Raw genomic sequence first — 56263 nt, 5'->3', positions numbered from 1 at the left:
ATCTGCTCCCCCTGTCGGACGGGGTCGCCGATGTGACCTTCTCGTCCAACGTCCTTGAGCATGTGGCCGATCCGCAGACGTTCCTGAGTGAGCTGGCGCGGGTGACGCGGCCCGGTGGGCTGATCTATGTGTCGTTCACCAACTGGCTGTCCCCGTGGGGCGGTCACGAGTGGGCGCCCTGGCACTACCTCGGTGCCGAACGGGCCCGGGCCCGCTACCGGCGCCGTACCGGCAAGGCCGCCAAGCACACTCTCGGCGAGAACCTGTTCGCCGTGCACATCGGTGCCACCCTGCGGCAGGTCCGTGCCCGCGACGACGTGACGGTCGTCGCGGCGCGGTCCCGCTACTGGCCCTTCCTCGACCGAGCCGTCGTCAAGGCGCCCGGGATAAGGGAGTTGGCCACCTGGAACCTCCTCCTCATCCTCCGGCGGTGTCCACGATGACGGCGACCACGGTCCAGGCTCCGCCCCCGGCGGCCGATCCCACCAGCACGACTCTGGCCGGGCCCCCGGAGGGTCCCAGGTCGTGGCGCTGGCTGCTGGGGTTCTGGGCCGTGGTGTTCGTGCTGTTCCTGGCCGTGCATCCGGGGCGGCAGACCTTCGACACCAAGCTCGGCGTCACCGTGGACCCCGGGCAATTCCTTTCCGATCTCGGGCAGTTGTGGCACGACCGGGGTTCCTTCGGCGGTATCCAGGACCAGTACGCCGGCTATCTCTGGCCGATGCTGCCGTTCTACTGGCTGGCCCACGCCGTGCACCTGCCGGTGTGGCTGGCGGAACGGCTGTGGCTGTCACTGGTCGTCTCGGTGGCCTTCTGGGGCGCGCTGCGGCTGGCCGAGCGGCTGCGGGTCGGGAGTCCGGCGTCCCGGCTGCTCGCCGCCGTCACCTACGCGCTGTGGCCGGTGTTCACGATCGTCGTCGGTTCGACCTCGGCCGCCGCACTGCCCGGCGCCTTCCTCCCCTGGGTCCTGCTGCCGCTGACCAACGAGCGCTGTACGGCCCGTGTGGCCGCCCTGCGCTCGGCGCTGATCGTCCCGTTCATGGGCGGGGTCAACGCGGCGGCGACCCTCGCGTCCCTGTTCCCGGTGGGCCTGTATCTGCTGTCCCGCCCGGCCGGACCCCGGCAGCGCAAGCTCATCGGATGGTGGGTGCCCGGGGTCATTCTGGCTACGGCATGGTGGTGGATCCCGCTGCTGATGCTCGGTGTCTACGGCGAGAACTTCCTTCCCTACGTGGAGACTTCGCAGACCACGACGGACACCATGTCGGCGACGGAGGGGCTGCGCGGAGCCGGTGACTGGGTCGCCTATCTGCACCTCGGGGAGGCCTGGATACCGGCCGGCTGGACGGTCGCCTCCTCGGTGATCGTGATCGTCTGCTCGGCACTCGCGGCGGGGCTCGGTCTCGCCGGACTGGCCCGCCGGGACATGCCGGAGCGGCGCTGGCTGGTGCTGGTCGGGGTGTCGATCGCGCTGATCCTGTTCGCCGGGTACGGCGGCTCGTTCGGGGCCCCCTTCCACGGGCTGGTGCAGGACTGGCTGAACGGCCCGCTCGTGCCGTTCCGCAACATCTACAAGTTCCAGGCGGGGCTGGCCCTTACCCTCGTCCTGGGCCTGGCCCACCTGGTGGGTGTGGCCGCCGAATCGCGGGGTGCCCGTCCGGTCCGGGGGCGTCGGCTCGCCCCGCTGATCGCGGTGGTCCTGGTGCTGCCCGGTCTCGCGTGGCCGTATCTCAACGGGTCGATCCTGAACCCGGGTTCGTTCCAGCAGCTTCCCAAGTACTGGCAGTCCACGGCCGATTGGCTGCACAAGTACTCCCCCGACTCCCGCGCCCTGGTCGTCCCGGCGACCGCGCACGGCATCTACACCTGGGGCTCGCCCATCGACGAGCCCCTGGATGTCCTGGCCGACTCCCGCTGGGCGGAACGGGACTACGTCCCGATGGGCACCCCCGGCAACCGGCGCGCGATGGACGCGGTGGAACAGGCACTGGACTCCGGCGGCGAAGTCCCGGGCCTGGCCGACTACTTGAGCCGGGCCGGCATCTACTACGTCGTCGTCCGCAACGACCTCGACCCCGACCAGATCGGCTACGTCCCGACGACCACCGTGAAGCGCACCCTGGAGCAGTCGGGATACCAGCGGGTGACCGGCCTCGGGCCCGTCATGACCGGCGGCCGGATCGCCAACGACACGCCCCTCCAGGTCGAGGGCCTCTATCCGCGCCAGCGGGCGGTGGAGATCTACGAGCCGACGAGCAAGGACGTCGTACGGCCGGGCCAGGCGGGCCTGACGCCGGTGGCCGACACGGCGGTGGTCTCCGGCGGACCGGAGTCCCTGCTCCCCCTCGCGACCGAACTCCGGGGCCGGGCAACGGTGTTGACGGGAGACAACCACCCGGGGCTGGGCTCCCCGCCGCTCCAGATCCTCGGCGACGGACTGCGCCGCGCCGACACCCGGTTCGGTCTGGTCGACGCCAACACCTCGTACACGTACACCCCCGACGAACGCAACGCGCCGGACGCCGTCCAGGACGCGGGCAAGAAGCCGAAGCAGATCCTGCCGACGAAGGGCATCGCCCATCAGACGGTGGCCGAGCTGCGCGGCGCGCGCTCGGTGACGGCGTCCTCCAGCGGCAACTGGCTGTTCCAGCTGCCCCAGTTCGACCCGGTGAACGCCTTCGACGGCAACCCCGACACCGCGTGGGCCGAGGGCGCGGCGGGCTCCCCGAACGGGCAGTGGCTGCGCATCGGCTTCACGGGCGGGTCGTACGACATGCCGGGTTCGTTCAAGGTGACCCCGCTCCCGCAGGAGAGCGTGCGGGCGGCGGCGACGGAGGTGAGGGTGGAGACGGCGAAGGGTTCGGTGACCAGCTACCTCCAGCCGAACGGCATGACACAGACGGTCAAAGCCCCTTCCGGCACGACGAGTTGGATGAAGCTGACGATCGTCGACTCGGTGGCCCGCCGCACCGGACTCACCGGCGCGGGTTTCTCCGAAATCGCCCTGCCGCACGTCCAGGTGACCCGGCTCCTGAAACTCCCCACCGACGCGGACAGCTCCGACTCGGCCGCCGAGATCATCTCCCTGCACCGCACGGCCGACCCGACCGGACTCTCCCCGACGGGCACGGAAGCGGGCCTGCACCGCACGTTCTCGACGTCGACGGCGGGAACGTACGAGATGAAGGCGAGCGCGGTGGCGATCCCCGGCGAGGAGTTGGACAAACTCCTCTACGAGGTGGCCCCCGGCCAGCAGCACCGCATCACGGCGACGGCGGACTCCACGGCGGCGCTCGGGGCGGGCCTCTCGGCCCGCAACCTGACGGACGGCGACCTGACGACGGGCTGGGTGGCGGGCGACCGACCGACGATCCATCTCAGCTGGACCGGCAAACAGGCCGTGGGCGAAGTGGTGTTGGCGCCCGCGGGCGGTTTGTCGACCCGGGCGACCGAGGTCGACATCAGCTCGCCCGACGGCGCGACGATCGCCGGCGTCGACGAGAACGGCATGGTCCGCTTCGACCCGATCACCACGGACCACCTCGACATCACGATCACGAAGACGGCCCCGCTCACGCTCCACAACCCGGTGGCCGACGAGAACCTCCAACTCCCCGTTGGCCTGTCCGAGGCCTACATCCCGGCCCTCGACCAGTACCGCACCCCCCAGCCCGACCCCACCCGCACTTTCACGCTGGCCTGCGGAAAAGGGCCCGTGGTGGCGGTCGACGGCGAGCTGTACCAGACGAGCGTGACGGGGACGGTACGGGACCTGACGGAGCGCCGGGCGGTTGACGTGACGCTCTGTCAGGAGGGCAGGAACGACCCGGCGTTGGAGCTGACGTCGGGCACGCACCGGGTCGAGGCGGGCGACGCGGGACCCCTCTCCCTGACAGACGTGACACTCACCCGGGGAACTGTCACACCGGCGACGGAGACCGGTCGGGACCTACGGGTCGTGGACTGGCTCGGCGACCGCCGCGAGGTGACGGTCGGCTCGGGCGCGGCCTCCTACCTCACCACGTACGAGAACTACAACGACGGCTGGAAGGCCACCCTCAACGGCAAGGAGCTGTCCCCGGTCCGCCTCGACGGCTGGCAGCAGGGCTGGCGCGTCCCCGCAGGCGCGGGCGGCACGATCAAGCTGTCCTACACACCGGCAACGACGTACGAGGCAGGCCTCATCGGCAGCGGTGCGGCCGTGGCAGTCCTCCTCGCCCTGGTGATCTGGCGCCGCCGAGAGCCCAACCCCGACGAGCTCCAACCACCCCCGCCCCTCCCGGGCTTCTGGCTGGGCACGGTGGCACTGACCCTGGTGGGAGTGGTGATCGCGGGCTGGTTCGCCCTGCTGGTCCCGGCGTTGGCGCTGCTGGCGTACCGCCGCCACGCGTTGCTCGTCCCGATCGCCTTCGTGGCACTGGCGGGGGCGGGAACCGTGGCGGCGACGGGCGCCGGCGACCCGGTGGGCGCGGGCGAGGGAGCGTTCAGCCGCGCGGCCCAACTCCTCGCGCTGATCGGGTTGTTCACGGGGCTGGTGAGCGTACGGGAGTGGCGGGCCCCGGAGTCCCCGGACTCGACGCTGGTCCTGCCGGCGTCACCGGCGCCGCTGCCGCAACGGGAGCGGGGGACGAGCGCGATGGGCGAGCCGTCGGGGGGTGGGGGAAGGCCAAGTACCTGGGAGGAGCTGCACGCCGGCGAGGGCCCGGGGGCGATCGAGTCCGGCCCCACGATCTCGGCACCCGGCCCGGGCCACGGGGAGTCTCAGCCCACGTCACCACCAGCGGCCCCTGAAGGGGCGCGGGGCCGTGACATCAGCGGCTCCGCCGCGCGGGCGCGACCAGCCCCTACCGACCCGCACCAAAAGGACGACCCCCAATGACCACACTCGACCACCCCCGCTCCCCCACCCGCATCCCCTTCCCCACAGTCGACGAAATAGCCCGCCACTGCCACCAGTCCACCGAACCGGAAACAGTCCACATAGAGGTCCACCTCCCCGGCCCGCTCGACCCGGAACGGCTCCGCACCGCCTTCACCCAGGCCCTGCACCACCACCCCCGCATCCTCATGCGCGAGGCCCCGGGCCCCTGGTACCGCCGCCGCTACGAATGGGAGTTGACCGACGACCCGGACGTGGAGGTGACGACCTTCACGCCCGCCACCCGCGACGCCCTCAAACACGCCCGCACCCGCTCCCTGGACCACGCCCCACCCCTGACCGCATCCCCGCCCATCCGCCTGGAAGCCGTCGAACTCCCCCAGGGCACCGCCCTCCTCCTCACCGTCAACCACACCGCCCTGGACGGCCCCGCCTGCCTCCGCGTCCTGGCCACCGCAGCGGAGCTGTACGGCGGCAGGGACAACGCCCCGACCGCCCCACCGACCCGCCCCCCGGACACCCCCGAACCCCCCACGGCCACGCCGTCCGTCTGGACCCCGCCCGCCCGCGTCGCCCCCGGCACCCCCGACCCCTCCCCCGGCGGCAACGGCCTCCTCCTCACCGAACTCACCGTCCCGCACCGCCCCAAGGGCTCCCCGTACACCGTGAACGACCAACTCATGGTCACGACGGCCCTGATGATCGCCCACTGGAACCGCGAACACGGCGCACACCCCCGCCCGCTGCGCATCACGATGCCCGTGGACGACCGCTCCCGGGGCACGGACATGCCCATCGGCAACGGCACCCGACTCGTCGAAGTCACCTTCGCGCCCCACGAGTTGACCACCGACCCCGCCGAGATGGGCGAACTGCTCCACCGCACGGCGACCCGCACCCGCGCCCTCAAGGCCCTCCCACGGCCCCAACTGGGCCACGGAGCAGCCCTGTTGACGGCTCCCGTCGTCCCCGTCGCCTGGCGGGCGACCCTCACCCGGGGCCTGCGCAGAGCCGCCGCGCCCTGGACCTCGACGACCCTCCTGAGCAACATCGGCCGTATCCCGTACGCCCTGGACTTCGGCGACCCGGCCGGGCGGGCGCACGCCGTGTGGTTCTCGGCGCCCGCCCGGATGCCCCGCGGCCTCACCGTGACCACCGCCTCCACCGCAGGAAGGCTGCACGTGGCCCTGCGCTGGTCGCGCACCCTCCTCGGCCCCGGCGACGGCGCCCACCTCCGCGACCTGTTCGAGCACTACCTGCACACGACGGAGGAGCACGCGGCATGACGACCACCGCCCCGCACCACCCCGGCCTCCGCGACTTCTACGAGAACCCCGCCGTTCCGGTCGCCTCCGGCCCCTCCCGCACCCTCCGCCAGGCCCGCGTGCTGGCCACCGCCCTGGGCCCGGCCACCCACCACCCCCGCACCGTGCTCGACATCGGCTGCGGCGACGGCACCGCGGCGGCCACCGCCGCGCCCCTCCTCACCGGCCACCGCGTCATCGGCGTCGACTGGTCCCAGGACGCGCTGACCCGAGCCCGAACTCACCTTCCGTACACGGTCCGTGGGGAACTCACCGCGCTGCCGCTGCGCACGGCCGTCGCCGACGCCGTGCTGTTCAGCGAGGTGATCGAGCATCTCGTCGACCCGGACACGGCGCTCGCCGAGATCCGCCGGGTCCTGCGCCCGGGAGGCCATCTCATGCTGTCCACACCGAACTTAGCCGCCTGGTACAACCGCGCCCTGCTGCTCGCGGGTGTCCAGCCCGTGTTCTCGGAGGTGAGCCTGCGCGCGATCCACGGCCGCCCGGGCAAGGAGGTCGTAGGACATCTGCGGCTCTACACCCCGCGCGCGCTGCGGGAGTTCGTGACGGCGGCCGGCTTCGAGGTCGTCGGACTCAAGGGCGCCCCCTTCCACGGCGTACCGCGCCCACTGCGCCCCCTCGACCGACTGGCCTGTGCCAGACCGCAGTTGGCGTCGATCCTGCTGCTGCACGCGCGGAAGACGTAGGGGGCGCGGCCGTGTGGTGGGGAGTGGCCGCGGCCCTGCTGGCGAACGTGCTGTACAGCACCGGTTTCGTGCTGGAGAAACGGGCGCTCACGGCCCTGCCCGAGGTGACGGTCCGTCAACCGGCCAGGCTGCTGCGGCTGGTGCTGGGCAGTCCGCTGTGGATCGGCGGTTCCCTCGCGCTCGCCGCCGGGTTCGGCGCGCAGCTCGCCGTGTACCGGACGCTGCCGATCGCCGCCGCGCAGGGCATCTTCGTGTCCGGTCTGGTGCTGCTCGTGCTGCTGTCGGCGCGGATGCTCGGCGAGGAGACCAGCGGCCGGGAACGGTACGCGCTCGGCGCGATCCTCGCCGCCCTGCTGATGGTCGTCCTGTCGCTGAAGGAGGGCTCGGACCACGTCAGCCGGGCCGCGCCCTATCCGCTGATCCTGCTGGTGTGCGTGCCCTCGCTGGCGGCCGGCGTCTGGCTGTACCGGTCCACCGAGCGCCGCGCCGCCAACCGGCACCGGCTGCCCACCACGGGCGTCGAATACGGCGTGGCGGTGGGCCTGTTGTACGGGGTCAGCTCGCTCGCCATCAAGGGGGTGTCGAGCTTCCTGACCACAAGTGACCTGGGCGGGGCGGTGGTCGACCTGCTGCGCTCCCCGTACCCGTATCTCCTGCTCTGCACGGGCGCGTTCGGCCTGGTGATGTCCCAGGCGGCGCTGCAGCGCTGCCGCGCCTCGCTGATCGTGCCGGTCTGCACGACGGTGACGAGCCTGTTCACGGCGGTGCTCGGCACGCTCGCGTTCGGCGAGGCGCTGCCGCACGACCCACTGCGCCTGGCCCTGCGGATCGGGGGCACGACCCTGGCGGTCACCGTCCTGCTGACCATGCCGAAGCACGACAACGCGCCTCAACAACCGGTCGAGGCCAAGGAGTTGACTCCCCCATGAACCCGGACGACCCCCTGCTGAAGATCCTGGCCTGCCCGCTCGACAAGGGCCCCCTGCACCTGCTGCCCACGGACGCCCTCTACAACCCGCGCCTGCGCCGCCGTTACCCCATCGTCGACGGCATCCCCCAGCTCCTGCCCTCGTCCGGAGAGCAAGTGACCGACGACGACGAGCACTTGGAACTCCTCAAACGGATGGCCCCATGACAACCACTCTCACCGCCCGCCTCGCGCCCCTCCTCCCCACCCGCCTGGTAGCCGCCGCCGCCCGTGCCGTCTACCCCCGCTTCGAACCCGAACTGGCCCGCCTGACCGACCTGTTGCCGCCCGACTGCGGCACGGCGGTCGACGTCGGCGGCTGGTACGGCCCCTGGACGCACCGCCTGTGGAGACACGCGCGCCAGGTCGTGACCGTGGAACCGGTCCCGCACCTGGCGGGACTGCTCGCCGCTGCCGCCCCCGCGCACGCCCGGGTGATCCCGGCCGCCGCCTCCGACCGCCCCGGCACCGCCCGCCTGTGGCTGCCGCCGGACGACGAGGGCGACCGGGGTGTGTCGTCACTGGTCCGCCGGGACATCCACGCCCGTGCCGTGCACGTCCGCTGTGTCACGCTCGACGGGCTCGGCCTCAAGGACGTCGGCTTCATCAAGATCGACGTGGACGGCAGCGAACTGGCCGTCCTGCACGGCGCGACCGGCCTCCTGGCCCGCGACCGCCCCGCGCTCTTCGTCGAACTGGAGTCACGCATCCAGCCGATCGCCCCGGTGGTGACCTATCTGTCGCTGCTGGGCTATGAGGGCTGGGTCCTCCCGGACAGGAACCGGGACTGGGTCCGGCTGTCGGCCTTCCCCCTGGAGGAGCACCAGGCCCGGACGTCGTACGTCGTCTCGCAAGGCCTGTTGCGCCGTGTCCTGCCCTTCTCCCGCGGCCCCCGTTACGTCAACTCGGTCCTGTTCCTCCCCGCCGGCCGCAGTCCCGGTGGCCGCGGCCCCGATGTCAGTGCCGTGCGCGACGATGGATCGCATGCCCGACGCGAAACGCCCCGCGAGCCCCTTCAGCCCCCTCGACTTCCAACTCGTCCTGCTGCGCCGCATGGCGGACCACAACCCGGACCTGGTCGAGGACGCCCGTCATGAGCTGGGCGTCTCGATCGCCGACATGCGCGAGGCCAACAAGCGCTGGCAGGCGATGCTGCACTCCCCGAGAGGCCGGGCCGCCGCCTCCCGCTACCGCTCGATCCTCGGCACCCCGGAATCGAGCGTGCACCGCAAGATCGGCGACCTGGAGTGCGAGGCCTGGCAGTGGCCGGTCCCGCTGTGGCCCGACCTCCGCTTCGAGGTGCTCACCGCCCCGAACGGCGCCGTATGGAACGAATGGCTGGTCCGCGCCCCCGGCGCCGCGCCCCCGCCCCTCCGCACTCTCGACGACCTGACCCCCTGGTCCTGCACGGTCGACGAGGCGGCCCGCGCCTTCGCCCCCGTCCGCCCCCTGGAGGGCACGGCCCCCACCCGCTGGGGCCTCGCCTTCACCGCGCCGGACGCGCGGGGCGTACGACACCGGTGCGCGGCCGAGTTCACGTGGGGGCTGCTCCAGAGAACGGCGGTCAGCGACTAGCGGCGGCGAGCACCGCGTCCACCACCACGGCCAACGACCCCGGATGCAGATCGAGGAAGAGGTTCGGTTCGACGAGCTCCAGTTCCATCACGCACGGCTGTCCGTCCGGCCCGTCGACGAGATCCACACGCGCGTACAGCAGTTCCGGCGCGTCCGGTACGGCGGCCAACGCCCGTTCGGCGACGGCGAGTTCGGCCTCGGTGGCGGTCCACGGTTCCAGGTCCGGGTGGGACACCTTGTCGTCGTCGTAGGCCGTGCCCCGCGAGAGCACGGCGCCCTTGCGGGAGGCGTGGACGTACCGCCCGCCGAAGAACAGCAGCGCCCGCTCCCCGCTGACGTCGACGTTCGTGAGGTACGGCTGGAGCATCGCGGTGAGCCCCTCCGCGTGCATGCGCTCCAGTTGTCGTACGGCCGTCTCGTGCTCGTCGGGTGTGTAGCGGGCGGCGAAGCGGGCGCCCGCGCCGGAGGTCGGCTTGACGACGTACTCGTGGTCGTCGGGGAGGTCGGCCGGGTCGCCGGGGGCGAGATAGCGGGTCGGTACGACGGGCACGCCGGCCGCCGCGAGGTCGCCGAGGTAGCGCTTGTCGGTGTTCCAGCGCACGACCTGGACCGGATTGGCGAGCCGCGTCGCCTTGCCGACCCGCTCCGCCCAGGCCACGAACTCGACCGGCCGCCAGCTGTAGTCCCAGGTCGAGCGGATGAGGACGAAGTCGTAGGCGCCCCAGTCGGTCCCCTCGTCGTCCCACGGCACGGCGACGGCCTCGGCCCCGGCCGCCCGCAGCGCCTCGACCAGCACCGGGAGGTCGCGGTCCTTGCTGGGTTCCGGTCCGGGGTCGTAGGTGGCGAGCGCGATTCGGGGCACGGGAGCCTCCAGCTTCGTACGGCGGTAGATCGTTTTGGCAGGGTAACCACGGCCCGCGCAACCGGGGCAACCGGATTGACCTTCACCCTCGGTGAAGCCCCAGCATCGGTGGCGGAACCGGAGAGACAGGGGGGCATGCATGAGCATGCTGACGATCGGGGCCTTCGCGCGGGCGTGCAGGCTGTCGCCGAAGGCGCTGCGGCTGTACGACGAGCTGGAGCTGCTGCGGCCCGCGCGCGTGGACCCCGACACCGGATACCGCTACTACGCGGTCGAGCAGCTCGAGCGGGCGCGGCTGGTCGCGTGGCTGCGGCGGCTGGGGATGCCGCTGGCCTCGATCCGTGAGGTGTGCGCCCTCGAACCGGCCGCCGCCGCCCGTGAGATCCGTGCCTTCTGGGCCCGGGTCGAGGCGGAGACGGCGGTGCGGCGGGATCTCGCCGGGTTCCTCGTCGACCAACTCGCGGCCGTGGCCGCCGTACCCGGAAAGGACACCACCATGCTCGAACTGCGTTACTCCGCCCACTCGGACCGCGGGCGGGTCCGCCCCGCCAACCAGGACACCGCCTACGCGGGCGCACGGCTGCTCGCGGTCGCCGACGGGTTCGGTCCGGCGGGCGGGCCCGCGAGCAGCGCGGCGGTGGAGGCGCTGCGGTTCCTGGACACCGAGGAGGTGGCGGCGGGCAATGTGCTCAATCTGCTGGAGGAGGCGGTGCGGGGCGCCACCGACGCGGTCCGTGACGTGGCCGATCCCGACGAGAACGGCACGACCCTGACCGCACTGCTGTGGACGGGCTCGCAGCTGGCGCTCGTGCACATCGGGGACTCGCGCGCGTATCTGCTGCGCGAGGGCGGGCTGTTCCGGATCACGCACGACCACTCGGTCGTCCAGTCGCTGATCGACGAGGGCCGGCTGACGCCGGAGGAGGCCGGCTCCCACCCCCAACGCGCCTTGCTGCTCAAGGCGTTGACGACCGGCGATCCCGATCTGAAACTCCACGACACCCACCGCGGCGACCGCTATCTCCTGTGCTCGGACGGCCTGACCGCGGTCGTCCCGGAGCACCGGATCCGCGAACTCCTCACCGCGGGCCGGGACCCGGAGGAGACGGTACGTTCCCTGGTCGACGCGGCCAACGCGGCCGGGGGTCCGGACAACATCAGTTGTGTGGTGGCGGACGTGGTGTAGGAACGGGGGTGTCCCTGAGGTCTGGGGACCCATGCCCCCGACGACCAAGGAGCGCACCGCGTGTCCACCCTCTTCCCGGCCCTGACGAACCCGGGCGAGCAGCCCGCCCTCAGGTTCGGTGACCGGTCCCTGACCTACGCGGAGCTGGGCGCGGCGGCGGACGCCCTCGCGGTCCGGTGCGCGGGCAGCGACCGGGTCGCCGTATGGGCCACCAACTCGCTGGAGACGGCGGTCGCCGTGGTGGCGGCACTGCGGGCCGGGGTGGCCGCGGTGCCGCTCAACCCGAAGTCGGGCGACAAGGAGCTCGGGCACATCCTGGCGGACAGCGCGCCGGCACTGGTACTGGCTGCGCCCGGCGACGAACTTCCTTCTGCGCTACGGCACTTGGAGCGCGTCGACGTCGACGTGCACGCGGTGGGGACGGCCACCGATGTCCAGGTGTCCGACGAGGACCCCGCCCTCGTCGTCTACACCTCCGGCACCACCGGCCCGCCCAAGGGCGCCGTGCTTCCGCGCCGGGCGATCGCCACGACGCTGGACGCGCTCGCCGACGCCTGGCAGTGGACCGGCGAGGACGTGCTCGTGCACGGGCTGCCGCTGTTCCATGTGCACGGTCTTGTGCTGGGCATCCTGGGCCCGCTGCGGCGCGGCGGTTCGGTGCGGCACCTGGGCCGGTTCAGCACGGAGGGTGTGGCACGGGAGCTGAACGACGGGGCGACCATGCTGTTCGGCGTCCCCACGATGTACCACCGCATCGCGGAGACCCTCCCCGACGACCCCGGACTCGCCAAGTCCCTTGCCCGGGCACGGCTGTTGGTCTCCGGTTCGGCCGCGCTGCCGGTCCACGACCACGAGCGGATCGCGTCGGCGACCGGCCGCCGCGTCATCGAGCGCTACGGCATGACGGAGACCCTCATGAACACGAGTGTCCGGGCGGACGGCGAGCCGCGCGCCGGGACGGTGGGGGTCCCGCTGCCGGGCGTGGACCTGCGGCTGGTCGAGGAGGACGGCACGCCGCTTCCGGAGTACGACGGCGAGAGCGTGGGCGAGATCCAGGTGCGCGGGCCGAACCTGTTCACGGAGTACCTCAACCGGCCGGACGCGACGGCCGCGGCCTTCACCGCCGACGGGTGGTTCCGCACCGGGGACATGGCCGTGCGCGACCCCGACGGCTATCTCCGGATCGTGGGCCGCAAGGCCACCGACCTGATCAAGAGCGGGGGTTACAAGATCGGCGCCGGTGAGATCGAGAACGCGCTGCTCGAACACCCCGGGGTGCGCGAGGCCGCCGTCACCGGTGAACCGGACCCCGACCTGGGCGAGCGGATCGTGGCCTGGATCGTGCCGGCGGACCCCCAATCCCCGCCGGAGCTGGCCGAGTTGGCCGACCACGTGGCGAGTCGCCTGGCCCCGCACAAGCGCCCCCGAGTCGTCCACCACCTCACCGCGCTCCCCCGCAACGACATGGGGAAGATCCTGAAGCGCGCCCTGACCCATGACTGACCGCCGGTCCGCCCGCGAGATCCTGGCCCTCGTCGCGGACGACTTCGCCGAACTCCCTCACCCCGTAAGGGAGTCGACGCCCGACGGCCCCCTCGCCTGGCAGGGCTACGACGCCTCGCGGGCCCGCGCCGCCGACCGCACCGGCGAGTCGGAGTCGGTGGTGTGCGGTACGGCGACGGTCGGGGGCACGCGGGCGGTGCTGATCGCCTTCGAGTTCGGCTTCCTCGGCGGCTCGCTGGGCCAGCGCACCGGGGACCGGCTGGAGTCGGCGTACACGTATGCCCGTGAACACCGGCTGCCGGTCGTGCCGTTGATCGCCACCGGCGGCAGCCGGATGCAGGAGGGCATGATCGCCCTCACCCAACTCCAGCGCGTGGCACGCCAGTCGGCGCTCACCAGAGAGGCGGGGTTGGCGCAGATCGCGGTACTGCGCGACCCCACCACGGGCGGCGGCTGGGCCACGCTGGGCGCGGGCGCCGACGTGATCCTGGCCCTCCCCCGCGCCCAGGTCGGCTTCGCGGGCTCCCGCGTCCGCCCACCGGACGCGGACCCCACGGCATACACGGCCGAGGCCCAGGTCGCTGCGGGCGCGGCCGACGCGATCGTAGAACCGGGGAAACTCCGCGAAACCCTGGGGAGCTGGCTACGACTGCTGACCACTCCGTGGGAGGGGCAGGCGCCGGTGCCTGCGGCGCTGGGGCGGTCGGGTCTGCCGACGGCCAGGCGGGAGGACCCGGCGCTCGCCGCCGACGCGGACGGCCCGGCACCGACCACCCACCGCGCCCGATCGGCCCCGCACGCCAAGGGCACTCCCCCGCCGCCCGGTCCCGAGGCCGCGACACCCACCCCCGACGCGACCGACCCACCGGCGTCCACGCACGAAGCCGCGCAGCACACCCCGACCGCGCGGGAGAACGCGCCCACCCCCGGCGCCGACGACCCACCGCCGACCGAGCGAAAAGCCGCGCCACACACCTCGACCGACCTCCCGACGACCGGACAGAAAGGCCCGTCACCCACCCTCGGCCCGGCCGACCTGCCGGTGCCCGCGCACGAGACCGTGCCGCACACCCCGGCCGCGCGAGAGGACACACCACCCGCCCTCGGCGCGACCAACCCACCGGTAGCCGGGCGGAAAGCCGTGCAGCACGCCTCGACCAACCTCCCGACGACCGGACGGGAGAGTCCGTCACCCACCCTCAACCCGGCCGACCTGCCGGTGCCCGCGCACGAGACCGCGCAGCACACCCTGGCCGCGCGGGAGGACACGCCTACCCCCGGCGCCGGCGACCCACCGCCGACCGAGCGAAAAGCCGCGCCACACACCTCCGCCGGCCTCCCGACGACCGGGCAGGAAGGCCCGTCGCCCGCCCTCGACGCGACCGGCCCACCGGCGCCCGCGCACGAGACCGTGCCGGACACCTCGGCCGGTCCGCCGGCCACCGGCTGGGAAGCTGTGCAGCGTGCCCGTGACCCCCAACGCCCGCGCGCCGAGCGCTACTTGGACAGTTACTTCACGCACCGGCTCGCGATCAGCGGGGACCGGTGCGGTGGTGTCGACGCGGGGATGCTGTGTGGGTTCGGGGAGCGGGCGGGGCGGGCCGTCGCGTTTGCCGCGCAGGCGGGGACGGCGACGCGGCCGGCCGGGTATCGGACCGCCGCGCGGCTGATCCGGCTGGCGGACCGGCTCGGGGTGCCGGTGCTGACGCTGGTGGACACGCCGGGCGCGGCGAACGACGCCGAGGCGGAGCGGGAGGGGGCGGGGGCGGCGATCGCGGACCTGTTCGGCGCGGTGGCTTCCGCCCGGGTTCCGGTCACCACGCTGCTGATCGGCGAGGGCGGTTCCGGGGGTGCGCTGGCGCTGGCCGCGCCGGGCAACACCTGGGCCACGCCGGACAGTTACTTCTCGGTGATCGCCCCCGAGCTCGCCACCGCGATCCTGAAGCGGGCGCCGGCGGAGACGGAGCGGACGGCGGACCAACTCCGGGTCCGGCCCGAGGACTTGGCGGAACTGGGGGTGATCAGGACCCGGCCCGTGTGAGCGACGGGCTGTCATGAGGGCGCCCTCCAGCAGTCTTTACACGTTCCTTACTTCAGACATAACAGACAAATACCCCCATTCAGCGGCACCCCGCCCGGCCCACCACAAGGCGCGCCGACCGCCCCGCCCCCGCACGATGCGATAAGAGGCCCGCCGCCCGGCGACGCCCCGGTCCGCTCTCGGGAGAACCTTCCATGACCGTCAGTCTGGAGCAGTTGCGACGCTGCCATTTCGCCGTCGACCTGGGAGCCGCCCGCACCCGTGTCTACGTCAAGGGCGCCGGGCTCGTCGTCGACCAGCCGTCCGCCGCCGCCGTGAACACGCGGACCGGCGCGCTGATCGCCGTAGGAGAGTTCGCGGAGAAGATGACGGGCCGTACGCCCGACTACATTCGCGTGGTCAGGCCCGTCTCCGGCGGGACCGTCGTCGACATCGAGATGGCGCAGCGCATGCTGCGGCACCTGATCGGCGACAAGGTGCGCCGCGCGCTGCGCCGCAAGCCCCGGCTGCGGGCCGCCGCCTGCACCCCGCACGACGCCGATCCGCTGGCGCAGCGGGCCGCGATCGAGACGCTGGTCGGGCTCGGCGCGCGGCGCGTCGAACTCGTCGACACCCTCATCGCCGCCGCCGTGGGCTGCGGACTGCCCGTCGAACGGCCCGAGGCCACCATGATCATGGTGTGCGGGGCCGCCGCGACCCAGGTCGCCGTGCTCTCCCTCGGCTCGATCGTCACCGCCGAACGCATCCCGGTGGGCGGCGAGGCCGTCGACCACGCGATCGTCCAACACCTGCGCCACGAGCACGAGTTGATGCTCCCGAGCCAGTCCGTACGACCGCTCCAGCTCGCGCTGTCCGGCAACGGTCTCACCCCGCACGGCCCGGCCCTGACCGAGATCCACGGGCGGGACGTGGCGACCGGTCTCGCCCGTTCCGTGCAGGTGGACACCGCCGCCGTACGGGACGCGATCGAGACCCCGCTGACCGCCGTGCTCGACGGCATCGGCCGGGTGCTGCGCAACTGCCCGCCGGACCTGGTGGCCGACCTCGCCGACCGCGGGATCATGATGGTCGGCGGCAGCGCCCTGCTCCCCGGCCTCGACCAGATGCTGCGCGCGGCGACCGGCATGCCGGTGCACATCGCCGAGCGGCCGGACGTGTGCGCCGTACAGGGCCTCGGTTACATGCTGGAGGGCAAGATCGAGCCGCTGGTCCTGGACCCGCTGGCAACCGCCTGAGCCCGGAACCGGACGGCCCGCGCGACGGCGTCCCCGACCTCTCCCGCCTCCTCGAAGCCGTCCTGAGCGTCGGTTCCGAGCTCGAACTGCGCACCACCCTCCAGCACATCGTGGACGGCGCGGCCGAGCTGACCGGCGCACGGTACGCGGCGCTCGGCACGACGGACCCGGGGCAGGACGGCCTCACCGAGATCCGCACCGGCGGGGCCGAACCGCCGCCCGAGGGCGTGCTCAGCGTGCCGATCCACGTCCAGGACGAGGTGTTCGGCCACCTCCACCTCGCCGGGAAGCGGCCCGCCGCCCCCTTCACCGCCGAGGACGAACAACTGCTGCACGTCCTCGCCGCGCAGGCCGGCATCGCGATCGGCAACGCCCGCCTGTACGAGACGGCCCGGCAGCGCGAGCGCTGGATCGAGGGCGCGGCGGCCGTCACCACCGCACTGCTCACCGGCGAGCGGGCGGCCGGCGCGCTGACGACGGTCGCCGAGGGCGCCCGGGCGCTGGCCGACGCCGCGGCGGGGGTGATCCTGCAGCCCACCGAGGCGGGCGGCATGGAGATCGTCACCGCCTCCGCCTTCGAGGACCCGGGCGACATCGTCGGCACGACCATCGCGCCCGGCAGCCCCGTCCTGGTCCAACTCCTGGGCGGCGAGCCGGTGTTCATCGACGACTCGGCGACCGACCCGCGCATGACGACGCATGTACGGCACCGGTTCGGTCCCAGCATGATGCTGCCGCTCCAGGCCGAGGGCCGTCTCATCGGCACGCTCGCCCTCCCCCGCCGCCCGGGCGACCGCCCCTACACGGCCGTAGAACGGTCGCTGGCAACGCAGTTCGCCTCCCAGGCCGCGCTCGCGCTGGTCCTGGCCGACGCGCAGCACGGCCGGGAACGCCTCGCCGTCTACGAGGACCGCGACCGTATCGCCCGTGACCTGCACGACCTGGTCGTCCAACGGCTCTTCGCCACCGGCATGTTGCTGGAGTCCGCGCAGCGCAGGGGCGGACCGGACGACCCGGCCCACGACGTCGTCGGACGCGCCGTCGACGAACTCCAGTCGACGGTCCAGGAGGTCCGCACGGCGATCTTCGCCCTGCAGCAACCACCGGCGGAGGCGCCAACGAGCCTGCGCGGCAAGGTACTTCGGGAGGCGGCGGCCACCCTCGCGTTCCAACCGTCGACCCGTTTCAAGGGCCCGGTGGACACCCTCGTCCCCGATCAGATGGCGACCCGGCTCCTCGCCGTCCTGCGCCGCGCCCTGGCCACCGCATCCCGCCGACCCGACGTCTCCCGCCTGGAGATCACGGTCGACGTGACGACTCCGCTGCCGGACGGCCGGGACGCCGTACGGCTGAGGGTGTACGACGGGGCGGGCACGACAGTGAGTTGGCGGTCGCCCCTGCGGCCGGAAGGTCAGTAGGGCAGGATCCGCCCCGACGGCGTCCTGCGGTCGATGGTGTCGTCGCGGGGCGCGGCGGGCCGGCGAATCACGCGAACACGGATCTGTCGGTTCATGGCGCCCTCCCGAGGCTCATATCTCCTATGCCCCTCTCCTATGCCCCACACTCTTCCTCGCGACGCCCAAGAACATCGCCCTTGCGGAGGCACTTGGCCTGCCTCCCGAGAAGGAGCAGGGAGGGGCCGGCTACTCCCGGGGGAGGAGACCGGCCCCTGAGTCATGCGGGGGACATCAGCTCAGGCCGAGGTCGGACAGCGCGGTCGTCCAGTCGTCGAGGATCGCGTTCCGGGCCTGGGAGAGCGTGACGGTGCCGGCGCAGACGGCCTTCTTGAGCTTGTTCTCGACGGTGTCCTTGTTGGCGGCGGTCTTGGTGCCGTACTCCGGCTCGGGCCAGAGGTTGAGCGCGCTCTTGGGGGAGCCGCCGAGTTCGAGGGGGACGAAATGGTCCTCCTCGTAGTCCGAGGTGCTGGTGTCGGTGTAGCCGTACTCGACGATCTGCGTCTTCTTCAGCGCGGTGGTGTAGGAGCTGGACGGCCGGACGGTCGCGGTCCACCCGGAGACGCAGATCGTGGTGTCGATGGTGGACTGGGTGACGTCCGGGTTGAAAGCACCGGGCTGGCAACTGGGGTCGGGGAGCGGGAGGTAGGCCTGACTGCAGCTCTGCGCGTGCGCGGTGCCCGCGGCGACCGTGAGGCCGGCGGCGGCGAGGGCGAGGGAGGAGAGGGCGGTGACCAGGGAGCGGGATATTCGGGGCATGGGGGGGATCTCCCGTAGTGGTGCCCGGCAGGGATTCCGGGCGGTCGTGAGCATGACAGCACCGGGATCATCTATGCGGGTAGAGCCCTTTGCCGGTCCCGAAGATCCATTTGTTGAATGTTTCAGTAAGCCGGGGCCTACGGAGGGCAAGTCATGGCCCGCGCTTGGTTGTCGGCACCGCGCACCGGCCCGGTCGCGGGCCCCGCCTAACGTGGGCCCCATGACCACGTTGACGCTTCTGCATCCCGGCGCCATGGGCGCGAAAGTCGGCGGCCAGGCGGCCCTTGCGGGTGCCCGGGTGCTGTACGTCCCGACCGGCCGCGGCGCCGCCAGTCTCCAACGGGCCCGGGACGCGGGCCTGGAGGCCGCCGAGTCCCTCCAATCCGCCCTGGCGGCAAGCGACTTCGTGCTGTCGGTGTGCCCTCCGCACGCGGCGGAGGACGTGGCGCACCAGGTCCTCGCCCACCCCTTCCGGGGCGTGTACGTCGAGGCCAACGCGATCAGCCCGGACCGCACGAGGCGTATCGCGGCGGCGTGCGCGGAGCACGGCGTGCCGATGCTCGACGGCTCGATCGTCGGCGGCCCGCCGGGACCGGGCAGCGCCCCGCGCCTCTATCTGAGCGGCGACGGGAAGCAAGTGGCCGGGGTGGCGGCGCTGTTCGAAGGCACCCAGGTCCTGGCCCGCCCCCTCGACGCCGGGATCGGTGCCGCGTCGGCGCTGAAGATGTCGTACGCCTCGTTCCAGAAGTCGGCCCGGGTGCTGGCCGCCGTCTCGCACGCGCTCGCCGCGAGCCACGGCGTGGCGGCCGAACTCGCCCTGGAGGCAAGCACGTTGAGGTCCAACATCCTCGCCGAGACCGGTCAGCTGCCGAGCGTCGCCGCCCGGGCCTGGCGCTGGGCACCGGAGTTGGAGGAGATCGCGGCGACCCTGCGCACGGCGGAACTGCCGCCGGACCTCGCGGAGGGCGCGGCGAGCGTGCTGCGCCGGTGGGCCGACGACAAGGACCGGTTCGACCTGCCGCTGGCGGAGGTGCTGGAGCACCTCCGCACGGAGGGGTGAGTCAGGAGACTTCCGCTCAGAGGGCCGGCTCAGGAGGCCGACGCCTGGGGCCCGAAGGAGGGCGACGCCGCGGGCCCGACCCCGCTCAACTCCTGTACGGTTCCGCCGAGTCGGGCCCGGAACCCCTCCAGCAGCTCCGGCCGCGCACTGACGACCCAGCGGGTGCCGACGAGGTACTTGCCGCCGTAGACAGCCGCGGTGTCCAGCCAGGTCACCTTGAACCGCTCCTCCGGGAACGTGGTGATCCGGTACTCGCCCTGCTTCGTACGGCACTGCCCCTCACGCAGTTCCTCCGCCTCGATCCGGATCTCGGCGGTGCACCCGGTCAGCCCGGCGATCACCTCGACCTTCGCGGGGGCGACCACGCCGGCTTCGGGGGCGGCGGTCACCGCGGTCGGCCGGCGTTTCTCCTCGGCGGCGTCCTCTCCCCCGCCGCACGCCACGGCCAGCGGGAGCAGGGCGAGCGCCGCGCCGTGGCGCAGCCGGGCGGTGTGTCCTCGATGCGGGTGCTGGTGCTGTGTCTGGTGCGTCACGACAGGGGATACGGGCACCCACCGGCGACCGTTCACGTCGTCGCGGTTCCTCGCCGTCGCGCCCCCGCTCCGCCTCCCGTGTCCCACGCCCGTCCCAGCGGTGCGGCGTCCCCGCAGGTCACAGCCGCGCGACTGTCCCGGCGTCCCGATCCGGAGCGGGAGGATCCACCGCCGGACGGCCGCTGCCAGCATGACCGGAGGCCGGGGGCTCCCGGCCACTCACCAGAGGGGGAACACCTGATGGGACAACGGACGCTTCTGCGGGGTCTGACCCTCGCCGTGGCAGCGCTCCTGCCCCTGTACGGGCCCGCGGTGGCGCAGGCCGCGGAGTCCGCTGCCACCGCCGCGGTCGCGGTCTGCGGGCACACCGGCGCACAGCCCACGCTGCAGCAGGGATCGACGGGGGACGCGACGGTCGAGGCGCAGTGCGAGCTCAATCTCGCGACGAAGCCGAGCAAGTACACGCCGATCGCGGCGGACGGCTCGTTCGGGCCGGCGACGGCGACGCGCGTCAAGGAGTTCCAGCGGTGCGCCGGTCTCGGCGTGGACGGCGTGCTGGGCCCGGGGACCTGGGCGGCGCTGAACACCTGGGCCGCCCAGCCGCACACCTGCGCGACCCCGGGCACGTCGGCCACCGCGCAGCCGGCCGTGTGCGGCCACACCGACACCCGCCCGACGCTGCAACAGGGCGCGAAGGGCACCGAGGTCATGGAGCTCCAGTGCCGGCTGAACCTGGCCATGGAGCCGTTCCACTACGCGCCGTTGACGATCGACGGCGACTTCGGGGGCGGGACCAGGTCCCGTGTCGTCGAGCTCCAGCACTGCGCCAACCTCAGCGCCGACGGCGTCGTGGGCCCCAACACCTGGGCGAAGCTGGTGGACTGGTCCGGCCGCAACGCGTACTGCACGCCACCGCGCCCGGCCGGCTACGCGATCGACGGCCTGGACACGGCCAAGTACCAGCACCCCGGCGGCGCGCCGATCGACTGGAAGGCCGTGAAGGCCTCGGGGGTCGAGTTCGCGACGGTCAAGGCCACCCGGGGCCTGAACGTCACCGACGAGTACCTCGCCACCGACCTCGTGGCCGCCAGGGCGGCCGGGCTGGCCGTCGCGCCGTACCACTTCTACACGGGCACCGCGGCCGACACGGGTGGGGCGCAGGCCGACCGGTTCGTCGCCGCCGTGCGGGCGACCGGCTACACCGGGCAGCGCGCGGGCGACCTGCCGCCGGTCTTCGACCTGGAGCGCATGGACGACGGCAGCGGACGCTGCCCCACCTACGGCACGGTGGGCGACGCCAAGGCCTGGCTCGACAAGGTGGAGGCGGCGTTCGGCCGTACGCCGGTCATCTACACCCAGAAGTCCTTCCTGGACGACTGCCTCGGCTCGACCACCGCCTTCGCCCGGTATCCGCTCCAGCTCGCGGACTACCGCACGTCGATCACCCAGCCGCCGCTGCCGGCCGGCTCGACGACCTGGGCGATGTGGCAGTACACCGACGCCGCGCTCTTCCCGGGTGTCGAGGCACCGGCGACCGGCGACGTGTTCAACGGCACCCAGGCCGACCTGGACCGGCTGGCCAACCGCACCTCGGCCCTCACGGTTTCGGCGCCCGCCGCCGCGGCCGACTCCGCCGCGGCCGCGACGAGTTGCTACGGCGGAGCCGTCACGGTGCACTACGGCGACGTGCTCGACTTCGGCCCGTACTGGACCACGAGCCGCTGCAACGACATCAACATGCGCGTCGTCGGCGGCGACGCGGAGTACGTGGTCGCCTGCGTGAAGTTCGCGAAGACCGGCGTCTGCAACCGCTGGACCAAGGTCGGCCGGAGCTGGACGACCATCGCCACCGACGTCCTGGACGACACCAAGTTCACCGTGCCCAACGGCGTGGATCTGGAAGGCAGTTCCGCCACCATCCAGATCGCCTTCTGACCCCCGCACCCGAACGGAGACCACCATGACCGGAAACAGGGCGTTCGCCTCGGCTCTGTTCGCCGCGGCCGCGCTGCTGGGCGTGGGCGTCGCACCCGCCTCCGCGCAGTCCTCGGCCACCGCGACCAGCTGCTACGGCGGCGCCAAGACCCTGACGTACCACTACTCCACGTCGCCCGTGTCCTACGGCACCTATACGACGTCCTCGCGGTGCAACGACATCAACATGAGGCTCCTCACGGACAGTCCGGCCGGGGTGTTCCTGTACGCCTGCGTGGTGTTCGTCGACCACACGAGCAAGTGCAACAACGACGACACCTACTCCCTCCACGGTACGGAATGGGCGACCGTCGCCACCGACGTCAAGGACGGCACCCATTTCGTCCTGCGCGTGGGCCCCTACGACACCGACGCGCAGAACGTGACGTTCCAGATCGCCTACTGACCTCTTTGAAAGGACGACCATGACCTCCTCCTTCCGTCCCATGAACCGCCGCACCATGCTGCGCGGCACACTGGCCGCCGGCGCCGGCGTCGCCTTCGGTCAGCTGCTGTTCTCCGGTGTCGCACAGGCCTATTCGTGGTCGCGCACCCTGGAGCAGGGCGCCACCGGTGCCGACGTGACCGAGCTGCAGATCCGGATCGCGGGCTGGGCGGCGGACAGCGCAAGCCACAGCCGGGTGAGCATCGACGGGGACTTCGGCCCCGGTACGGCGGCGGCCGTGAAGCGGTTCCAGACGGCGTACGGCCTCACCGCCGACGCCAGCGTCGGACCCAACACCCAGGCGAAGCTCAACGCGCTGGAGCAGTCGGACGGCTCCACGCTCCACTTCAACTGGAGCGAGTTCGAGAACCAGACAGGCGGCGGCTTCAGCGGCGGCAAACTGAGCACGGCGCAGGTGAAGGAGAACGTCCGGCGCTGCATGTACAAGCTGGAGGCGCTGCGCAAGAAGCTGGGCGACAAGCCGATCACGGTCAACTCCGGCTTCCGCAACATCGCGCACAACGCCGACATCGGCGGGGCCAGCGACAACATGCACCTGTACGGCACGGCGGCCGACCTCGACGTGCCCGGCGTGGCCACCAAGACCGTCTACCAGAAGGCGGAGACCTGCGGGTTCTCCGGGCTGGAGACGTACACCGTCGACCACCAGCACGTCGACAGCCGGGCCGACCTCGGCCGCGACTGGTGGTGGGAGGACGGCACGGTCTGACACCGCTCCCGGGGGAGCGGAGCTCCGGGCGTCGCCGCGCGGCGGCACCCGGAGCTCCGGGCCGACTTCAGCTCTTCGGTGTGCTCGTCGGTGAGTTCTTCAACGCCGCCTCGCAGGAAGGCCAGTCGTGGAAGTCGCGCTCGGCGCTCCACAGCCGGTGGGCGGCCTTGATGTTCCACTCGGGGTCGAAGGCCCGCAGCGGGGTGCCGCCGAGTTCCGACAGGCGGCGGTCGGAGATCTGGAACACGCCCCAGTTGCGGCTGCCGTTGGTGTTGGGAAGTACGTACAGCGGGTCGAGGAACGACGTACAGCGGGCGATGGCCACGGCGGTGTCGGGATCCTCGGCGAACACCTGGCGGATCAGCTTCGTCACCTTGGCCGGCGACCAGGTCGTCATGCTCACCTTCTGGGCGTAGAGCGCCTTCTTGGTGGCGTCGTCGACCACGTTCGTGGCCGGCAGACCCGCCAGCACCTGGAACGCGGTCAGTCTGCGCAGGGTCTCCGGCCCGAAGTCCCCGTCGACGGCGAGCTTGCCCTTCGCCCGCAGCAACAGGGTCTGCAACTCGCGTACGCACTCGTCGTGTTGCCCCATGCTCACCGACTGGCACGCGTGGGAGTACAGCAGTTCGCCGTCGTCCGCCGACGAGTCACCGCCGGAGTCCCCGGGCAGCCACACGAAGCCGGCCACCAGGACCACCGCGACCACGGCGGCGAGGATCGCGAAACGGGAGGACAGCTTCTCCTGCAACCGGGACCGGGGCGGCTTCCCGCCCTCGTCGGGGGTGATCTCCGGCGGGACGACGTCGTCGTCGAGCGGGGGGCTCGCCGGCGCGGGCGCGACAGGCTCTTCGGGCGCGGGACCCGCCTCCGGCGCGGCCGTGGCCGATACGTCCCGGTCGGCGTCCGCCAGCGCCCACAGCCGGTGGAGTTCGCGGAGCTCCTCCCCGCTGGCGCCGCACACCTTGGCGAAGGCGTGCACCACCCGGTAGTCCGTCGGGACACTGAGACCGGAGCAGTACCGATGCAGACTGGACCCACTGACGCCCGCCTGCTTGCCGAGGCTGTCGTAGCCCCGGCCGCTGCGGTCCTTCAGCATCCGAAGACAGGCGGCGAACTTCTCGGTCTGCGGAGAGGCAACCACACAACCACCCTTGCTCAAACCCCTACTGACGGGTAGAAGCTACACGGCCGGAACGGCACGTGTGCGGCCTTTCACAGTCGGTGAACTCACCAACTCCCATGTGAACGACGGTATTTGACACTGCGTCAATATCTTCGGCGGTCGGCGGTCGGCTGTCAGCCTCAGGACGAGCCCCCGGCTGCCGCTGCCGATGGCCTCCGGTGACACGCGCACCGCCCGGTGCAGCCGCCTCACCTCCGGTCCCGGGTCGGCACCGGGTTCTTCGCCCGGCCGTTCCCGCAGGACGGCGAAGCAGGCGCGTACAGGTCGGACAAGATTTCGACAAGGTCGCGACAAGGTCGGCATTCCACGATCCGTGCACGCACCACCGAGGGGCCGGCCCGAGACGTGTTCTCCGCCGGAAGGATCGCTCACGGGAAAGGACCATGAATGAACGTCACAACACGCACAGTCCGCAGGACTCTGAGCGCGGCCGTCGTCGCCGCCACGGTGGCGGCCCTGGGCCTGCTGGCACCGGGTTCGGCCGAAGCCGCCGCGAGTTGCCCTTCCGGCAGCCTGTGCGTCTGGGACCAGATCAACTACACGGGAAACCGCTGCAGTTGGAGCAACGCCGACAAAGACTGGACCAGCGAGCCCGTGGTGTGTTCATGGGCCGACGACCGCAACGTCAAGTCGGTCTACAACAACGGGACTTCGTCCTCGTACGAGGGGGTCGGCCTCTATTCCGGAGCGAACTACTCGGGGTATCTGGGCTGCATAGGACAGGGCGTGAAGGGCCCCGGCGTCAGCGGCGGCCCCGGCCTCAAGGTGCTGTCCCACAAGTGGCTCGCCAGCTGCTGAGTCCGGACACCGGAAGAGGGTGAGCACAGCACGGGCCCAGCGCCCGGTGGGGCCGTCACGGGGGGGGCGGCCCCACCGTCGCCGATGCGAGTCATGACGGCAGCAGGCCGCCGCACCCACGGATCCGACCGGTGAGCAGCGGAGTCCCTTGCCGGAGGAGCCGGGCGGTCAGGTGGTATCGGCCCGAGGGCAACCTGTACGAGGCCACGCCGTCCTTGTGGCCGGGGAGACGCACCCCGTCCACTCGGGCCGGCGGAGTCCGTCCCGAGTGGACGGCATCGGCGGAGACCGCGGAAAGCCGCAGCGTCGCCTCGCTGTCGGCGGGCACGAGCGCGTCGTACACGAGGCTCCCGCCTCCGTCCTCCGTCTTCCACTCGCTCCTGATCTCGCCGTACGGCGACTCGTGGGAGCCCGGAACCTGCGTGATCCTGCCGGTGGGATCGACGTGGGGTCGCAGGACGAAGTGCTTGACACCGGGGCTGTCCGGGTCGCGGGCGATGCCGGCCATGCAGGCGTACATCCACTCCATGATCGCGCCGTAGGACGGCAGGGCGTCCTGGTGGAGCAGCTGGTACGCCAGGTCCGCGCGCCCCTCGTCGGTGAGGCCGGAGGCGAGGACGTCGACGCCGAGGAAGCCGACGGACAGCGCGTTCTCGGCGCACCTGACCCGGCTGCTGTTCGGGTGCGCCGCCTTGTAGGCCGCGTCGCTGCCGATGTTGTCCGCCAACAGGCCCACGAGCGTGCGGCGTTGGGCCTCCCTCTCGTAGAAGCCGAGCTTGAGGACCCAGAGCGGCGCGGTCTGGCTGTTGTCCTCCGTCTTCCGGTCGGGGTCGGAGCCCGGTTCGATCGGGGAGGCGTCGCCGAGGCCGGACCTGACCGTGACCGTGCCGCCCGCTGTGCTCAGGTACTTGGTGATGAACGCCTGCCCGATGCGTCCGAACAGCCGGTCGTACGCCGCGCCTTCGGCCGTCCGGTGACCGACCGCGGTCGCCGGTCCCAGCGGTGCATGAAGCGCGCGGTCTCGCCCGGGTAGGCGAGGAGCCGCGTGTCCGGGAACTTGTCCTCGAAGGCGACTCGCTCCACGTCCGACCAGGCGGAGTCGTCGAACCCGTGCGCCGTCCGGCCCGGCAGTTCCATCCGGGCGTCGCAGGTCTGGCTGATCGTCGACTACAGCAAGTACCACGACGTCCGCGTCGACAACCAGTTCGCCACCGACACCCTCGTCCCGGACCTCGTCCAGTTCCAGACCCTCCAGGACTTCGACCGCTGGAAGCAGCAGGGCCGCCTCCTGCACTGCAAGCCCGCTGGGTTCTCCAAGGTCCACGACGCGTTCAAGGATCCGCAGGGCGCCTGGGTGGCCACCGGGGCGATCGCCTTCAGCTTCCTGTACGACACGGCGACGGTCGGCGGGACGACGCCGCGGTCCTCCACCTCTTCTCGTTGTACGCCCGCACGTACGGCTGGGACTGGGTGGCCCAATTCGCCACGCAGGACGTGCAGTTCGGGCGGGACAGCAACTCCCCGGGCGACGCGGTCTTCGGCGGCCGGAAGACGATCGGCGTCGGCACCGCGGGGTCCGCCGTCAGCACTTCCCCCGTGACATTCGCCATCGGCGCCGGGCACCCCTTCATGGCCTGGGGCCAGCGCACCGACGTCACTCCCCCTGCCGGACTGAAGCGGATCCGGGAGTATCCGAACGCCCACGTGGACGGTTTCCCGCGCTTCATGTTCGACCGTGCCGCGGTCGAACGCTGGAAGCAGACCTCCGCCCTGTACTTCGGCGAGGTCAAGGGCGACCCGACGCCCGGCCGGCTGGGACTGCGCCCAGGGGTGTAGCCCTGGGGCGGGCGCGCCGGCCGGTGCCGCGCGACCGCGCCCGCCGGACCTGACACCCTGCCGCCCCGGGCATGATCGGTACGGTGATACCCGGGACGGCAGAAGGGGCGGCGAGGCCGTGAGCGAGCAGGCGGGCATCGGTACGGCGAAGGAGGCCGCCGACCACGAACTGATCCTCGCGTTCGGGCGGCTCCAGGGGGCGGCCAACCGACTGGAGTACATCCTCGGGCGGGCCCTGGAGGAGGAGTGCGGGATCAGCCATCTCATGTTCGAGGTGCTGCTGATCCTCGGACGGGCGGGCGCACCGGGCATGTCGATGCGGGCCATCGCCCAGGAACAGGTCCTGACCACGGGCGGCGCCACCCGGCTGGTGGACCGGATGGTGGCGGCGGGACTCGTGGCGCGCACCGACTCCCCCGAGGACCGGCGCGCGAAGCTGGTGCGACTCACGCCGCTGGGTGAGGAGACGGCGGTGCACGCGTCCCAGGTGCACGTGGCGAACATCAAGCGGTACTTCGTGGCACCGCTCCCCGTCGAGGACCGCGAGCGGTTCGCGGAGGACCTCCGCATCCTCAGCCACACCGCCCGGGACGTGCTGCCCCGGCTGCCCTGACCTGCGGACCGGCGACCGCCCACCTGCGGGCGGGCGACTGCCCGATGCAATGACCACAGCTCCACCCGTGTGTCCCACCTCACACCCATCCGGAAATACCTGACTAGTCAGTTACTGTTTCGTCAGACGAATGCCCGCACCAGGTGGGCAGGACACGCCTTCGAGGTCATCCATGAAGCTCGTCTACGTCTTCGACGCCTACTGCGGCTGGTCGCACGGATTCTCCGGAACGCTGAGCGAGGTCGCCTCCCGCCATCCCGAACTGCCGGTCGAGGTCGTCTCCGGCGGCCTGTTCACCGGGTCGCGCCGGGTGCCGATCCGCGAGTTCGGCTACGTCCAGGGCGCGAACGCCAAGATCGCCGAGCTGACCGGCGCCGAGTTCGGCGAGGGCTACGAGCGGCTGATCGCCGACGGCTCGTTCGTCATGGACTCCGAGGCCGCCGCCCGCGGTGTCGCCGCCCTGCGCCAGGTCGCCCCCGACCGCGCGGCGGAGCTGGCCGCGGCCCTCCAGACCGCCTTCTACGTCGACGGACGCAGCCTGTCCGAGGCGGCGACCTACCGGACGGTCGCCCAGGCCGCCGGGCTCGACGCGGACGCCGTCGTCGCCGCCTTCGAAGCGCCCGAGGCACAGACCGCGGCCCACGCCGACTTCCGCCGCGCGGTCCAGCTCGGCGTCACCGGGTTCCCCACTCTGCTGGCCGTCGACGGCGACTCCGTCACCCCGCTGGCCTACGGCCAAGCCACCGCCGACGAGGTCGACGCACGCTTCTCCGTCCACTGATCTTCCCCTGCCCCCACTCCATCCCCTGTGCAAAGGAGCCCCCGCATGAGCAGCCTCTCCTTCAAGGTCCTCGACCTCGACTTCCCCGCCGGCAGCAAGAACAAGACCGCCACGCTCGTCACCGGCGAGCAGGAGGCGCTGCTGGTCGACGCCGCCTTCACGCGCGCCGACGGCCACCGCCTCGCCGCCGAGATCCTCGACTCCGGCAAGAAGCTGACCACCGTGTTCGTCAGCCACGCCGACCCCGACTTCTACTTCGGCGCCGAGGTGATCGCCGACGCCTTCCCCGACGCGACGTTCGTCGCCACCCCGCTCGTCATCGAGCACATCCGGCACTCCTACGAGGGCAAGCTCAAGGCGTGGGCCGCGCTCGGCCCGAACCTCCCCACCCGCCTGGTCGACCTGACCCCGCTGACCGGCGATGCCCTGACCCTGGAGGGCCACCGCTTCCAGCTCAAGGGCGGCCCGGCCGGCCTGCCCGACCGCCACTACCTCTGGCAGGCCGAGCACCGCGCCCTCCTCGGCGGCGTCCTGCTCTTCCAGCAGGAGCACGTCTGGGTCGCCGACACCCCCACCCCGGGCGACCGCGCGTCCTGGGTCGACCTGCTGGACGAAATGGCCGCCCTGAAGCCGGAGTTGGTCGTCCCCGGCCACCGGCTGCCCGGCACCGCCGCCGACGCCTCCGCCATCACCGCCACCCGCGACTACCTGCTCGCCTTCGAGGAGGAACTCGGCAAGGCGGCCGACGGCGCCGCGCTGACCGAGGCACTGGTCGCCCGCTATCCCGACAACGGGATGCTGATCGCCGCCCAGATCGGCGCGAAGGTCGCCAAGGGTGAGATGAAGTGGGGCTGACCATGGCCGAGTTCGCTACCTCCACCGCCCCCGCCGACGTCGTACGCCGCCAGTACCTGGGCTCCGCCGCCGGCGACCTCGAAGCCCTCCGCGCCACTCTCGCCCCCGACGTGGAGTGGACGGAGATGGCCGGCTTCCCCCTCGCCGGCACCTACCGCACCCCCGACGGGGTCACGTCCCACGTGATGGAGAAGCTCGGCCAGGACTGGGACGACTGGACCGCCCACGACGACACCTACGTCGTCGACGGCGAGAACGTCGTCGTCCTGGCCCGCTACACCGCCGTCAACAAGTCCACCGCCAAGGCGATCGACGTCCGCGTCGCGCACCACTTCGTCGTACGCGGTGGACTCATCGTGCGCTTCGAGCAGTTCGTCGACACCGCGCTTGTGCGCGACGCCATGACCCCCTGAACAGACGGGAGTTCCTTGCTGCTCAGTCGGCCGCCCGGCGCCGGGACAGCCGTCCCTCCTCCACGTCGAGCCCCAACTCCCCGCGTTCCGCGTCGAGTTGGATCAGCTTGTCGTGGTCGGAGGTGCCCGGCTCGGCGAAGAACACGACGAACCGCTGTTTGTGGCTGTGCTCCATCGGCATCGACTCGTAGCCGAGGTGGAGGTCGCCGACCTCGGGGTGGTGGAAGGTCTTGGGGTCCGGGGCGTGCGGTTTGACGTCGAAGCGGTTCCACAGGTCGGCGAAGTCCGGGCTCTTCGCCAGGAGTTCGCCGACCAGGTCGGCCAGGTCCGGGGCGTCCGGTTCGGTGCCGGCCAGGGCGCGCAGCCGGCCGACGCAGGCACGGGCCTGCTCGTCCCAGTCGTCGAGTACGTCGCGGGCGAGGGGGTGGAGGAAGGCGTAGCGGGCGAAGTTCCGTAGCGGCGGCGGCCAGTCGCCCAGGCCGGCGAAGAGCCTGAGCGCGCCGGGGTTGGAGGCGAGCAGGTCCAGGGTGCGGCTGACGACATAGGCCGCGTTCGGGCGCACGGACTCGAGGAGCACCCTCAACTGCGGTCTCACGGTGTGGCCGGGCGCGGGCGGTGCTACGGGGGCGTAGGCGGCACGGGAAGCGAGCTCGCGCAGGTGCCGGTGCTCGGACGCGTCGAGGAGCAGGGCGCGGGCGAGGGCGTCGACGACCGTGGGACCGGGGTGGATCTCCTTGCCGCGTTCCAGACGTACGTAGTAGTCGATGCTGATCCCGGCGAGCGTGGCCAGCTCCTCGCGGCGCAGGCCGGGGGTGCGGCGCAGGCCGGTGCCGGCCTTGAGGCCGACCTGTTCGGGTGCGGTCCGGGTGCGGCGGGCACGCAGGAACCGGCCCAGCTCGGCGCCGCCGTCGCTGCTCTGCTCAGATGCCATGCCCTTCAGTGTCACACCGCTCTGACCTGCGTGGCAGCGATGTGAGGGGCCCTGTCACTGCCCCGCTCGCCACCCCCTGGCACGGCTCGGCCTGCCACCCGTGGCGAAAGAGCGCGAAGGTGAATTCCGGCGGGCTGCGCACCGGTCGCGCAGGGACCTCCCGCCCGTGTCCGAGCGTCGGCCGGCCTCCGGCCCGTGCTCCACACCCGCATCCCGCTCGAAAGGCACCCCTCATGCAGAGCGTCACCCTGAACAACGGTGTCGACATGCCGATCCTCGGCTTCGGCGTCTTCCAGATCCCGGCGGAGCAGACCGAACAGGCCGTCACCGAGGCCCTCGCGGCCGGCTACCGGCTGCTCGACACGGCCGCCTCCTACGAGAACGAGGAGGCCGTCGGCCGCGCCATCAAGAACAGCGGCGTACCGCGCGAGGACCTGTTCGTCACCACCAAGCTGTACGTCCAGGACGCACCCGCCGAGGAGAACACCAGGCGGGCGTTCGAGACGTCGCTGGCCAAACTCGGCCTGGACCACGTCGACCTGTACCTGATGCACCAGCCCTACGGCGATGTGTACGGCCAGTGGCGTGCCATGGAGGCGCTGAACCGGGAGGGCCTGGCCAAGGCGATCGGCGTCGCCAACTTCTACCCGGACCGGCTCCTCGACCTGATCATCAACAACGAGATCACCCCGGCGGTCAACCAGATCGAGACCCACCCGTTCTTCCAACGCGCCGACTACCAGGACCTGATGCGCGAGCACGGGGTCCAAATCCAGTCCTGGGGCGGGTTCGCCGAGGGCAGGAACGACCTGTTCACCAACCCGCTGCTGAGTGAGATCGGCAAGCAGCACGGCAAGTCCGTGGCCCAGGTGGTGCTGCGCTGGCTGGTCCAGCGGGGCGTTGTCGCGATTCCCAAGTCGGTCCGGCCCGAGCGCATGGCGGAGAACCTCGACGTCTTCGGCTTCGAGCTCACCGACGACCAGATGTCGGCCATCGCCACTCTGGACACCGGCGGCTCGCTGTTCTTCGACCACCGCGACCCGGCGATGGTCCAGTGGCTCAGCGCGCGACGCGTGAACGGCTGAGTGCGCCCCAGCGATGAGTCGTCCCCCTCGCCGCACAGTGCTCCGCGGCCTGCTCACAGGAGGAACGGTCATGACGGCGGGTGCCGCGATCGGCCCTTGTTCCGCCTCCCCCGCCTCACCGCGTGCGGACGAAACCGAGTCCGAGTCCGCCGAGCGGTCCGGCACACCCGCCCCGGGTGCCCGCACCGTCGGCGAGTTCCTCCAGCCGCTCCAGTCGGCGGGCGCCGAGCACGACCTTGGCACCGCGTGCGGTCAGGTGCCGGGCAGTCGCCGCGCCGAGTCCGCTGCTGGCACCGGTGATGACGACGACTTTGCCGCTGATGTTCTCCGTCATGGGCGTTCCCAAGAATGGTTGGCGTGCCGGACGGCTTCCAAGTCCTGCCGTACGGCTGTGGGTTCGGCGTCGAGCGGCATGTTGGCGCTGTCCAGGGCGGCGTCGAGGGAGCCGGGCACGTCGGCGGTGAGGCCGGCGAACAGCGGGTCGAGGTCGGAGTGGGCGGGACCGTGCTCGGCGACGAGTTCGAGGGTCTTGTGATCGGCCTCGGGCGAGGTGAGCGCGGAGACGAGGACCTGGGCGATCTGCCGACGGGCGATGACTCCGTCGCTGGGGCTGCCGGCGTGCCGGGTGTCGCCCTGAAGCATCGTCAGGGCGAGCTGGCCGGGAGCGTTGTAGTCGAACCAGCCGGGGCGGACGATCGTGTACGGGCGCCCACTGGCGCGGACCAGGCGTTCCCCGCGGCGCTTCCACGCGTGGGCGTCGGTGATCATGTCGTCGCGGACCGTGCCGTCGGTGTTCCTTGGGCGGCCCGTGACGCCGATCGCGGTCATCAGCGAGATCCGGGCCGACTGGTCGCCCAGTGCCGCAAGGGTGTTGCGGACGGCCCCGTAGTCGATGCGTTCCGCCTGGCCGGGCCCGCCGTGGGAGCCGTGGGTGAAGACCACGGCGTCGATGCCGTCGACGGCCTCCTTGAGGGTGCAGGCATCGGTGAGGTCCCCGGTGACGAGCCAAGCGGCCTGAGGCAGCTCGGTCCTGGCGCGCCCGAGGTCGCGGACGAGGGCTTTCACCTGGTGGCCCTGTCGGAGGGCTTCGGCGACGACGAGGGTGCCGACGCTGCCGGTGGCGCCGACGACCAGGGCGGTCAGAGGGGTGGTGCGGGTCATGACGGGGGCTCTTCCGTGACGTGAGGACAGAGGCGGAGTCAGCGATACGTCGATGTGCTGAGCGAAGGCGTCGGCGCAGCGACTTCACGCCTCGGGGATCTCGACGCCGTAGGCCTCGAGCGTGATGGCGTCCGGCTCCGGTCCGCCGCGTACGCCGGTGTCGAGCGCGTCGATCGCGGCGAGCTGCTCGCTGGTCAGCTCGAAGTCGAAGACGTCGAAGTTCTCGGCGATACGGGCGGGTTGGACCGACTTCGGGATCGCGGAGCGGCCCTCCTGGAGATGCCAGCGCAGCATGACCTGCGCGGCCGACTTGCCGTGCTGCCCGGCGATCTCCAGCAGGACGGGGTCGTCGAAGGTCCGCTTCTCGCCGCCCCGGTAGGAGGTGATGCCGCCGATGGGCGACCACGCCTGGGTCAGGATGCCGTGCCGGCCGTGCAGGCGCTGCAACGCGGTCTGCTGGAAGTAGGGGTGGACCTCGATCTGGTTGACCACGGGCACGGCGGACGTCTCGGCCAGCAGCCGCTCCAGGTGCTCGGGCATGAAGTTGCTGACGCCGACGGCCCGTACCCGGCCGTCGGCGAGCAGCTTCTCCAGCGCGCGGTAGGCGTCGAGGGTGCGCTCGAAGGCGGAGGGCAGGGGATGGTGGAGCAGCAGCAGGTCGAGCTGGTCGACGCCGAGCTTGCCCACGCTCTTGCCGAAGGCGTGCAGCGCGCTGTCGTAGCCGTAGTCGCTGATCCACAGCTTCGTCTCGACGAACACCTCGTCACGGGCGAGGCCGGAGCGGCGGATGCCGTCGCCGACCTCCCGCTCGTTGCCGTAGGCGGCGGCCGTGTCGATGTGGCGGTAGCCGACGCGCAGGGCCTCCTCGACCGAGGCGGTCGTGACATCGGGCGGTGTCTGGAAGACGCCGAGCCCGAGAGCGGGCATCTCCACACCGTTGCTGAGAGTGATCGTGAGGGGGGACATGTTTCGACGATAGGCAGGCGTCCGACGCCCCCGCATCTCATCTGAGGGGCCCTGTCACTACCTCGCATCCCACACCCCCGCACAACCCGGCCTGGTACGCCCGAGGGTCCGCTCGCACGCTGAGAGCTCGAAGGATCACGTCACCAGGAGAGTCCCGATGACCAGCACGCAGGCGCCCATTGCCACCGCTCCGCCCGGCGGCGGCAGGACAACCGCCCCCGCTTTCGCGCTCGGTGCCGCACTGCTCGGCTTCTTCGTCATCACCCTGGACGCGCTGATCGTCAGCGTGGCCCTGCCCACCGTCGGCGCCGACCTCGGCGGCGGTATGACCGGGCTGCAGTGGGTCGTCGACGGCTACACCCTGGTGCTCGCCGCGCTGCTGCTGTCCGCCGGGTCCGTCTCGGACCGGATCGGCGCCCGGCAGGCGTTCGGCGTGGGCATGGGGCTGTTCCTGATCGCCTCGGCGGCCGGCGGCCTGGCGCCCACGCTGCCCGTCCTGGTCGCGGCCCGCCTGGTGCAGGGCGCGGGCGCGGCGGTCATGATGCCCGCGACCCTCGCCCTGATCCGCGAGGCGTACCCGGACACCGCCCAACGCGCCCGTGTCCTCGGGTTCTGGGCGCTGGGCGGCTCGGTCGGCTCGGCTGCGGGACCGCTGCTCGGCGGTGCGCTGAGCGCCGTGGACTGGCGGTGGATCTTCTTCATCAACCTGCCGGTCGGCGCCGTCGCCCTGGGACTGCTCACCCGCGTCGCCCGCTCCCCACGACGGCCCGTGCCCTTCGACTGGACGGGGCAGATCAGCGCGGTCCTGGCGATGGGCGGTCTGACGTACGCGCTGATCGAGGGCGGCGAGTACGGCTTCCGCGACACCCCGGTGATCGCCGCCTCGGCGCTGTCGGCACTGGCGCTCGCGGTGTTCCTGCGCTCCCAGGCCCGCGGCCGTCACCCGATGCTGCCGCTCACCTTCTTCCGCTCCCGCCCGGTGACCGTCACCCTGCTGGCCGGGTTCACCCTCAACATCGGCTTCTACGGCCTGACGTTCCTGCTCAGCCTCTACTTCCAGCAACTGCGCGGCCTGTCCGCGCTCGCCACCGGCGTCGCGTTCCTGCCGATGACGCTGCTGACCGGCGTCGTGGCCCTCCAAACCGCCCGACTGGTACGGAAGTTCGGCGCCCGGCTCGTCATGACCACCGGAATGTGGATCATGGCGGCGGGCCTGCTGCTCCTGTTCTTCCTGCCCGGAACCACCCCCGTCCGGCTGGTCACGGTCCTGATGATCCCGGTCTCCCTCGGCGGCGCCCTCGCCGTACCCGCGATGACCGGACTGATGCTGGAGAGCGTGCGCCCGGAGCAGGCGGGCCTGGCCAGCGGCGTCCTCAACACCTCCCGCCAGTTCGGCGGGGCCCTCGCCGTCGCCGTCTTCGGCGCCCTCATCGCCGACCGGGCCGACTTCCTGCACGGCATGCGCGTCAGCCTGTTCATCGGCGCGGCACTGCTGGCGGCGACCGCCACGGCCGGCGGACTGCTGCTCAGGCCGACGACGAGCCGGTGAGCATCGACACCGAGCGGGTCGGCCTCGCCGTCCCGGCCGACGACGGGGATCGCTGTGAGGCAGGGGAAGTGGGGCCCGCAGGCAGGCCATTGGCCGACCGATCAGAAGTAGGTGGGCAGGCGCGGGGTGTACGGGTCCTCCAGCGCGGCGATCTCGTCGTCGGTGAGCGTGAGGTCGAGCGCGGCGACGGCGTCGGTGAGGTGGTGGGTCTTGGTGGCGCCCACGATGGGCGCGGACACGACGGGGTTCTTCAGCACCCAGGCCAGCGCGACCTGGGCCATCGGGACACCGTGCGCGTCGGCGATCTTCTGGACGGCGTCGACGATGGCCGACGACCAGGCCCTCATGGCCGAGCGCGGCGTGCAGATCGAGGCGTGGGGCCCGCCGGCCGAGGGCCGCAACAACATCTTCGGCGACCCGACGCTGAGCGCCATCGGTGAAGCGCACGGAAAGTCCACCGCCCAGGTGGGCAGTGACTTGGGGATCGATCATCAAGAGGCCAACAAACCGACAGCGTGAACGGCTCCGAAAGATCAGGCTCGTACGTCCCGCTGCTGGACGTCCTTGAGAGCTCCGGCCACCGTCGCGAAGTCGTTGTCCACGTGGAGGACAGTGTGCCCATGGTGCACAGCTGTCGCACACACCAACAGGTCGATCGCTCCAGCGGCGCGGTGCTGGCCCCGCTGGGTCAGTTTGTACTGGGCGGTGTCGACCCAACGCCAGGCGTTCTTCGGAACCGGGGAGAGCAAACAGAGCGCGTCCAGTTCCTCTGCGAGCTCATCCCGATGGGACGGGCTGGTTGCCGAGTAGAGAAATTCGGCCCGTGTCGGCTCGCAGAGGTGGAACACCCCGGCGGCAATGTGTCCCTCCCAGGGCTGCAATGCACCTGGGGTGCGAAACAGGTGCCACAGAGCCGAGGTGTCCACCAGATACGTGATCACTCGAAGGCCTCGCGTCGCGCACGCTTCTCCGCGTCATGCGCCGCCGCGGCCTGCTCGAACTCGCCACGCGCACCCCGCGCGGCCAGCTTCTCCGCGGCCTCAAGCCGTTTGATCCGCGCCACGTAGTCCCGAAGGGCCGTGTTGACGGTCTCCTTCTTCGTCGTGACACCCATGAGCCGCATGGCCTCGGCCAGCGCCTCGTCGTCGAGATCAATCTGCGTGACGGACATCGGACACCTCCAACATCCACGATGTATGTACCCAAGATATATCACCAACATTGGGCGCAGCCATCGATCACAAACAGACCACGCGAGGGAAGCGCACTGGATGTCGGGGCGTTCCCATGGGCCGCTTCCCGCCACGGGACGAGTCGGCGGAGGCCTGCTCAACGCCGACACGAACTACCCCATAGGCGCCATACCCGACTTGACCGGAATCGACGTCCAGAATCCATCCAGACGATCATGAAATCCTGATCGCGACAAGGTCGCCAGGACCCTCAACTCGCCCGACCCTCCAGCGAAGTTGCCGGTCAGATCGATTCTGCTCGCGTAGCGAGTGGTGGGGCGGGTGGGACTCGAACCCACGGCCGACGGATTATGAGTCCTTTGAGGATCTTGGCGACCCTTGTCGATCAATGCTCATCTTTGCCGTTTTCCCAGGTCAGACGTACTGATCCGTGTCAGTCCTGTGTGGTGCTTGTCGATGTGTTCCTGTCTTTGTGGCCCCTCAATGACCCTTGGAGGTCGGTGAGTTGGACGCCAACCACAGCAACAGCCGCGTGCGCCCAGTTCAGCCAAGAGGATGGAACCCTCGCACAGCGGAGTTCCTTTCCTGTGTGCAGAGTCTCTCGCCCTGTGAGATCCGTCCGTCCCGGTTCACCGAAGCGGCGGTTACGACGATCACCGGGAGAGAATGATATGTGAGGGGAATGTAAAGACAGGGGGGCAACTGTGCGAGCGGACGGGGTAGTTGGGGACAGCGGGAACGGGGCTCCGTTGCTGGGCCGTTCCGTCGAGCTGGCCCGGTTCGACGCGCTGCTCGACCGTGCTGCACGCGACGCGCGTGGAACGGCGAGGGGCAAGGAGTTCGGGGACAGTGGCCGCTCCCGGCTCGTCGACATCACCGGTGAGGCAGGCATCGGCAAGAGTCGGCTGCTCGGCGAGGTCTGCGCACGGGCACGCCGACGCGGAATGACCGTACTGCGCGGCAGAGCCACGGAGTACGAGCGGCAGGTGCCGTTCCAGGTGTTCACCGACGCGCTCGCCCACCTCGACCCGCACGCCCTGGACGGCTTCCAGGAGACCGACGCGGTGGCACCCCTTCTTCAGCGGGGCGGCGCGGTCGACCGTTTCGGACTGCACCGGTCCGCGGCCGTCCTGCTCGCCCGGCTCGCCACCCCGTCGGGGCTGCTGCTGGCCCTCGACGATCTGCATTGGGCGGACCCGGCGTCACTGGAGCTGCTGGACCATCTCGTACGCCATCCCCTGCACGCCCCCGTCGTCCTGGCCGTGACCCGCCGTGACCGGCAGAGTCCCGAGTCTCTCGCCGCCAGGCTCACCCGGGAACTCGACACCGGCACGGTCGTCAGACTCGGTCTGAGACCGCTGAGCGCACGCGACTGCGCCGAACTGGCCGGCCCCGGCCTGCCGCCCGCCGAGACCGCCGCGCTGTACGCCGCGAGCGAGGGCAATCCGTTCTACTTCCTGACCCTCCTTCAGGCCCACCGCGGGCGTACGACGCCCGAGCCCTCGGCGCCGCCCGGGCTCGTCAGCCTGCTGCTGGACGAACTGACCGTGCTCGCCCCCTCCCGGCGCGGCATCGTCGATGCCGTGGCGGTACTGGGCGAGCACGCCACCCCGGCGATGGTGAGCCGGGTGACCGGCCGCTCCGGCACCGCGTTCACCGCCGACGTCCACGCTCTCACCCGACGCGACCTGCTGCGCTCCGCCCCGCAGGGCCTGCTGACCCTGCGGCATCCGGTCGTGCGAACCCTCGTCCACGAAAGCACGCCCTTCTTGAGTCGCGTCGAGATCCATCGGCTCGCCGCGCAGGAACTGGCCCGCGCGGGCGCCTCCGCCGCCGAGCGGGCCCACCATGTGGAACAGTCGCTGACCGCCTGGGACCCGGCGGCGGTGGCCGTACTCGAAGAGGCCGCCGCACGAACCGCCCGAACGGCCCCGGCGAGCTGCGCGCACTGGCTCGATGTGGCACTCCGCCATCTTCCGCACACTCCCGAACACGCCTCCCGGCGCCGTGAGTTGGTCCTGAGGCGGGCCCGTGCCCTGGCCGCGTGCGGTGGTCTGCGCGAGAGCCGCGACCTGCTCCAGGAGCTGATCGCCACCCCGCGGCGGTCATCCGGTGGCCCGGCCTCCGGCGAGAACCAGGGCCTCAGAGTGCGCGCGGTCGTCCTGTGCGCGCTGGTGGAGCGTCATCTGGGGCGCTGCACCGAGGCAGTCGCGCTGTTACGCCGCGAGCTGGCCCGCGACCCTGCCCCGGCCGACGTCGTCCGGCTCGGTCTGGAGCTGGGCTCGGCCGCGCCCCAGGGCAGCGACACCTCGTACGCCCAGGTGCGCACGGAGGTCGAGGGGGCGCTCGCGGCGGCCCGGTCCATGGGGGACGAGGTCGGGGAGGCGGGCGTCCTCGCCGTAGCAGCCTTGGGAGAAGCGTACGAGGGCAACATGACCGCAGCGCACGGACTTGCCCGGCAGGCCGCCGCCCTGGTCGACTCCCTGCCCGACAACGATCTCACCGCACTGTGCGAACCACTGGCCCGGCTCGGCTGGGCGGAGGCATTCCTGGAGCACTACCCGGACGCGGAGCGGCACACGGAGCGCGGCCTCGACATCGCCCGCCGCAGCGGCCAGCTCTATGTCGTGCCCCATCTGCTGCTGTGCCTGTCCCATGTCCGGGTCCAGACCTGCCGGATCCCCTCGGCGCTGGAACTCGCCGAGCAGGCCGAGGACATCGCCCGCGGGATCGGCAGCGACCAGTTGCTCGCGGTCGTACTGGCGAGCAAGGCCGCGGCACTCGTCGCCGGCTGCCCGCCGGGCGATCCGCGCCCTCTCGCCGTCGCCGAGGAGGCGGTGGCCGCGGCCGGTACGGGGGTCGACTGGTGGGCCTCCACGGCCTGGTGCATCTTCGGTTGGGCCGCGCTCATGGCCGGCGATCCGGTCCGCGCCCGGGACGCGATGCTCCAGGCGGGCGGCCCCGAACTGCAGCGGATCCAGCCCTCGATGCGCCCGCTCTACCTGGAGATCCTGGTCACGTCCGCACTGGTGACGGGCAGGCCCGAGGAGGCCCGCGGCTGGGCCGAGCGGGCGCGTAAGGAGGCGGAGCAACTGGGGCTGCCGATGCAACGGGCGTCCGCGCTGCGCAGCACCGCCCATCTGCCGCTGGCTCAGGGGGACACGGCAGCGGCGGCGGATCTGTTCGCGGAGGCCGCGGCGGAGAGCGCCCGCTGCGGCGCGGTCTTCTGGGAGGCCTACTCGCTGCTGCTCGGCGCCCCGCTGGAAGCGGCGGCGGGCCATGGCCGGGACGGCACGCGCGCCTGGCTCAGGGGGCGCCGGCTCGCCGAGGCGGGCGGCAGCGGAATCCTGGTCGGCCTCGCCGACGCCACCCCTCCGCCCGGCGGCGGCGCCGAGACTCCGTACGGTTCCCCGGACCGCGCCGAACTCGCCGAGCGGCTGGCCACCCTGACCGCCCGGGAGCTGGAGATAGCCGAACTGGTGGCGCAGGGGCTCACCAGCCAGGCCATAGCGGACCGGCTCTACGTCAGCCGCCGTACCGTCGAGACCCATGTCTCCCGCGCCTTCCGCAAGACCGGGGTCTCCTCGCGTACCGCCCTGGCCACGCTGATGGCCCGCCGGCGCACCGGGAGCCGGTTCGGCGACGCGCGCACGGAGCAGGTCTGAGCGTGCTCCAGGCGGCATCGGCGGTGATCGGTGCGCCTCTGCGAACCGGCCACCGCCGTCTCGCCGGGAAGCCGCCTACCTGACGTCGACGAAGTCGCCGGGCGCCGTCGCGGCGCCGGTCGTGGTGGTGCCGGCGAAGACGAAGCGGTAGTAGCCGTCGGATCCGGCCTTGGTGGTGGTGCTCAGGGTGCCGGTGCTGCTGGTCTTGACCGTCTTGAGGGTGGTGTAGGTGCTGCTGCCCTTCTTGCGGAACTGCAACTTCACTGGCTGGGTCGCGTATCCCGCGTACTTGCCCGTGGTCCAGTTGGCGCGGCTCAGCTTGCCGGTGACCGTGATGGTTTTGCCCTTCTTCACCGGCTCCGGGGAGGCGTTGGCGGTCAGCGTGGCGGCACGCTTGATGCTGGGCCTGGCGACGTCGTCGTCGATACTGATGTTCAAGTAGAGGTCGTAGGCGCCCAGGAAGAGTTTCCAGGGCCCCGCGGTGCCGTTGCCGTCCTTGAAGTCGACCGCGGGGTCGATGGTGAAGACCGCCTTGCAGCTGTAGCTGTAGCCGCCCTCGACCGTCGTCTCCGTGCAGACGGGGTCGTCGTCCGTCCCCAGGGCGCCGGTGATGGTGTCCGTGTTCGAACTGTCGGTGCCCTGCCACAGGAACGCCTGGGTGAGGGCCAGCCCTTCCTCGTCGAAGGCGGTGAACGTGACGGGAACGGCCTTCTTGCCCGTCACGCCGAGAACGATGTCCTTGCCCTTGTTGAGGACGCCGTCCTTGAAGGTGGTGCCGCCGATGGCGTCTTTCGGCCGGACGTTGTGGGAGGCGAGGGATCTGAGATCCGTCGCCGCATCGTAGTGCTCCGCTCCCTGGGCGGCGCCCGGAAGAACGAGCGCCGAGAGGACGAGGGCGCCGGAAAGGACGGTGGCGGCGGTGTACGTACGCATGTGATTTCCCCAGGGTGAAGTGAAGAGGTCAGGAAGTCGGTGCGCGCCCGGCCCCGCGGAACGGGCTCAGGAATGGCTCAAGGAATGGCTGAGGGAATGGCTGAGGGCGCGGAAGTGTCGAAGATGTCGCCGAGGTCGAAGCTGCTTTCGGGCGTCGGGTAGAGGTCCGTCGGCTGGGAGCCCGGTGCGGGTACATCGGCCGGGTCGGCGGTGGGCTTGCCGTCCGGGCTGCACACCTGCGGTGCCGAGGGCTCGGACAGTTCGTAGTCGGCGACCCGCTGCGACCGGAAGTCCACCGTGGCGCGCCCCGAGACGTCCCGTGCGCCGCCGACGTCGACCTCCTTGGGCAGTTCCTTGCTGGTCAGCGGCTTGCCCACGGTGATCGAGAGAAGGGCGCCCTCGCAGGGGCTGCGGTCCGTCGCGTAGAGGGACGCGGGCAGGGCGATCTTCTGGTCGACGCCCGCGTCCGTGTGGAGTTCGACGCGTTTCACTCTGCGGATGTCGAAGTAGTAGCTGGGCTGCAACCCGTTCGAGAGGCGTTCGCCGTCGGCGCCGTCCGCGACTCCGTACACCAGCTTCCAGAACTCGACCTGCACAGTGATCTTCCGGCAGAGCGGTCCGTCGTACCCCGGCAGGCTGACGACCGACAGCGACCCCTCGTCCACATAGTTCTCCTGGGGCGTGTCGACGACGAACCGAACCCAGTCCTTGGAATCCTCGGCCGTCCACCCCGTGTTGTCGTGGCAACCGGACGCCCCGGTCGGATACGGCGGAGTGACAGACGGGGTCGGCGAAGGGCTCGGCGACTCGGACACCCCCGTCGCGCTCTCGGACGGATCCCCGGAAAGGGAGGTGTCGTGGGCGCTCGAACAACCCCCGGTGAACAGGATGGCGACGGCAAGGACCGCAACGGCAGGCACGACGGAGTGTTTCGGCCCGGGTATGCGCTTCGACCCGTATCTCATTGGTCGAACCAGTTCCTGGCTTCCGCGGAACTGAACCCCCGCAGCACGACGAGGGCGAAGGCGATGCTCGGGAGGACCCCGACGCCTCCCCCCTGGAACAGGCCCAGCACACCGCTCAGCAGGCTCAGCGCCTCGATGACGATGACTGTGACGCGTATCCCGTTCGACCGCTTGCCCGCGAAAACACCGCACAGCAGGAGTGCCCCCGCGATCAGCAGCGACAGCACCGCCACGAACCGGAGCAGCCCGGCCCCCTCGTCCTGACCGTGGTCCACCGCGTCGCTCACCACGGCCAGCAACAGGAATCCCGCCGCCAGGTTCAGCACGGCCTGGACCCATACCCCCACCAACGCCAGCCTGACATTCCTCGGCATCTGCGCTTTCACGCTCGGTGTCGTCATGAACGCAAGAAAACGGCACACGTGTCAGGGACACGTCGGTAGGAGTACGTATTCCATGTACGTACGTGCCGTCGCCGCCCTGCTGGACCGATCGACTCTGCCGTCGCTTCGGCGCACGGGATTACGCCGGCCGCTCTCGGCGACGAGGTCCGCAGGCACGTGACGCGACTGCGCGCGGGTGGCGTTGTCCGAGGATGGCTTCGGTGCACGGATCCGGGTCGCCGCCGACCGCGGGGACCTCACGCGTGCACAGGCACCGCTGGTAGTGCGCTCCCTGCTCACCGCCGGCATCGACACCACGGTGCACGGCCCGGCGGCCTGCCTGTACGCGTTCGCCAGGCATCCCGAGCAGCGGCAACGGTTGTGGGAATAACCGGAGCTGGCACGGGTCGCCTTCGGCGAGGCGGTGCGCCAGCAGTCGCCGGTGCAGGCATTCTTCCGCACCGCCACCGCCACCGCCGACGTCGTCGTCATCCCCGAGGGCACCAAAATCTTCATGTTCCTCGGCGCCGCCACCCGCGACCCGACCCGCTGGACCGACCCCGACCGTTTCGGCCTCACCCGCACCCCTCAGACCACATCGGTTTCGGCATGGGCATCCCGGTGCGTCGGCCAGCACGTTGGCCACTTGGAGGCCGAGTCCCCGCTCGACTCCAGCGGCTACTACACCTGACAACACCAGCCCGTTGAACCCGCGGGGCCGAGCACACAGCACGTGCCCGGCCCCGACCAACTCCCTGCCCGGGCCCACATGCAGCGCGGGCGCCGTTCCACGCACGGGCAGGTCGGCCACCACTGCCTGGTTCTGCATCGCTGCCAGAGCGGCCGAGTTCGTTCAGAGGCCGCTGCACCTCTGTTCCGGGCCGTTTCCTCTTCGGGCCGTTTCCCTAACCCCCCGGCCATCGCCAGACGCTCTCTCTGCAGCCATCTGTTGCTGAACGCCCAGTGGCCCATCGGCACGCCGACCGCCATGGCCCCGACCGCGCCCGCACAACCAACAGACGGGAAGACGAATCGCCCCGTGGACAGCCACGGCCTGGACGCGGGCGCGCCGTCCCGGCCCCTGTACGGCCCCTGGATCTTGGTATCGAGCGTCAGAACAGTCGCACTGACCGCGAGCCACGACCTCGATCACCTGCTCCACCGCAGGTCAGAGGGGTTCGAACTGCTTTGAGCACCGCCCGACTCGAAACCCACGAGCAGCGGATTCAGTCCGTTCAGGCAAAGTTGACGACCCGACAGGACAAAATGAACGTTTCCGCAGGTCAGAGACCTGCACAGGTGGGGCGGGTGGGACTCGAACCCACGGCCGACGGATTATGAGTCCGCTGCTCTAACCGGCTGAGCTACCGCCCCATTACGGCGCGTCGCGCACATTTGTGCGCGCCGTCTGCCGCAGCATAGCCGCTCATACGATCTCCTGCTTCGGATGGTCGACTTCGCACGACCATGAGGACAGCGGCCTGCCACGGGCGGTTCCGGGGGACATGAAAAAGGACCCCAACGGGGTCCTCGTCCACTCTCCAAGCGCCTGCTCTCCCGACTGGACTCGAACCAGTAACCTGCCGGTTAACAGCCGGCTGCTCTGCCAATTGAGCTACGGAAGACCGAAGCTCCCCCGACTGGACTCGAACCAGTAACCTGCCGGTTAACAGCCGGCTGCTCTGCCAATTGAGCTACAGGGGAATGCCTCGTTGCATCGATCGTACCTACCCGGGTATTCGCCAGGGGGCGTGCGCTCGCTGCGACACATACATTAGCGCAAGCAGGGGGGTGCTCCGCCAATCGGTTCCCCCCGCACCGATGCCGCGCCGAAGACCCGCGAGGGACGGACCCGCGAGGGACTACGCAAGGGAAGGGTGGCCGTCATGCGCTACAAGCTCACGTTCGTCGTCGGACTGGCTCTGGGTTACGTGCTGGGCACGCGGGCCGGACGCGAGCGCTACGAGCAGCTGAAGAAGTCGGCACGCCAGGTCGCGCAGAACCCGGCCGTCCGCAACACCGCCGAGTCGGCGGCGCAGCAGGGCCGCCAGTTCGCGGGCAAGGCCTACCACGCGGTCGGCGACAAGGTGGGCGATCGGGTCCCCGACTCCGTCGCCCAGCGCGTACGGTCCCTGCGTGAGCGCAACGCGAACGGCACGGGCGAGGACGACTGGGGCACCAGCAACACCTAGGGAGCCCCGACCCGGCACGGCCACCTCCCGCCGTACGGCAGAATTTCTGCCATGGGGATAGTCGCCGGGTTGGACAGTTCGCCCGATTTCACTCGTATCGTCGTCTGTGACACGGACACGGGGTCCGTGCTCAGGCAGGGATACGCGCCGCATCCGGTCGAAACGGAGACCGAGGGCGGCGGGCGGCCCTCCGACGTCGATCCACAGGCCTGGCTGCTGTCGCTGGGCGAGGCGGCCGGTGGGGGGCTGCTCGAAGGTGTGCAGGCCATCGGTGTGTCCGCGCAGCAGAACGCGCTGGTGCCGCTGGACGCGCAGGGCAACACCGTGCGGCCCGCGATGGTCGGCGGTGACAAGCGGGCGCAGGTCGCCGCCGCCGATCTGATCGACGCGCTCGGCGGGCGCGAGGCGTGGGCGCAGGCGGTGGGCTGTGTCCCGCAGGCCGCGCAGCCGGTGACCAAGCTGCGCTGGCTGAACCGGACCGAGCCCGACAACGCCCGCCGTACGGCCGCCCTGTTGCAGGCCCATGACTGGCTGGTGTGGCAGCTCCTCGGGCGGCCGGTCAGACGGACCACCGATCGGGGCGGGGCCTCCGGGACCGGGTACTGGTCCGCGGCCGGCGGCGGCTACCGGCCCGACCTCGTCGAGCTGGCCCTCGGTCACCAGGCCATGCTGCCCGAGGTGATCGGCCCGTCGGACGCGGCCGGTACGACTCCGGAGGGGCTGCTGATCTCCGCCGGGACCGGCGAGACCATGGCCGCGGCCTTCGGGCTCGGGATCGGGTTCGGGGACGCCGTGGTCTCGCTCGGTGCTTCCGGGTCCGTGATGGCCGTACATCCCGAGGCGCTCGTCGACCAGAGCGGGATGATCACCTCGCTGGCCGACGCGACGGGGATGCATCTGCCGGTCGTCACCACACTCAACGCCGTACGGACCCTGCGCGGGGCCGCCGAGTTGCTCGGGCTGCCCGATCTGGAGAGTCTGTCCGAGCTGGCGATGAAGTCGACGCCGGGTGCGCACGGGCTGGTGTTCCTCCCGTACCTGGAGGGTGAGCGGACGCCGAATCTGCCGCACACCGCCGGGACGCTGGCCGGGCTGCGGCGGGAGTCGATGAAGGCGGAGCATCTGGCGCGGGCCGCGTTCGAGGGCATGCTGTGCGGGCTCGCGGACGCGCTGGACGTGCTGCGCGGGCGGGGCGTGGCCGTACGGCGGCTCTTCCTGCTCGGTCCTGCCGCCGAACTGCCCGCCGTGCAGGCCGCGGCGCCCGCGCTGTTCGGGACCCAGGTCGTCGTACCGCAGCCCGCCGACTACGCGGCGATCGGTGCCGCCCGGCAGGCCGCGTGGGCGCTCGGCGTCTCGCAGGGGACGCTGGACCCGCGCAACCCGCCGCCCTGGCAGGGTCCGGTCGCGCAGGTGCTGGAGCCGGGTGACGAACTGGCCGTAGGGCAGGCGGTGCGCCAGCAGTACGTGTCCGTACGGGAACAGACCCATCCGGGAGCGTTCCGGTCGTAGGAGTTCGCGCGTTCCGCTCTTAAGGGTTCATAAGGGCGCATGTGGCACTGCTCTTGGCTTAATCAGTTGAGGTAACGCGGGTGGAGTGTCGGACGATGGGGGCGAGGGGCAGACCGCCCACCCCTCACCCGCCGACTCCGAGAGACCCAGCGTGCTCATACGACTTCTGCGGACCTATCTCAGGCCCTACAGGAAACCCATCCTCTTGCTGGTGCTGCTGCAGTTCCTGCAGACCTGCGCCACCCTCTACCTGCCCACCCTGAACGCGCACATCATCGACAACGGTGTCGTGAAGGGGGACACCGGTTACATCCTGTCGTTCGGTGCGCTGATGATCGGGATCTCGTTCGTCCAGGTCGTCTGCAACACCGGTGCCGTCTATTTCGGCGCGCGCACCGCCTCGGCGGTCGGCCGGGACATCCGGGGCGCCATCTTCGACCGGGTGCAGTCGTTCTCGGCGCGCGAGGTCGGCCAGTTCGGCGCGCCCTCGCTGATCACCCGTACGACCAATGACGTCCAGCAGGTCCAGATGCTGGCCCTGATGACGTTCACGCTGCTGGTGTCGGCGCCGATCATGTGCGTCGGCGGGATCATCCTGGCGCTCGGGCTGGACGTGCCGCTGTCCGGGGTGCTGATCGCGGTGGTGCCGACGCTGACCATCTGCGTGACGATCATCGTGCGGCGGCTGCGGCCGCTGTTCCGGGCGATGCAGGTGCGCCTGGACTCGGTGAACCGGGTGCTGCGCGAGCAGATCACCGGCAACCGGGTCATCCGCGCGTTCGTCCGCGACGAGTACGAGAAGGACCGGTTCCGGAAGGCCAACTCCGATCTCACCGAGATGCAGCTGAAGACGGGCAACCTGCTCGCGCTGATGTTCCCGGTGGTCATGACGACGGTGAACCTGTCGTCGATCGCCGTCGTGTGGTTCGGCGCGCATCGGATCGACAGCGGCGGGATGCAGATCGGTGACCTGACCGCGTTCCTCGCCTATCTCATGCAGATCGTGATGTCCGTGATGATGGCCACCTTCATGTTCATGATGGTGCCGCGCGCGGAGGTCTGTGCCGAGCGCATCGAGGAGGTCCTCGACACCGAGAGCAGTGTCGTGCCGCCGGTGGCTCCCGTCTTCGAGCTGCGCCGGCACGGGCATCTGGAGGTGCGCGGGGTCGGCTTCTGTTACCCGGGCGCCGAGGAACCCGTGCTCAAATCCATCGATCTGGTGGCCCGCCCGGGCGAGACGACGGCCGTGATCGGCTCGACCGGCAGCGGAAAGTCCACCCTTCTGAGTCTGGTCCCGCGCCTGGTTGACGCGACCGACGGCGAGGTCCTCGTCGACGGTGTCGACGTGTCGACGATCGACCCGGTGCTGCTCGCCAAGACGGTCGGCCTGGTCCCGCAGAAGCCGTATCTCTTCGCGGGCACGGTCGCGACCAACCTTCGCTACGGCAACCCGGACGCGACGGACGAGGAGCTGTGGCACGCGCTGGAGGTGGCGCAGGCCAAGGGCTTCGTCGAGGGGCTGGAGAACGGGCTCGACTCCCCCATCGCGCAGGGCGGCACCAATGTCTCCGGCGGTCAGCGGCAGCGGCTCGCGATCGCGCGGACACTCGTGCAGCGACCGGAGATCTACCTCTTCGACGACTCCTTCTCCGCGCTCGACTACGCGACCGACGCGGCGCTGCGGGCGGCCCTCGCGCACGAGACCGCCGAGGCGACCGTGGTGATCGTGGCGCAGCGGGTGGCGACCATCAGGGACGCCGACCGGATCGTCGTACTCGACGAGGGACGGGTCGTGGGGACGGGCCGGCACCACGAACTGATGGCGAACAACGAGACGTACCGAGAGATCGTGCTCTCCCAGCTCACGGAAGCGGAGGCTGCCTGATGGCCGGGCCCATGGGGCGGATGATGGCCGGGACGGGCCCCGACGCCCGTTCGATGGACTTCAAGGTGTCCGGCAAGCGGCTGATCAGTCAGTTCAGGCCGGAGCGGCTGACCATCGGCATCCTGCTGGTGTGCGTGGTGATCAGCGTCGGGCTGAACGTGGTGGGGCCGAAGATCCTCGGCAACGCCACCGACCTGGTCTTCGCGGGCATCATCGGGCGGCAGATGCCGGCCGGGACGACCAAGGCGCAGGCCCTTCAGGCGATGCGCGACCGGGGCCAGGGCTCGGTCGCGGACATGCTCAAGAGCACGGACTTCACACCGGGCAAGGGCATCGACTTCACCTCGGTGGGTCATGTGCTGCTGCTCGCGCTGGGCACGTTCCTGGTGGCCGGGCTGCTGATGGCGGTGGCGACCCGGATGGTCAACCGGGCGGTCAACCGGACCATGTTCCGGCTGCGCGAGAACGTGCAGACGAAGATGTCGCGCCTCCCGCTGTCGTACTTCGACAAGCGGCAGCGCGGTGAGGTGCTCTCGCGCGCGACCAACGACATCGACAACATCGGGCAGACCCTCCAGCAGTCGATGGGCCAGCTGATCAACTCGGTGCTCACGATCATCGGCGTGCTCGCGATGATGTTCTGGGTGTCCTGGCTGCTCGCCCTGGTCGCGCTGGTGACCGTGCCGCTGTCGTTCCTCGTCGCCACCCGTATCGGCAAGCGCTCGCAGCCGCACTTCGTGCAGCAGTGGCGCTCGACGGGCAAGCTCAACGCGCACGTCGAGGAGATGTACACCGGGCACAACCTGGTGAAGGTGTTCGGGCGGCAGGACGAGTCGGCGAAGCTGTTCGCCGAGCAGAACGACGCGCTGTACGAGGCCGGCTTCAAGGCGCAGTTCAACAGCGGGGTCATGCAGCCGCTGATGATGTTCGTGTCGAACCTCAACTACGTGCTGGTCGCGGTCGTCGGCGGCCTGCGCGTCGCGTCCGGCTCGCTCTCCATCGGTGACGTACAGGCCTTCGTGCAGTACTCGCGCCAGTTCTCGATGCCGCTCACCCAGGTCGCGTCGATGGCGAACCTGGTCCAGTCGGGCGTCGCCTCAGCCGAGCGGATCTTCGAACTCCTCGACGCCGAGGAGCAGTCGGCCGACCCGATGCCGAGCGAACGCCCCGAGGAACTGCGCGGACTGGTCGCCCTGGAGCACGTCTCCTTCCGCTACGAGCCCGACAAGCCGCTCATCGAGGACCTCTCCCTGACGGTGGAACCGGGCCACACAGTCGCGATCGTCGGCCCGACCGGCGCCGGCAAGACCACCCTCGTCAACCTCCTCATGCGGTTCTACGAGGTCTCCGGCGGGCGCATCACCCTCGACGGCGTCGACATCGCGCGGATGTCCCGCGACGAACTCCGCGCCACCATCGGCATGGTGCTCCAGGACACCTGGCTGTTCGGCGGCTCCATCGCCGACAACATCGCGTACGGCGCGTCCCGGGAGGTCACCCGGGGCGAGATCGAGGAGGCGGCGCGGGCGGCGCACGCCGACCGGTTCGTCCGTACGCTGCCCGACGGCTACGACACGGTCATCGACGACGAGGGCACCGGCGTCAGCGCCGGTGAGAAGCAGCTCATCACCATCGCGCGGGCGTTCCTGTCCGACCCGACGATCCTGGTCCTCGACGAGGCGACGTCGTCCGTCGACACGCGTACGGAGGTCCTGATCCAGAAGGCGATGGCCAAACTCGCCCACGGGCGTACGTCGTTCGTGATCGCCCACCGGCTCTCCACGATCCGGGACGCGGACACGATCCTCGTCATGGAGAACGGCGCGATCGTCGAACAGGGCGCGCACGCGGACCTGTTGGCGGCGGACGGGGCGTATGCGCGGCTGTACAAGGCACAGTTCGCGCAGGCGGTGGCGGAAGTGGACTAGCGGTTCGTTGTTCGGGTGCGGGCCGGTGGGGGCTGGTCGCCCCTGAAAGCACGGGGCGCGATCGAGTCTTTAGGGGCGCGGGGAACTGCGCGGCCCGCCCCCACCGGCCCGCACCCGGCATCAGTCCAGATAACCCCTGAGCTGATCCGCGAATGCATGGTCCCGCAGCTTGTTCAGAGTCTTCGACTCGATCTGCCTGATCCGCTCCCGGGTCACCCCGAAGATCCGCCCGATCTCCTCCAGCGTGCGCGGACGCCCGTCAGCCAGGCCATACCTGAGCTGCACGACCTTCCGCTCCCGCTCGCCGAGCGTAGACAGCACCGCTTCCAGGTGCTGCCGCAGCAGCAGGAACGCGGCCGACTCCACGGGACTCGTCGCGTCGCCGTCCTCGATCAGGTCGCCGAGGGCGACGTCGTCCTCCTCCCCCACCGGCGCGTGCAACGACACCGGTTCCTGGGCGAGCCGCAGGACCTCGCTGACGCGCTCGGGCGCGAGGTCCAAGTGGTCGGCCACTTCCTCCGGGGTCGGCTCGTAGCCGCGCTCCTGGAGCATCCGGCGCTGGACGCGGACGACCCGGTTGATCAACTCGACGACGTGTACCGGGACGCGGATCGTACGGGCCTGGTCGGCGAGGGCGCGGGACATGGCCTGGCGGATCCACCAGGTGGCGTAGGTGGAGAACTTGTAGCCGCGGGCGTAGTCGAACTTCTCAACTGCCCTGATCAGGCCCAGGTTTCCCTCCTGGACGAGGTCGAGCATGGTGAGTCCGCGACCGACGTACCTCTTCGCCACGGAGACCACGAGCCGCAGGTTCGCCTCGATCAGACGGCGCTTGGCCATCCGGCCCATGACGACCAACTTGTCCAGGTCGAGGGCGAGTTGGCTGTCCAGGTCGAAGGCGCTGCCGAGCCGCTCCTCGGCGAACAGGCCGGCCTCGACGCGGCGGGCGAGTTCGACCTCCTCGGCCGCGGTGAGCAGAGGGATGCGGCCGATCTCGCGCAGGTACTGGCGGAACAGGTCCGAGGAGGGCGCGCCGGTGTCGGCGACCCGGCCGCGGGGCCGTTCGTCGGGCTCGGGGGCCTCGGCGGTCTCCACCGCTTCGGCCGGCGGTTCTTCGAGCCCGGGCGGGCCCTCCAGGTCCGCGGTCTCGGGGTGGTGCGCGGCACGGCTCTGCGGGGGGACGGTCGCGAGGACTTCGGTCTCCGCGTCCGGTTCCGCGCCGTCCGTCGTGCTGGTCTCGGTCTGGTCGAGGGTCTGGGTCTGCACGGGGGCGACCTCCAGGATGATCGCTGCCAGGGGGTACGGCAGCGGTACTTCGGGGGCGGAGTCGGCGGCCTCACCGCTGTCCGTCCCGTACTCGATGAGCGGAACCGCGGGGGTGAAGGACCCGCTGGGGACGGATCGGCCGCGCTCCGAGGACTCAGGCACCGGAACCCAGTGTGGAGTACGACACATCGCCGCCACGAGGGGCGTGCGGTGACTTTTTGAGTCCGTTCCGTAACTACGCGCTCAGAGCGCTGAGGCGCCGTGCACCTGGAGTGCCTGGTCGTACTGCTGAAGAACCCACAACTCGTTCTGTACGGCGGCCAGTTCCGCCGAGTCTCCGTGGCTGCCGAGGCGGGTGAGCGCGCCCTGGATGTCGTGGATCCGGCGTACTACGGCTCTTCGGCGGACGGTGACGAGCTGCTCGCCCGCGTAGTTCTCGTCGACCGTGCGGCGCAGGATGGCCTCCACGGCGAGCTCGGTGACCATCGCGCGGACCGCGTCGTCCGGTGCCGCCTCGCGGACGCGGACGAGATAGTCCTGGGGGTCCTGGAGGCCGTACTCGGCGCCGCCCGCCTCGATGATCGCCTCGCGTACGGCCGCGTAGGGCGCGGCGGTGAACTCGTCCACGCCGTACGCGTCGAAGGCCGGGGAGACCAACTCGGGGCGCTGGAGGGCGAGTTTGAGGAGTTCGCGTTCGGTGGCGAAGACCGGGTTGCGGAGGGTGAGGGCGGGGCCGCCGGTCGGGGGGCGGGGGGTGGTGTCGTACTGCTGCTGGGTGCCGCCCCTCGTGGGCGCGGGGCCCTTGCCGCCTCGGTCGCGGGCCCAACGGGCCAGCTGGGCAACCCTCTTGACCACGAACTGGGTGTCGAGGATGCCGAGCATGCCGGCGAGCTGGACGGCGACCTCGTGCTGGGCGCCGCTGTTCTTGATGCGGGCGACGATCGGGGCGGCCTCGTCCAGGGCGGAGGCGCGTCCGGCGGGGGTGTCGAGGTCGTAGCGGACGACGATCTGGCGGAGCGCGAACTCGAAGAGCGGGGTGCGGGGTTCGACCAGGTCGGCGACCGCCTCGTCGCCCTTGGCGAGGCGCAGTTCGCACGGGTCCATGTTGTCCGGCGCGATCGCGATGTACGTCTCGGCGGCGAACTTCTGGTCGTCCTCGAAGGCGCGCAGGGCCGCCTTCTGGCCGGCCGCGTCGCCGTCGAAGGTGAAGATCACGCGGGCCGAGCCGTTGTCCATCAGGAGCCTGCGGAGGATCTTGATGTGGTCGGTGCCGAAGGCGGTACCGCAGGTCGCGATCGCCGTCGTCACTCCGGCCAGATGGCAGGCCATGACGTCCGTGTAGCCCTCGACGACGACCGCGCGGGACGACTTGGCGATGTCCTTCTTCGCGAGGTCGATGCCGTAGAGGACCTGGGACTTCTTGTAGATCGCGGTGTCGGGCGTGTTGAGGTACTTCGGGCCGTTGTCCGACTCGTAGAGCTTGCGGGCGCCGAAGCCGACGACCTCGCCGCCGATGTCGCGGATCGGCCACATCAGGCGGCCGCGGAAGCGGTCGATGGGGCCGCGGCGGCCCTCCTGGGAGAGGCCGGAGAGGAGCAGCTCCTTGTCGGTGAAGCCCTTGCCGCGGAGGTAGCGGGTGAGGTGGTCCCAGCCCTGGGGGCTGTAGCCGACGGAGAAGTGCTCGGCGGCGGACTGGTCGAAGCCGCGCTCGGCGAGGAACTTGCGGCCGGCGTCGGCCTCGGGACTGACCGCGAGCTGTTCGACGTAGAAGTCGGCGGCGGCCTTGTGGGCCTCGACCAGGCGGATGCGCTCACCGCGCTGGTGGGAGGGGTTGTACCCGCCCTCCTCGTACCGCAGCGTGATGCCGGCCTGGGCGGCCAGGCGCTCGACCGACTCCGAGAAGGTGAGGTGGTCGACCTTCATCACGAACGTGATGGTGTCGCCGCCCTCCTGGCAGCCGAAGCAGTGGAAGAGACCCTTGCTCGGGCTGACCTGGAAGGACGGCGACTTCTCGTCGTGGAACGGGCAGAGACCCTTGAGGTTGCCGCCGCCCGCGTTCCGCAGCTGGAGGTACTCGGACACCACGGCGTCGATCGGGACCGCGTCCCGAACCGCCTTCACGTCCTCGTCGTTGATCCGTCCAGCCACGCGTGAATTCTACGGGGCCGGACTGACAGCAGTGACGACCAGGATCTCTAGGCGCCCAGGCTGTCCAGCGGAACGTGTGGGTCCGCCAGGGCCTCGGTGTTCACCTGTGCCCTGGAGCGGATGAGCTGCTGGATGGGCTCTGTGACGTCCCACACATTCACATTCATCCCGGCCAGCACGCGTCCCTCCTTCAGCCAGAAGGCGATGAACTCCCGCTTGCCCGCGTCTCCCCGGATCACCACTTCGTCGTAGGAGCCCGGGGGCGCCCAGCCGGAGTACTCCATACCCAAGTCGTACTGGTCGGAGAAGAAATAGGGCACGCGGTCGTAGGTGACGTCCTTGCCGAGCATCGCGCGGGCCGCCGCCGGGCCGCCGTTGAGGGCGTTGGCCCAGTGCTCCACCCGCAGCCGGGTGTCGAAGAGGGCGTGGTGGAAGGCGGCCACGTCTCCGGCCGCGTAGATGTCGGGGTCGGAGGTGCGCAGCCGTTCGTCGACCGCGATGCCGCCGCCGTGCGCGCGGTCGGCCAGCTCCAGTCCTGCCGCCTCGGCGAGCGCGGTGCGGGGGGCCGCGCCGATGGCCGCGAGGACGTCGTGCGCGGGGTGTTCCTCGCCGTCGTCCGTGCGGGCCGCGAGGACCATGCCGTCCTGGCCGACGATCTCGGTGAGTTTGGCGCCGAAGTGGAAACGCACGCCGTGCTCGGCGTGCAGGTCGGCGAAGAGCTGGCCGAGTTCGGGGCCGAGGACTCCGTGCAACGGCGTCTGCGAGGGTTCTACGACGGTCACCTCGGCGCCGTACTCGCGGGCCGCCGCCGCGACCTCCAGGCCGATCCAGCCGCCGCCGGCGATCACCAGATGGCCGTTGTCCCGGCCCAGGGTTGCGAGGACGCCCTTGAGGCGCTCGGCGTGCGAGAGGCGGCGCAGGTGGTGGACGCCCGCGAGGTCCGTGCCCGGGATGTCGAGGCGGCGGGGCTCGGAGCCGGTGGCGATGAGCAACTTGTCGTAGTGGACAAGGGTGCCGTCGTCTCCGAAGCGGACCGTCTTCGCCGTACGGTCGACGGCGTCCACGGTCTGGCCGAGATGCAGCTCGATGTCGTTGCGCGCGTACCAGGCGGGTTCGTGGACGAAGACGCTGTCGCGCTCCTCTTTACCGAGGAGGTAGCCCTTGGACAGCGGCGGACGCTCGTACGGGTGGTCGCGTTCGTCGCAGATCAGTATCACGCGGCCGGTGAAGCCCTCCGCTCGGAGCGCCTCGGCCGCCTTGGCGCCGGCCAGGCCTCCTCCGACGATGACGAATGTCTGATCCGCGTCGACCACTTGATGCCTCCTCGTAAGGGTGCCGCCATATGCGAGCGTCCCGCACGCAGCGTGATGCGGGAAGGGGGTGTGGCCCGATCAGGCCACGGAGGGTCACATTCGGGCTTGTTTCGCGTCACTGTGCCCCAGGGATGTGAGATGCGCGTGAAGAGACCGCGCCGACGCGTCGGTCAATGACGCGATCTGATCGACGATCACCCGCTTGCGGGCGCGGTCGTCGGGCGCCTCGTCGAACTGGGCGCGGAACTGCGGCTCCAGGCCGTCGGGGGCGCGCGCCGTGAGCACCCGCGCCAGCTCGGCGACGACGATCCGCTCGTCCGCGCGGATGCGCTCCTGCTCCGCGCGCTGCATCACGTACCGGTCGGCGACCGCCTTGAGGACCGCGCACTCCAGCCGTGCCTCGTGCGGTACGACGAGTTCGGCGTCGTAGCGGGTGAGGCGGCCGGTGCCGTACCTCGCGCGCGTGGCGGCCTCGGCGGCCAGGCAGAAGCGGCCGATGAGCTGGCTGGTGGCGTCCTTGAGGCGGGCCTGCGCGACGGCCGAGCCGTCGTAGCCGTGCGGCCACCACGGCTCGTTCTGGAGCCGGTCCAGCGCCTCGGCGAGTTCGTCGGGGGCCGTGTCCGCGGGGACGTAGCGGCCGATGGCCACCTTGAAGATCTCCTGGCGTTCCGGCTCCGCGTGCAGGCAGTTGGGGTCGATGTGGCCCGCGTGCAGGCCGTCCTCGACGTCGTGCACGGAGTACGCCACGTCGTCCGACCAGTCCATGACCTGGGCCTCGAAGCACGTGCGGGTGCCGGGGGCGCCCTTGCGGACCCAGTCGAAGACCGGTCTGTCGTCCTCGTAGACACCGAACTTGGGGGACTTGGGGGTGGTGGGGTGCGCTCCTCGCGGCCAGGGGTACTTGGTGGCGGCGTCGAGGGTGGCCCGGGTGAGGTTGAGGCCCACGCTCACCAACTCGCCGGTCCTGTCGCTCTTCACGAAGCGCTTCGGTTCGATGCGGGTGAGGAGTCTGAGGGACTGGGCATTGCCCTCGAAGCCGCCGCAGTCGTCGGCGAAGTCGTTCAGTGCCTGTTCGCCGTTGTGACCGAAGGGGGGATGGCCCATGTCGTGGGAGAGGCAGGCCGCCTCGACGAGGTCGGGGTCGCAGCCGAGGGCCGCGCCCAGCTCTCGGCCCACCTGGGCGCATTCCAGGGAGTGGGTCAGGCGGGTGCGGGGGCTGGCGTCCCAGGCCTGGCTGCGGGTTCCCGGTGTGACCACCTGGGTTTTGCCGGCGAGCCGGCGTAGGGCGGCGGAGTGCAGTACGCGGGCGCGGTCGCGTTGGAAAGCGGTGCGGCCTGGGCGCTTGTCGGGCTCTGTTGCCCAGCGGTCGACTGATGTCGGGTCGTAGGGATTCGGTGCTGTTGTGCCGTCCATGCTTCGACAGTAAGCGGCGGTAGTGACAATTCGGGAGTTGCGGGGCGCCTATGCGTCTGCCGGGTGCGGATTCGTTTGCGGGTGC

General features: G+C 70.9%; 49 protein-coding genes, 3 tRNA genes and 4 pseudogenes (1 of these 56 cut by a window edge). 34 read left to right on the top strand and 22 right to left on the bottom strand.

All coding sequences use genetic code 11. From position 1 onward, the window contains the following. The 8 genes in view from SSP08S_RS07905 to SSP08S_RS07870 are tightly spaced (at most 23 nt apart) and all read left to right on the top strand, a layout consistent with a single transcriptional unit that may run on beyond the window. Positions 1-443: the 3' portion of a class I SAM-dependent methyltransferase gene (locus tag SSP08S_RS07905; protein WP_043259321.1), read on the top strand. 292 nt of this gene lie to the left of the window's left edge; the window shows 443 of its 735 coding nt (coding positions 293-735); its start codon lies off the left edge, out of view; its stop codon occupies positions 441-443. After that, entirely contained in the window at positions 440-4879 is a 4440-nt protein-coding gene (locus tag SSP08S_RS07900; RefSeq protein WP_019067034.1) for an alpha-(1->3)-arabinofuranosyltransferase, read from the top strand. Before SSP08S_RS07905 ends, SSP08S_RS07900 begins: the two co-directional genes overlap by 4 nt. Next, positions 4876-6165: a condensation protein gene (locus SSP08S_RS07895; protein ID WP_019067033.1), complete on the top strand. Its 1290-nt coding sequence runs from the start codon at positions 4876-4878 to the stop codon at positions 6163-6165. The genes SSP08S_RS07900 and SSP08S_RS07895 overlap by 4 nt, the downstream gene beginning before the upstream one ends. Continuing rightward, positions 6162-6890 carry a class I SAM-dependent methyltransferase gene (locus tag SSP08S_RS07890; RefSeq protein ID WP_019067032.1) on the top strand — a complete coding sequence of 243 codons (729 nt, stop codon included), beginning with the start codon at positions 6162-6164 and terminating at the stop codon, positions 6888-6890. The genes SSP08S_RS07895 and SSP08S_RS07890 overlap by 4 nt, the downstream gene beginning before the upstream one ends. 23 nt (positions 6891-6913) lie before the next feature. Then, the gene (locus tag SSP08S_RS07885) at positions 6914-7819 is read left to right on the top strand and encodes a DMT family protein (RefSeq protein ID WP_019067031.1); all 906 of its coding nucleotides are present in this window, start codon (positions 6914-6916) and stop codon (positions 7817-7819) included. Further along, a complete protein-coding gene (locus SSP08S_RS07880) occupies positions 7816-8025 on the top strand; it encodes a Trm112 family protein (RefSeq protein ID WP_019067030.1) in 210 nt (69 codons plus the stop codon). The genes SSP08S_RS07885 and SSP08S_RS07880 overlap by 4 nt, the downstream gene beginning before the upstream one ends. Next, entirely contained in the window at positions 8022-8954 is a 933-nt protein-coding gene (locus SSP08S_RS07875; RefSeq protein WP_019067029.1) for an FkbM family methyltransferase, read from the top strand. Before SSP08S_RS07880 ends, SSP08S_RS07875 begins: the two co-directional genes overlap by 4 nt. Continuing rightward, positions 8842-9432 (top strand): hypothetical protein, encoded by a 591-nt coding sequence (locus SSP08S_RS07870; protein ID WP_102133299.1) that lies wholly within the window; start codon positions 8842-8844, stop codon positions 9430-9432. Before SSP08S_RS07875 ends, SSP08S_RS07870 begins: the two co-directional genes overlap by 113 nt. On the opposite strand, the gene SSP08S_RS07865 is transcribed toward SSP08S_RS07870, so the two are convergent. Beyond that, positions 9422-10294 carry an ATP-grasp domain-containing protein gene (locus SSP08S_RS07865; protein ID WP_019067027.1) on the bottom strand — a complete coding sequence of 291 codons (873 nt, stop codon included), beginning with the start codon at positions 10292-10294 and terminating at the stop codon, positions 9422-9424. The genes SSP08S_RS07870 and SSP08S_RS07865 overlap by 11 nt on opposite strands. 139 nt (positions 10295-10433) lie before the next feature. On the opposite strand from SSP08S_RS07865, the gene SSP08S_RS07860 reads away from it, so the two are divergent. The 6 genes and pseudogenes from SSP08S_RS07860 to SSP08S_RS07840 all read left to right on the top strand — a co-directional run bounded on the left by SSP08S_RS07860 (position 10434) and on the right by SSP08S_RS07840 (position 17677). Continuing rightward, entirely contained in the window at positions 10434-11480 is a 1047-nt protein-coding gene (locus SSP08S_RS07860; RefSeq protein ID WP_019067026.1) for a MerR family transcriptional regulator, read from the top strand. A gap of 60 nt (positions 11481-11540) precedes the next feature. Beyond that, entirely contained in the window at positions 11541-12983 is a 1443-nt protein-coding gene (locus SSP08S_RS07855; RefSeq protein WP_019067025.1) for an acyl-CoA synthetase, read from the top strand. Continuing rightward, positions 12976-13698, top strand: a pseudogene (locus SSP08S_RS54995) (carboxyl transferase domain-containing protein); the annotation flags it as partial. The gene SSP08S_RS07855 and the pseudogene SSP08S_RS54995, both read left to right, overlap by 8 nt. 711 nt (positions 13699-14409) lie before the next feature. Then, positions 14410-15024 (top strand): annotated as a pseudogene (locus SSP08S_RS54990) (carboxyl transferase domain-containing protein); the annotation flags it as partial. A 194-nt stretch (positions 15025-15218) separates the two neighbouring features. Further along, complete coding sequence (locus tag SSP08S_RS07845; protein WP_019067023.1) at positions 15219-16259, top strand: rod shape-determining protein; 1041 nt, start codon at positions 15219-15221, stop codon at positions 16257-16259. Continuing rightward, positions 16256-17677 (top strand): GAF domain-containing protein, encoded by a 1422-nt coding sequence (locus SSP08S_RS07840; protein WP_051105873.1) that lies wholly within the window; start codon positions 16256-16258, stop codon positions 17675-17677. The genes SSP08S_RS07845 and SSP08S_RS07840 overlap by 4 nt, the downstream gene beginning before the upstream one ends. 270 nt (positions 17678-17947) lie before the next feature. Here the strand turns inward: SSP08S_RS07840 and SSP08S_RS07835 are convergent, their stop codons facing one another. Then, positions 17948-18472, bottom strand: a complete 525-nt coding sequence (locus SSP08S_RS07835; RefSeq protein WP_019067021.1) for a hypothetical protein — start codon at positions 18470-18472, stop codon at positions 17948-17950. A gap of 220 nt (positions 18473-18692) precedes the next feature. Between SSP08S_RS07835 and SSP08S_RS07830 the strand changes: the two genes are divergently transcribed. Beyond that, a complete protein-coding gene (locus SSP08S_RS07830; protein WP_019067020.1) occupies positions 18693-19532 on the top strand; it encodes an NAD(P)-dependent oxidoreductase in 840 nt (279 codons plus the stop codon). A 29-nt stretch (positions 19533-19561) separates the two neighbouring features. Here the strand turns inward: SSP08S_RS07830 and SSP08S_RS07825 are convergent, their stop codons facing one another. Then, on the bottom strand, positions 19562-20065 hold the full coding sequence (locus SSP08S_RS07825; RefSeq protein WP_019067019.1) for a hypothetical protein: 504 nt from the start codon (positions 20063-20065) through the stop codon (positions 19562-19564). A 240-nt stretch (positions 20066-20305) separates the two neighbouring features. Here SSP08S_RS07825 and SSP08S_RS54985 point away from each other — a divergent pair, with 240 nt between their 5' ends. Genes SSP08S_RS54985 through SSP08S_RS07810 form a run of 3 tightly spaced genes read left to right on the top strand, consistent with a single transcriptional unit; the run spans position 20306 to position 23214 of the window. Then, on the top strand, positions 20306-22000 hold the full coding sequence (locus tag SSP08S_RS54985) for a GH25 family lysozyme (protein WP_019067018.1): 1695 nt from the start codon (positions 20306-20308) through the stop codon (positions 21998-22000). Positions 22001-22025: 25 nt separating this feature from the next. Further along, positions 22026-22445, top strand: coding sequence for a hypothetical protein (locus tag SSP08S_RS07815; RefSeq protein WP_019067017.1), 420 nt, complete (start codon positions 22026-22028; stop codon positions 22443-22445). Between the two features lie 19 nt (positions 22446-22464). Next, a complete protein-coding gene (locus SSP08S_RS07810) occupies positions 22465-23214 on the top strand; it encodes a D-Ala-D-Ala carboxypeptidase family metallohydrolase (RefSeq protein ID WP_019067016.1) in 750 nt (249 codons plus the stop codon). Between the two features lie 67 nt (positions 23215-23281). Here SSP08S_RS07810 and SSP08S_RS07805 read toward each other — a convergent pair whose 3' ends face one another. After that, positions 23282-24355, bottom strand: coding sequence for a helix-turn-helix domain-containing protein (locus tag SSP08S_RS07805; protein ID WP_026178282.1), 1074 nt, complete (start codon positions 24353-24355; stop codon positions 23282-23284). 429 nt (positions 24356-24784) lie between these two features. Here SSP08S_RS07805 and SSP08S_RS07800 point away from each other — a divergent pair, with 429 nt between their 5' ends. Continuing rightward, complete coding sequence (locus SSP08S_RS07800; RefSeq protein ID WP_019067015.1) at positions 24785-25195, top strand: peptidase inhibitor family I36 protein; 411 nt, start codon at positions 24785-24787, stop codon at positions 25193-25195. 154 nt (positions 25196-25349) lie between these two features. On the opposite strand, the pseudogene SSP08S_RS58150 reads toward SSP08S_RS07800, so the two are convergent. Beyond that, positions 25350-26186, bottom strand: a pseudogene (locus SSP08S_RS58150) (alpha-L-rhamnosidase C-terminal domain-containing protein); the annotation flags it as partial. A gap of 54 nt (positions 26187-26240) precedes the next feature. Here SSP08S_RS58150 and SSP08S_RS60685 point away from each other — a divergent pair. The 5 genes and pseudogenes from SSP08S_RS60685 to SSP08S_RS07770 all read left to right on the top strand — a co-directional run bounded on the left by SSP08S_RS60685 (position 26241) and on the right by SSP08S_RS07770 (position 29693). Next, positions 26241-27031: pseudogene (locus tag SSP08S_RS60685) on the top strand (hypothetical protein). Positions 27032-27149: 118 nt separating this feature from the next. Next, positions 27150-27644: a MarR family winged helix-turn-helix transcriptional regulator gene (locus tag SSP08S_RS07785; RefSeq protein ID WP_019067013.1), complete on the top strand. Its 495-nt coding sequence runs from the start codon at positions 27150-27152 to the stop codon at positions 27642-27644. A gap of 172 nt (positions 27645-27816) precedes the next feature. Beyond that, positions 27817-28425, top strand: coding sequence for a DsbA family protein (locus SSP08S_RS07780; protein WP_019067012.1), 609 nt, complete (start codon positions 27817-27819; stop codon positions 28423-28425). A 45-nt stretch (positions 28426-28470) separates the two neighbouring features. Then, on the top strand, positions 28471-29280 hold the full coding sequence (locus tag SSP08S_RS07775; protein ID WP_019067011.1) for an MBL fold metallo-hydrolase: 810 nt from the start codon (positions 28471-28473) through the stop codon (positions 29278-29280). A gap of 2 nt (positions 29281-29282) precedes the next feature. Continuing rightward, positions 29283-29693: a nuclear transport factor 2 family protein gene (locus SSP08S_RS07770; RefSeq protein ID WP_043259318.1), complete on the top strand. Its 411-nt coding sequence runs from the start codon at positions 29283-29285 to the stop codon at positions 29691-29693. Between the two features lie 22 nt (positions 29694-29715). Here the strand turns inward: SSP08S_RS07770 and SSP08S_RS07765 are convergent, their stop codons facing one another. Further along, positions 29716-30624, bottom strand: coding sequence for a helix-turn-helix transcriptional regulator (locus SSP08S_RS07765; RefSeq protein ID WP_019067009.1), 909 nt, complete (start codon positions 30622-30624; stop codon positions 29716-29718). 233 nt (positions 30625-30857) lie between these two features. Between SSP08S_RS07765 and SSP08S_RS07760 the strand changes: the two genes are divergently transcribed. After that, positions 30858-31709 carry an aldo/keto reductase gene (locus tag SSP08S_RS07760; RefSeq protein WP_019067008.1) on the top strand — a complete coding sequence of 284 codons (852 nt, stop codon included), beginning with the start codon at positions 30858-30860 and terminating at the stop codon, positions 31707-31709. 115 nt (positions 31710-31824) lie between these two features. On the opposite strand, the gene SSP08S_RS64765 is transcribed toward SSP08S_RS07760, so the two are convergent. The 3 genes from SSP08S_RS64765 to SSP08S_RS07745 form a co-directional block, all read right to left on the bottom strand. Continuing rightward, entirely contained in the window at positions 31825-32043 is a 219-nt protein-coding gene (locus SSP08S_RS64765) for an SDR family NAD(P)-dependent oxidoreductase (RefSeq protein ID WP_019067007.1), read from the bottom strand. After that, the gene (locus tag SSP08S_RS07750) at positions 32040-32870 is read right to left on the bottom strand and encodes an SDR family oxidoreductase (RefSeq protein WP_019067006.1); all 831 of its coding nucleotides are present in this window, start codon (positions 32868-32870) and stop codon (positions 32040-32042) included. Before SSP08S_RS07750 ends, SSP08S_RS64765 begins: the two co-directional genes overlap by 4 nt. A gap of 84 nt (positions 32871-32954) precedes the next feature. Further along, a complete protein-coding gene (locus SSP08S_RS07745; RefSeq protein WP_019067005.1) occupies positions 32955-33836 on the bottom strand; it encodes an aldo/keto reductase in 882 nt (293 codons plus the stop codon). A 157-nt stretch (positions 33837-33993) separates the two neighbouring features. Between SSP08S_RS07745 and SSP08S_RS07740 the strand changes: the two genes are divergently transcribed. Beyond that, positions 33994-35385 carry an MFS transporter gene (locus SSP08S_RS07740; protein ID WP_019067004.1) on the top strand — a complete coding sequence of 464 codons (1392 nt, stop codon included), beginning with the start codon at positions 33994-33996 and terminating at the stop codon, positions 35383-35385. A 101-nt stretch (positions 35386-35486) separates the two neighbouring features. Here the strand turns inward: SSP08S_RS07740 and SSP08S_RS07735 are convergent, their stop codons facing one another. Then, positions 35487-35732: an aldo/keto reductase gene (locus SSP08S_RS07735; RefSeq protein ID WP_019067003.1), complete on the bottom strand. Its 246-nt coding sequence runs from the start codon at positions 35730-35732 to the stop codon at positions 35487-35489. On the opposite strand from SSP08S_RS07735, the gene SSP08S_RS63285 reads away from it, so the two are divergent. Further along, positions 35710-35904, top strand: coding sequence for a hypothetical protein (locus SSP08S_RS63285; protein WP_019067002.1), 195 nt, complete (start codon positions 35710-35712; stop codon positions 35902-35904). The two genes, SSP08S_RS07735 and SSP08S_RS63285, sit on opposite strands and share 23 nt — an antisense overlap. Positions 35905-35918: 14 nt before the next feature. Here SSP08S_RS63285 and SSP08S_RS07725 read toward each other — a convergent pair whose 3' ends face one another. Together SSP08S_RS07725 and SSP08S_RS07720 are read right to left on the bottom strand one after the other, a co-directional pair. After that, positions 35919-36326, bottom strand: coding sequence for a PIN domain nuclease (locus SSP08S_RS07725; RefSeq protein WP_019067001.1), 408 nt, complete (start codon positions 36324-36326; stop codon positions 35919-35921). Continuing rightward, complete coding sequence (locus SSP08S_RS07720; RefSeq protein WP_019067000.1) at positions 36323-36556, bottom strand: type II toxin-antitoxin system VapB family antitoxin; 234 nt, start codon at positions 36554-36556, stop codon at positions 36323-36325. The genes SSP08S_RS07725 and SSP08S_RS07720 overlap by 4 nt, the downstream gene beginning before the upstream one ends. 771 nt (positions 36557-37327) lie before the next feature. Between SSP08S_RS07720 and SSP08S_RS07715 the strand changes: the two genes are divergently transcribed. After that, positions 37328-40243, top strand: coding sequence for a helix-turn-helix transcriptional regulator (locus SSP08S_RS07715; RefSeq protein ID WP_019066999.1), 2916 nt, complete (start codon positions 37328-37330; stop codon positions 40241-40243). A 75-nt stretch (positions 40244-40318) separates the two neighbouring features. Here SSP08S_RS07715 and SSP08S_RS07710 read toward each other — a convergent pair whose 3' ends face one another. From SSP08S_RS07710 to SSP08S_RS07700, 3 genes are all read right to left on the bottom strand, one after another. Further along, positions 40319-41176, bottom strand: coding sequence for a hypothetical protein (locus tag SSP08S_RS07710; RefSeq protein WP_019066998.1), 858 nt, complete (start codon positions 41174-41176; stop codon positions 40319-40321). Between the two features lie 77 nt (positions 41177-41253). Continuing rightward, positions 41254-42096: a hypothetical protein gene (locus SSP08S_RS07705; protein ID WP_245607848.1), complete on the bottom strand. Its 843-nt coding sequence runs from the start codon at positions 42094-42096 to the stop codon at positions 41254-41256. A gap of 41 nt (positions 42097-42137) precedes the next feature. Then, positions 42138-42542, bottom strand: coding sequence for a hypothetical protein (locus SSP08S_RS07700; RefSeq protein ID WP_245607847.1), 405 nt, complete (start codon positions 42540-42542; stop codon positions 42138-42140). Positions 42543-42726: 184 nt separating this feature from the next. Here SSP08S_RS07700 and SSP08S_RS63280 point away from each other — a divergent pair, with 184 nt between their 5' ends. Together SSP08S_RS63280 and SSP08S_RS63275 are read left to right on the top strand one after the other, a co-directional pair. Then, positions 42727-42915: a hypothetical protein gene (locus tag SSP08S_RS63280; RefSeq protein ID WP_245607846.1), complete on the top strand. Its 189-nt coding sequence runs from the start codon at positions 42727-42729 to the stop codon at positions 42913-42915. Positions 42916-42948: 33 nt separating this feature from the next. Then, positions 42949-43215 carry a cytochrome P450 gene (locus SSP08S_RS63275; RefSeq protein ID WP_026178279.1) on the top strand — a complete coding sequence of 89 codons (267 nt, stop codon included), beginning with the start codon at positions 42949-42951 and terminating at the stop codon, positions 43213-43215. A gap of 609 nt (positions 43216-43824) precedes the next feature. On the opposite strand, the gene SSP08S_RS07680 is transcribed toward SSP08S_RS63275, so the two are convergent. The 3 genes from SSP08S_RS07680 to SSP08S_RS07670 all read right to left on the bottom strand — a co-directional run bounded on the left by SSP08S_RS07680 (position 43825) and on the right by SSP08S_RS07670 (position 44228). Continuing rightward, positions 43825-43898 (bottom strand) — tRNA-Ile (locus SSP08S_RS07680). Between the two features lie 178 nt (positions 43899-44076). Next, positions 44077-44149, bottom strand: a tRNA-Asn gene (locus tag SSP08S_RS07675). Positions 44150-44155: 6 nt separating this feature from the next. Next, positions 44156-44228, bottom strand: a tRNA-Asn gene (locus tag SSP08S_RS07670). A 182-nt stretch (positions 44229-44410) separates the two neighbouring features. Here SSP08S_RS07670 and SSP08S_RS07665 point away from each other — a divergent pair. The 4 genes from SSP08S_RS07665 to SSP08S_RS07650 all read left to right on the top strand — a co-directional run bounded on the left by SSP08S_RS07665 (position 44411) and on the right by SSP08S_RS07650 (position 50038). Beyond that, on the top strand, positions 44411-44716 hold the full coding sequence (locus SSP08S_RS07665; RefSeq protein WP_019066994.1) for a hypothetical protein: 306 nt from the start codon (positions 44411-44413) through the stop codon (positions 44714-44716). 51 nt (positions 44717-44767) lie between these two features. Continuing rightward, a complete protein-coding gene (locus tag SSP08S_RS07660) occupies positions 44768-46225 on the top strand; it encodes a xylulokinase (RefSeq protein WP_078532367.1) in 1458 nt (485 codons plus the stop codon). A gap of 151 nt (positions 46226-46376) precedes the next feature. Then, positions 46377-48110: an ABC transporter ATP-binding protein gene (locus SSP08S_RS07655; protein WP_026178278.1), complete on the top strand. Its 1734-nt coding sequence runs from the start codon at positions 46377-46379 to the stop codon at positions 48108-48110. After that, the gene (locus SSP08S_RS07650; protein WP_019066991.1) at positions 48110-50038 is read left to right on the top strand and encodes an ABC transporter ATP-binding protein; all 1929 of its coding nucleotides are present in this window, start codon (positions 48110-48112) and stop codon (positions 50036-50038) included. The genes SSP08S_RS07655 and SSP08S_RS07650 overlap by 1 nt, the downstream gene beginning before the upstream one ends. Positions 50039-50158: 120 nt before the next feature. Here SSP08S_RS07650 and SSP08S_RS07645 read toward each other — a convergent pair whose 3' ends face one another. The 4 genes from SSP08S_RS07645 to SSP08S_RS07630 form a co-directional block, all read right to left on the bottom strand. Further along, positions 50159-51466, bottom strand: a complete 1308-nt coding sequence (locus SSP08S_RS07645) for an RNA polymerase sigma factor (RefSeq protein ID WP_019066990.1) — start codon at positions 51464-51466, stop codon at positions 50159-50161. Positions 51467-51547: 81 nt separating this feature from the next. After that, positions 51548-53452, bottom strand: coding sequence for a DNA primase (dnaG, locus tag SSP08S_RS07640; RefSeq protein ID WP_019066989.1), 1905 nt, complete (start codon positions 53450-53452; stop codon positions 51548-51550). Between the two features lie 47 nt (positions 53453-53499). Next, the gene (locus SSP08S_RS07635; protein WP_019066988.1) at positions 53500-54765 is read right to left on the bottom strand and encodes an NAD(P)/FAD-dependent oxidoreductase; all 1266 of its coding nucleotides are present in this window, start codon (positions 54763-54765) and stop codon (positions 53500-53502) included. Between the two features lie 93 nt (positions 54766-54858). Then, entirely contained in the window at positions 54859-56178 is a 1320-nt protein-coding gene (locus SSP08S_RS07630) for a deoxyguanosinetriphosphate triphosphohydrolase (RefSeq protein ID WP_026178277.1), read from the bottom strand. Positions 56179-56263: the final 85 nt, after the last annotated feature.

Source organism: Streptomyces hokutonensis (genome assembly GCF_000376565.1).
GTDB lineage: Bacteria > Actinomycetota > Actinomycetes > Streptomycetales > Streptomycetaceae > Streptomyces > Streptomyces hokutonensis.
Note: the sequence above shows the minus strand (reverse complement) of the source record. Positions and strands in the feature narration are given on the sequence as shown.

Excerpts from the sequence above, each read along its gene's own strand:
- SSP08S_RS07900 (WP_019067034.1), top strand. The coding sequence starts at position 440 with ATGACGGCGACCACGGTCCAGGCTCCGCCCCCGGCGGCCGATCCCACC.
- SSP08S_RS07895 (WP_019067033.1), top strand. The coding sequence starts at position 4,876 with ATGACCACACTCGACCACCCCCGCTCCCCCACCCGCATCCCCTTCCCC.
- SSP08S_RS07890 (WP_019067032.1), top strand. The coding sequence starts at position 6,162 with ATGACGACCACCGCCCCGCACCACCCCGGCCTCCGCGACTTCTACGAG.
- SSP08S_RS07880 (WP_019067030.1), top strand. The coding sequence starts at position 7,816 with ATGAACCCGGACGACCCCCTGCTGAAGATCCTGGCCTGCCCGCTCGAC.
- SSP08S_RS07875 (WP_019067029.1), top strand. The coding sequence starts at position 8,022 with ATGACAACCACTCTCACCGCCCGCCTCGCGCCCCTCCTCCCCACCCGC.
- SSP08S_RS07870 (WP_102133299.1), top strand. The coding sequence starts at position 8,842 with ATGCCCGACGCGAAACGCCCCGCGAGCCCCTTCAGCCCCCTCGACTTC.
- SSP08S_RS07860 (WP_019067026.1), top strand. The coding sequence starts at position 10,434 with ATGAGCATGCTGACGATCGGGGCCTTCGCGCGGGCGTGCAGGCTGTCG.
- SSP08S_RS07845 (WP_019067023.1), top strand. The coding sequence starts at position 15,219 with ATGACCGTCAGTCTGGAGCAGTTGCGACGCTGCCATTTCGCCGTCGAC.
- SSP08S_RS07835 (WP_019067021.1), bottom strand. The coding sequence starts at position 18,472 with ATGCCCCGAATATCCCGCTCCCTGGTCACCGCCCTCTCCTCCCTCGCC.
- SSP08S_RS07830 (WP_019067020.1), top strand. The coding sequence starts at position 18,693 with ATGACCACGTTGACGCTTCTGCATCCCGGCGCCATGGGCGCGAAAGTC.
- SSP08S_RS54985 (WP_019067018.1), top strand. The coding sequence starts at position 20,306 with ATGGGACAACGGACGCTTCTGCGGGGTCTGACCCTCGCCGTGGCAGCG.
- SSP08S_RS07815 (WP_019067017.1), top strand. The coding sequence starts at position 22,026 with ATGACCGGAAACAGGGCGTTCGCCTCGGCTCTGTTCGCCGCGGCCGCG.
- SSP08S_RS07810 (WP_019067016.1), top strand. The coding sequence starts at position 22,465 with ATGACCTCCTCCTTCCGTCCCATGAACCGCCGCACCATGCTGCGCGGC.
- SSP08S_RS07800 (WP_019067015.1), top strand. The coding sequence starts at position 24,785 with ATGAACGTCACAACACGCACAGTCCGCAGGACTCTGAGCGCGGCCGTC.
- SSP08S_RS07780 (WP_019067012.1), top strand. The coding sequence starts at position 27,817 with ATGAAGCTCGTCTACGTCTTCGACGCCTACTGCGGCTGGTCGCACGGA.
- SSP08S_RS07775 (WP_019067011.1), top strand. The coding sequence starts at position 28,471 with ATGAGCAGCCTCTCCTTCAAGGTCCTCGACCTCGACTTCCCCGCCGGC.
- SSP08S_RS07770 (WP_043259318.1), top strand. The coding sequence starts at position 29,283 with ATGGCCGAGTTCGCTACCTCCACCGCCCCCGCCGACGTCGTACGCCGC.
- SSP08S_RS07765 (WP_019067009.1), bottom strand. The coding sequence starts at position 30,624 with ATGGCATCTGAGCAGAGCAGCGACGGCGGCGCCGAGCTGGGCCGGTTC.
- SSP08S_RS07760 (WP_019067008.1), top strand. The coding sequence starts at position 30,858 with ATGCAGAGCGTCACCCTGAACAACGGTGTCGACATGCCGATCCTCGGC.
- SSP08S_RS64765 (WP_019067007.1), bottom strand. The coding sequence starts at position 32,043 with ATGACGGAGAACATCAGCGGCAAAGTCGTCGTCATCACCGGTGCCAGC.
- SSP08S_RS07750 (WP_019067006.1), bottom strand. The coding sequence starts at position 32,870 with ATGACCCGCACCACCCCTCTGACCGCCCTGGTCGTCGGCGCCACCGGC.
- SSP08S_RS07745 (WP_019067005.1), bottom strand. The coding sequence starts at position 33,836 with ATGTCCCCCCTCACGATCACTCTCAGCAACGGTGTGGAGATGCCCGCT.
- SSP08S_RS07740 (WP_019067004.1), top strand. The coding sequence starts at position 33,994 with ATGACCAGCACGCAGGCGCCCATTGCCACCGCTCCGCCCGGCGGCGGC.
- SSP08S_RS63285 (WP_019067002.1), top strand. The coding sequence starts at position 35,710 with ATGGCCGACGACCAGGCCCTCATGGCCGAGCGCGGCGTGCAGATCGAG.
- SSP08S_RS07735 (WP_019067003.1), bottom strand. The coding sequence starts at position 35,732 with ATGAGGGCCTGGTCGTCGGCCATCGTCGACGCCGTCCAGAAGATCGCC.
- SSP08S_RS07720 (WP_019067000.1), bottom strand. The coding sequence starts at position 36,556 with ATGTCCGTCACGCAGATTGATCTCGACGACGAGGCGCTGGCCGAGGCC.
- SSP08S_RS07710 (WP_019066998.1), bottom strand. The coding sequence starts at position 41,176 with ATGCGTACGTACACCGCCGCCACCGTCCTTTCCGGCGCCCTCGTCCTC.
- SSP08S_RS07700 (WP_245607847.1), bottom strand. The coding sequence starts at position 42,542 with ATGACGACACCGAGCGTGAAAGCGCAGATGCCGAGGAATGTCAGGCTG.
- SSP08S_RS07665 (WP_019066994.1), top strand. The coding sequence starts at position 44,411 with ATGCGCTACAAGCTCACGTTCGTCGTCGGACTGGCTCTGGGTTACGTG.
- SSP08S_RS07660 (WP_078532367.1), top strand. The coding sequence starts at position 44,768 with ATGGGGATAGTCGCCGGGTTGGACAGTTCGCCCGATTTCACTCGTATC.
- SSP08S_RS07650 (WP_019066991.1), top strand. The coding sequence starts at position 48,110 with ATGGCCGGGCCCATGGGGCGGATGATGGCCGGGACGGGCCCCGACGCC.
- SSP08S_RS07630 (WP_026178277.1), bottom strand. The coding sequence starts at position 56,178 with ATGGACGGCACAACAGCACCGAATCCCTACGACCCGACATCAGTCGAC.